This is a genomic window from Streptomyces sp. Ag82_O1-12 (assembly GCF_900182715.1).
In the GTDB taxonomy this organism is placed as follows: domain Bacteria; phylum Actinomycetota; class Actinomycetes; order Streptomycetales; family Streptomycetaceae; genus Streptomyces; species Streptomyces massasporeus.
Map to the genome: position 1 here is coordinate 6,806,373 of NZ_FXUW01000001.1, position 57,671 is coordinate 6,864,043.

Sequence of the window (57,671 nt, forward strand, 5' to 3'; positions counted from 1 at the left end):
CCACCCCCGGATGCCGCTGCCACGACGACTCGCTGTGGCGGTCCGCCGGGCCAACTCGGCGAGGCTCAGACCCGTACGGTCCTTCAGAACCCGCAATTGCTCGACCAGGGGAGAGGGTGACGCAACGGGGAGAGGGGGACGCACTGAGGGAGGGGGACGCACTGAGGGAGGGGGACGCACTGAGGGAGGGGGCAGCCGCCGTGGCGTCGGCCGGGAGCCCCCCTGGGCGCTATGCGCGCGGCGGCGCCGTGCTCGCCCGCTCCACCAGCCGCGTCGACAGCTCCGTCCGCGTGCTCTCCGGGTGATGGCCGTCCATCATGCGCAGCAGCGACCGCAGGGCCGTCGCGGCCATCTCGGACAGCGGCTGGCGCACGGTGGTCAGGGCGGGGGAGGCCCAGCGCGCCTCGGGCAGATCGTCGAAGCCGACCACACTGATGTCGTCCGGGACCCTCAACCCCCTTTCGGCCAGGGCCTCGTAGACCCCCAGCGCCATCCGGTCCGAGCAGACGAACACGGCGGTCGGCGGCTCGGGCAGGTCGAGGAGCTCCAGCATGCGGCGGTGGGCCACGCTCTCGTCGAAACCGGCGTGCCGGACGTACTCGGCGCGGTGCCGGACCCCGGCCGACGCCAGCGCCGAGCGGTACCCGGCGACCCGGGCGCTGCTGCACATCGTGCGCCGGGAGCCGGCGATGACGGCGACCCGCTCGTGGCCCAGGGACAGCAGGTGCTCCGTGGCCGTCAGCCCGCCCTGCCAGTTCGCCGCCCCCACCGAGACGACGCCCTCCGGCGGTTCCTGCACCGGGTCGATCATCACGAACGGGATGCGGTGCTGCTCCAGCCACGCGTACTGCGAGTCGCTCAGCTCGGCCAGGTTGAACAGGACCCCGGAGGAACCCCGGGCGACCAGCTTGTCCAGCCAGCCGCGTTCCGGGCGGCCGACCCGGGAGCGGATCAGCGCCGCCGACACCACGACCTCCAGGCCCGCGTCGTGCGCCGCCTCCTCCGCACCGTGCAGCACCGCCCCCGACCAGGAGCTCTCCAGCGAGTGCACGACCAGGTCGACCAGCCGGGGTGCCTTCGCCGCGTCGAACCGGGGTCTGCGCACGTACCCGAGCCGGTCGAGCGCCTCGGTCACACGGCGGCGGGTCTCGGGTGCCACGTCCTCACGGCCGTTGACCACCTTCGACGCGGTCGGCACCGACACCCCCGCCTCGCGCGCCACGACCGCCAGTGTCGGACCGGCCGCCACGCTCGCACTCGCCGTACGGACCATCGGGGAACCCACCTCTCCGGCCCGCCCGTGGGCCGTGGAAAGTTTCGACCAGCGCTGCCCACGGCGGTCACGAGCTCCGGCCGGGCAGAAAGCGCTTCCTACTGTAGGTGCGGCGCAGGACGGCGGGAAGGGAAAGTGAATTCACCGCCTCGCGCCGGTCAAAACTTTCGCAACCCCGAACAGTCCCTCAGCCGGGTGTGCAGGTCAGTCGAAACCCGGTGAAGTCCGCCGTGAACGCCGCGTCCACGAGGTCCCGGGCATGGATCCCCGCCATCGCCCCGGTGAACCGCAGCCGGGAGCCGTGGTCGTCGGACAGCCGGCTGAAGTCCAGCGCCGGCCCGACCGCCGTGCGCACCCCCGCGCGCACGTACCAGAAGCGGGCGTCGGCCCCCTCGACCGTCACCCCCAGTGTCACGGGCCTCTCCACCGGTATGTCGACGTCGACGACGGCGACCTGCCGCATGCCGTCCTCGTCGCGTTCGGCCAGGCTGAGTACCGTACGCCCGCCCGCGGTGCCTCCCCACTGCTGTCCGCGCTGCGGCTCACCCTCCGGCTCCGCCCACGTCAGGTCCAGGGCGAGATACGCTTCCGGGTTGTACCAGAGCAGCAGCCCGGCCGCCTGCGTGAAGGTGACCGGCCGTGCCTCCACGGTGACTTCGGCCTCCGCGCGGTGCTCGGTCACGCGCTGGGCCAGCAGGCCGGACGCCCAGCGGGACTCCGGCCCGTGCCGGCCGCGCAGCCGGATCCACCCGGGGCGGGCCGTCGTGTCGGCCCAGGACGGGTCCGGCGGCTCACGCAGGGAGCTCCACGGCCAGGAGAGATCCTCCGGCTGTGTGACCGGTGGCAGCGGGTGCGGGTGCGGGTGCGGGTGCGGGTGCGGATGCGGATGCGGATGCGGGTGGGCATCCGGGTGCCGATGCGTCGGTACGTCGACCTCGGCCTCGGGGTGCCACCCGCCCTGCCGCAGCCGGGGCCAGCCCTCCGCGTCCCAGACCACCGCCTGGATCGCGGTCTCCCGGCCCAGCGTGCAGCGCCGGCCCTGCGGCGTGCGCAGCGGACGGGCGGTCAGATGACTGAGCAGCCACTGCCCTTCGGGTGTCTCCACCAGCTCGCCGTGCCCGGCCTTCTGCAACGGCACCGCCGGATCGTCCCGGGTCGTCAGCAGCGGCCGCTCGTCGAGTTCGTACGGCCCCGTCAGCTCCCTGGCGCGAGCCACCCGCACCCCGTGCTCCCAGCCCGTGCCGCCCTCCGCGAGCACCAGGTAGTACCAGCCGTCCCGCCGCAGCAGTTTCGGCCCCTCGATCAGCCGGTCGTGCCGGAGCAACAGGCGTGTGTCACCGACGGGTTCCAGCGTGTCCCGGTCCAGCTCCGTCAAGACGATCCCCGCGAACCGCTCACCCCCGGGCCGGTGGTCGTTCTGCAGGTTCAGCAGCCACAGCCGGCCGTCCTCGTGGAAGAGGGCCGGGTCGAACCCGTGGCTCGCCACCCGGCGCGGAGCGCTCCACCCGCCCTCAACGGAGGCAGCCGTCGCGACATACGTGTCGAGGTCGAAGTACGGCGTGCCCACCGAGCGCACGACGGTGTACGTCACCCAGAACCGTTCCCCGTCCCAGCTCAGCGACGGAGCCCAGATGCCGCCCGAGTCGGGCACCCCGGCCAGCGAGTTCCCGGGTGCCGCCCCCCGGACGTGGCCCGCGTACTCCCAGTGGGCCAGGTCCCGGGAGCGGTGCAGCGGGATCGTGGGGAACCACTCGAAGGAACTGGTCGCCAGGTAGTACCAGTCACCGACCCGGACCAGCGACGGGTCGGGCGCGAAGCCGCGGAGGACGGGGTTGAACAGGACGGTCACGCGAGGGCTCCCGGAGCATCGGTCGCCCTGGGGGCCGCGGGGAGTCAGGGTCACCTGCGGCCCCCAGGAGTCAGGGGGTACGACGAAGGAGGGTCACGAGGGCGCCGAGCGTCACTTGAGGGCGCCGAGCGTCACGCCGGTCCGCCAGTAGCGGCGCATCGCGACCATCATGATCGCCATCGGGACGATGGACAGCAGCGCACCGGTCAGCACCAGGCCCGTCAGGTCGATGCCGGACTCCAGCCGTGTGCCGGTCCAGTTGTAGAGGCCGAGGTTGAGCGTCCAGTTCTCCTTGCCGCGCAGCACCGTCAGCGGCAGGAAGAAGGCGTTCCAGGTGTTCACGAAGGCCAGCAGGAACACCGTCGCGCCCCCGGTCGTCATCATTCGCAGCACGATGCTGAAGAAGATCCGCAGTTCGCCGGCGCCGTCGATCCGCGCCGCCTCCAGCAGCTCGTAGGGGATCGTCGCCTCGGTGTACACCTTGGCCAGGTACACGCTGAACGGGTTGATCAGGCAGGGGATCAGCATCGCCCACGGCGTGTCCACCATGCCGATCGCGGAAAACAGCAGATACAGCGGCAGCGTCAGCAACGCGATCGGGATCAGGAACGAGCCCACGACACACGCGAAGATCGCGTTACGGCCGGGGAAGTCGAACCGGGCCAGTCCGTAACCGGTTGCGAGCGCGATCAGCGTCCCGCCCAGGGAGCCGACGCCCGCGTACAGGAACGAGTTGGCCGTCCACCGCAGGAAGATGCCGTCCTGATATGTGAACACTTGATGCAGGTTGTCCCAGAGATGCCAGCCCGAGAACCACAGGCCGTTGCTCTGGTACAGCGCCGTACGGTCCTTCGTCGCCGCGACGATCAGCCACCACACCGGGAACAGGCTGTAGGCACTCGCCAGCACCAGCCCGACCAGGAGGAAGCGCTGACCACCCCGACCGCGGGAGGCGGGGTCCGGCTGGGACAGGCGCCGGACGCCACGGACTTCGGGCCGCTCCGTGGTCTGCTCGGTCAGCGCCATCAGTCGGCCTCCTTCGAGGTGAGCCGGTAGAAGAGGAAGGAGGCGATGCCCAGGATCAGGGCGAGCAGCACCGACAGGGCGGCCGCGTAGTTGTAGTTGCCGGCGTTGAACGCCTGGTTGTAGATGATCATGATCGGGGTGAAGCTGTCGCTGACCGTCTGAGGCGTGATGTTTCTGAACAGCGCCGGCTCGTTGAAGATCTGCAGCATCTGGATGATCGACAGCAGACCCGTCAGAACCAGCGCCCCGCGCACGAACGGGATCTTGATGCTGCGCGCGATCCGCAGCTCGGAGGCGCCGTCCAGCCGGGCCGCCTCGAACAGCTCCCGGGGCACACCCTGCAACGCCGAGTAGATGATCACCATGTTGTAGCCGATGCCGTGCCAGGTCAGCAGGTTGCCGATGGACGGCCACACCATCGACGGCGCGAAGAAGTTCCAGTCGAGGCCGAGGGCCTTGCCGATCGCGGTGAGCGGGCCGACATCGGGGCTGTAGAGATTGACCCACACGATCGCCGCGACCACGCCCGGGATCATGTACGGCACCAGCAGCACGATCCGGAACCTGCCCGCCACCCGGGACGTCAGCGCGTCCAGGAACAGCGCCAGCAACAGGCTGATCAGCAACATCAGCGGGATCTGGACACAGGCGAAGAGCACCACCCGCAGGATGGAGTTCATGAACGCCGAGTCCGTCAGCCCCTGGCCGTAGTTGTCGAGCCCGACGAACTCCGTCGTCGCACCGCCGAGGCCCAGCCCGGACTGCCTCTCCGTGAACAGCGACTCGTAGACGGCGTAGCCGATCGGGAGCAGATACAGAAAGACGAAGCCGAGCTGGAAGGGCACCGTGAAGGCGGCGCCCTTCCAGCGCATGGAGCGAATCATCGAATGCCTCAGCCCTTGACGCTGATACCGCGGGACTTCAGGTCCTTGACCGTCCACTCCTGCATGTGCGCGAGCAGGTCGGTGACCTTCTCCTGCTTGTTGACGACCTTGGCCCAGCCCGCCTGCAACTCCGTGAACATCGCGGTCCAGTTCGGTCCGAAGGTCCAGTCCGTGGTCACCGTCCCCAGGCTGTCCGTCACGACCTTCTGCGCCGGCTCGTAGTTCTTCCCGAGCAGCTTCTGCGAGATCGACTCACCGACGTAGGAACCGCTGTCCTTCAGCGCCGGCATCACGCCGTTGCCCGTCTCCGGGCTCGCCATCGTCTTGACCGCGTCCTGGTTCGTCGACATCCACAGCGCCGCCTGAGCCGCCTGCTTCTGGTCCGTGCACTGCTTGGTCACCAGCGTCACGCTGCCGGTCAGGTTCGTGCCGGCCGGCGTCTTCGCCGCCTCGCCCCGGTAGGTCGGCCAGGGCGCCAGCGCCCAGTCGCCGAAGGACTTGGTGAAGTTCTGCACCATGCCCGCCATCTGCCAGGTGGAGATCTGCCGGGTCGCGGTGGCACCGCTGTCGTAACTGCGCTGCACGGCCGCGTAGTCGGCGAAGGACAGCTTGGCGTTCAGATCGTTGTCGATGATCTCCTGGATCACCTTCGCGGCCTTCAGGGTGCCCGCGTCCTGGAAGTCCACCTTCCAGGCGTTGCCGTCGATCGCGTACCAGTGCGCCCCGGCCTGCATCGCGAGCACCTCCAGGGTGCTCGGGTCCTCACCGGCGTAGTTGGTGATCTTGATGTTGTGCTCCTTCAGCACCTTGCCCGCCGCGATGAAGTCGTCCCAGGTCGCCGGCGCCTTCAGGCCGTACTTCTCGAAGATGTCCGTGCGATAGATCGTGAACTGGGGCGCCGAGCTGGTGGGCACGCCATAGAGCTTGCCCTGCACCTGCGCGCTCGCCCAGGCGCCGGTGTTGAACTCGCCCTTCTCGCCCTGGACGTACTGCGTGATGTCGGCGAGTGCGCCCTGCGACACCCAGCTCGTCACGTACTCGGCGGTGTTCTGCACCAGACAGGGGGCGTTGCCGGCCTTCACCGCGTTGGTCAGTTGCTTCTGCATGGTCAGCTGGTCGGTGACCTTCGTGTACTTCAGCTGGACGTCCTTGTGCGAGGCGTTGAACGCCTTGACGACCGCCTCCTGGCCGTTGGCCCAGCCCCAGAAGGGGAGCGTGACCGGGCCGGACTTCGACGCGGCGTCGTCGCCCGAGCCGGATCCGCCGCAGGCGGAGAGCAGACCTGTCAGCGCGATACCCGCGACAGCGGCGGAGGCGAACCTTCTCCGGGGGCTGGTGAAGTTCATCTGACCGTGATCCTTCGGAATAGGGCGTTCTCGAAACGACTCGGGACGAGAGGCGGGGGCGGCTCGGGATGCCGGCCAGGAACGACGGCCGGGAGAACGTCGGCTCGTCTTCCGGGGGTTGGCCAAGCGGAAGTTGTAGTAAGCGGTTGCTGGGACCGTAGGCGGAGGGGTCTGTTCATAGCAAGAGGTGCGCGGCAATTTGTTACGGCGGATGGTCCGGCGGGTCAACGCCTGGGTGCACGCAGAGCGGTGCGGCCGTGGGTGTAGATTTCGGCAGGTCAGAGGGTTTCCGGGCACGTCGCGCCGAGGATCGGCGGGTAGGGCGACGGGGCCTCGGGGCGGGCCGTAAAGCCTGCGGAAACCGGTTACGTAACGCACTCCTCGTCGTGGTCGACCGAATGGGTGCGCACGGCCGACCGTATGGCGCGGACGGCCGACCGTACGGCGCGGGCGGCCAACCGCGCGGGGCGGGCTGGGTGGTCAACCGTGTGGGGCGGGGGTGGGTGTGCAACCGCGCGGGACGAGGCGAGCGGCCAACCGCGCGGGACGAGGCGAGCGGCCAACCGCGCGGGGCGGGCCGGGTGGCTGATCGTGTGGGTCGGGGGTGGGTGGCTAACCGCGTGGCGCCGGAGGCTGGACCGAGTTGCGCACCACGACATGGGTGCCCAGCACCAGATGGTCGCCGTCGGCGCTCCTGCGGCGGCCCGCACCGCCCTCGCGCCGGTCGGCCACGGCGCGCAGCGCGACCCGGCCCATCTCCTCGTACGGCACGTGCACGGTGGTGAGTTGGGGCGTGAGCTGCGAGGCCAGCGGGATGTCGTCGTAGCCGACGATCGACACGTCCTCGGGCACCCGCAGGCCCGCCGCGCGCAGTGCCTGCATGGCTCCCGCGGCGACCACGTCAGTCCCGGCGAGCACCGCGGTGAAGTCCGGCGTCTCGTGGAGTGCCGCCTCGACGGCCTCGTAGCCGTGTTCGTAGTCGTACCGGCCGTGCCGCACCAGCCCCGGGTCGAACGGCACCCCGTACGCATCGAAAGCGCGCCGGGCGCCCCGCAACCTTGCCTGGGCGGTGGTCAGTTCAGCGTGACCCGGCAGGACGAGAACCCGGCGGTGGCCGGCCGAGAGCAGGTGGCTGGCCATTGCGTAGGCGCCGCCCTCGTTGTCGTAGTCCACGGTCGTCGCCGGGACGTCGCCCTCCAGTGGGGGCCTGCCCACCAGGACCAGGTGCGAGCCGGCCGCGTCGAGGGAACGGGCGAATCGGGCCATGCGCAGCTGGTACTCGTCGTAGTCGTAGGCGCCGCCGAGCAGGATCACTGCGGCGACACCCTGCTGGCGCATGAGGTTCACCAGCGCCAGTTCCCGCTCGGGGTCGTCGCCGGTCGTGCCGACCAGGGAGAGCCAGCCGCGCAGGGTGGCGGCGCCCTCGACGCCCTTCGCTACATGGGCGAAGGCCGCGCCGGTGATGTTGTTGATCAGGATCGCCACCGTCGGTGTGCCGCCGCCGGCCAGCGAACGGGCATGGGCGTTGGTGACGTAGTCCAGGTCCCGGACCACCTTCATCACCCGGCGGCGCAGTTCCTCCGATACCGGGTAGTTGCCGGACAGCACCCGCGAGACGCTGGCCACGGAGACGCCCGCGCGCTCCGCGACATCACGGATGGTCGCCCGGCCGGCGTCACTCGTCGTCGCTTTGCGCTGACTCACCCTTGCTGCTCCTTCATGTAGTGACCCGGTCCGCTGCGCTCCGCCGCGGTCGGTTGGTGCGGCCCGGCCGGGGCGGGCCGGGGTGGTGCGGCCGGGGGGCGGGTCTAGGCCGCTGGCCTCGGTGCGACGGCCGTGGTGCCTCGGGCCTCGGTCCGTGGCGCCCCGGTCCGTGGCGCGTGAGCTCGAGGTGGTCCGGCGTGCCTCGCCCCGGCGTGTTCCGGCCCGTTGCCACCAGGGCGGCATCGACTTCGCTCCCCGGCCTGAACGCCCCCGGCCCGTGGAGCCCATGGGTCCGTTCGAGCCCGGGGACTCGTTCGAGCCCGAGGACCCGCACGAGCCCAAGGACCCGCACGAGCCAAGGACCTTCACGAGCTCAGGGACCGTACGAGCCCATGGACCCGATCGAGCCGATCGCTCCGGGCCGTCGAGGCCGCCGGTACGGAAACCGTATCCCATCGTTAAGCCAGGCTGGAGGCCCTGTGGACAACCGTGCGAAGCGCCTGTGGACAACAGCACAAAGGGCCTGTCAGCAACCGCTGGGAGGGCCTGTGAGCAACGGGCTTCACGGCCCGCCGCCCGTTGTCACGCCACCCGGGCCAGATCCGCGCGCCGCACCTCGTGGAGCGGTGGCACGCCCGCCGCCAGGCGCTCCAGTTCCTCGACGACGATGCGCCCGAGCCGCTCCAGTTCGTTGCCGAGCGAGCCGGCGATGTGCGGGGTGAGGAACACGTTGGGCAGGTTGTACAGCGGCGATCCGGCGGGCAGCGGCTCCGGGTCGGTGACGTCCAGCACCGCGTTCAGCCGGCCGGACACGAGCTCGTCGGTGAGTGCCGCGTGGTCGACGAGTGCGCCGCGGGCGGTGTTGACGAGCACGCCGCCGTCCCGGACCAGGGCGAGTCTTTCACGGTCGAGCATGTGATGGGTGGCGGGGATGTCGGGGGCGTGCAGGCTCACGATGTCGCTGTGTCTGAGCAGGTCCTCCAGCGACAGCGACTCAACCCCGAGGGCGGCTGCCTCTGCGGGGCTCACGTAGGGGTCGTGCAGCAGGACGGTGAGGTCGAACGGCCGCAGCAGCTCCAACAGCCGACGGCCCACCCGCGAGGCGCCGATGACACCCACGCGACGGCCGAGGTTGCCGGTCGCCGCCGTGTCGGCGGGGCCGGGGTAGGTGTGGGTCCGGCGGAAGCGCTCGCGGTGGTCGAAGGTGTCCTTGCCCAGCAGAAGGATCATCGCGAGCGTGTACTCGGCGACCGGCAGGGCGTTGCCCGTCACCGCGCTGGACACCTTGACCCCGCGGTCCCACAGGGCCTCGCCGACCAGGGATCGGACGGAGCCGGCCGCATGCAGCACGGCGCCGAGCTTCGGGGCGGCAGTGAGGACCCGGGCGTCCAGATGAGGGCAGCCCCAGCCGGTGATCAGCACGTCGGCCGGGGCCAGGGCAGCGGCGTCGGCCGGGTCGGTGAAGTCCCGCACCACCAGCCCGGGATCGATGTCGGCCGTGCGCCGCAGCCGCTCCATCAGCGGCGGAGGGAAGAGCAGCGGGAGGTGCACCGGATCCATCGCGAACACGGCCCGCGGCAGCTGAGGGCTGGGCATGACTCTCCTGGAGCAAGGGGATAGAAACGTTTTCAGAAAGCGCCTTCTACCGTAGATCCGTCGGGAAGTGGTGGTCAATCGCCCGACCGGAGTGAGCTTTGACGGTGCCGGGGCGCGGCTGCTCCGATGCCGTGGCGGCGGCACGCACGCAAGTTCAGGAAATCGGTTACTGCTGTTTCGGTGGCGAAGGGTCAGCCCCGGGTGGGCCGTCATCGGGGCTACGCAGGGACAAAGACGCTCAGAGCAACCGGTTCCCGGCAGCAGACTTTTCGAAAACCCGCCCAGGCTCTTGACGCGCCATCCTGGCCGGAAGAAGCTCTGCCCCACGCACAACAACCGGTTGCTAAACGCCCCTCTCCGGTCGGCGTTCCGACTGCTGACCGGTATTTCGAACAGTTAGAGCAGGAGGTGGTGCGTTCATGCACCCACGTGCCGGTGCTGCCCTGAGCCGCCGCCGATTCCTCGCCCTCTCGGCAGCCGGTGCCGCGACCGGAGCGGCGTCGCTGGGCGGCTGCGCGATGCGCGTCTCCAGCGGTGTCCATGGTGGCCGCGAGACCGTCACGGTGATGGCCAAGCCCGACGACATCTCCCCGGAGCTGATCCGGCAGGCCCAGAAGGACATCGGGGTCGAGATCGTCACGGTGCGGTACGACATCACCAAGCTCATCGGCATGATGACCAACGGCGCCTCACCCGACCTGGTGCGCGGCGTCGGCGCCACCGACGCGCCCTACTTCGCGGCCCGCGACGTGATGGAGGACCTCGACCCGTATTTCGCCCGGAGCACCGTCCTCGAGTCCGGAGACCTCGACCCCGTCAACGACCTGTGGCGTTACGACGGCCGTACCCAGGGCAAGGGCCCCCGCTACGGCATGGCGAAGGACTTCTCCCAGGACTCCATGTTCTGGTACAACACCGCCCTCTTCGACAGGGCGGGCGTCGACTACCCGCCGGAGACCGAGCCGGTCACCTACGAGGAGTGGCTGGAGAACGCCGAGCGGCTCACCCGGCGCAAGAACGGCCAGACGATCGTCTTCGGCGGCAGTTACCAGGGTGTGCTGACCCCCAACCTGCTCGCGAGCCTGACGGCGTCCGCCGGAGGCAGTCTCTTCACCGACGACTTCTCCCGGATCGACTTCACCACCCCGGAGGCCCGCAAGGCCCTGACCTGGTACGTCGAGTACGGCCGGAGCAGGGTCGGGCCGAGCATCGTCCAGCCCGACCCCAACGCCTGGGACGGCCCGACCTACCAGGCGAACCGGATGGCCATGTCCAACTCGGGCTACTGGCTCGGAGGTCTGATCAACACCGACACGAAGCTGGCGCCCCTCTCGCGCCTCGCCCCGGCCCCGCTCTTCGCCGGTGGCCGGCGGGTCAGCCCCTGCCAGGCCGGCACCGGGTTCTGGATGCCGAAGAAGGCGAAGAACAAGGACGCCGCGTGGCGGGTCTTCGAGTGGTTCTTCGGTGAGGGGCCGGCCAGGGCCCGCGCCGCCGGCGGCTGGGGCATCCCCACCCTGAAGTCCCTGCGCCCGCTGATGCCCGCCCAGGAGGACTACCAGAAGCGGGTGCTCAAGGTGCAGGACGCCGAGCTGAAGCACTTCTCGGTGATCGCCTTCACGCCCTATGCCTCGGCGGACTCGCTCTACGCCCTCTTCAACCAGGAGGCACCGGCCGCGCTGAACGGCCACCTGTCCGTCGACGCCCTCGCGGGCCGCCTGAACTCGGTCGTGAACGCGCAGCTGAAGCGCGGTAAGGAGCAGGTGGGATGACGGTCGGCCAGATACGCCTCACGGGAAGACCCGGTCCGGCCGCGAGCACCGACCGCGAGACATCGGCCGAGCGGCCCCGGATGTCCGTGACCGGTCGCAGGCATCGCGCTTTCTACCTGTTCACCGCGCCCTGGATCATCGGTTTCCTGCTGCTGACCGTCGTGCCGATGGCGTACGCGCTGTGGCTGAGCTTCACCACGTACGACGGCATCTCGCCGCACTGGCGGTACGTCGGCCTCGGCAACTACAGCGAGCTGTTCTCCGATCCGCAGACCTGGAAGTCCCTGGGCCGAACGGGCCTGTTCGCGGTCACCTCGGTGCCGTTGTCGATCATCGCGGGGCTCGGGCTGGCCGTCCTGGTCAACCGGCCGATCAAGGCGCGCGGACTGTTCCGCACCCTGCTCTACCTGCCGGCCGTGGTGCCGCCGGTCGGTGCCGGCCTCACCTTCAAGGCGCTCTTCGACCAGAACTCCGGTGCCGCGAACGGCGCCCTCACCCTCTTCGGCTTCGACGCGCTCGGCTGGCTCGCCGATCCCTACGCCCGTTACGTGCTGCTGATGAGCGTGCTGTGGGCCGCGGGAAACATCATGATCATCTCGCTGGCCGGGCTCCAGGACGTGCCCCGCGAACTGTACGAGGCCGCCCGGATCGACGGAGCGAGAGCCTGGCGGACGTTCCGCAGCATCACCGTGCCGCTGCTGTCGCCGGTGCTGCTCTTCCAGACCGTCACCGGTGTGATCGCGTCCGTGCAGACCATCATGCCGCTGCTGCTGACCCCGGACGGCACGACCGCGGGCGTCACCGCGCTGCCGCAGTCCAACTACCTCTACATGATGCACGTCTTCTCGCAGTACTTCGCGCTCGGCCGCTACGGCTACGCGTCCGCACTGCTGTGGGTGCTCTTCGTCCTGATCCTCATCGCCACCGGACTCCTCTTCAGGTTCACGTCCGGCGTGGTGTTCTACACCGTCGACCCGGAGGCGAAGAAGTGACCGCCACCAGTGTGACCCCCGAGCCCGAGCCCCGGGTGCGGATACGCGCCAACCGTCTGGTCCTCTACACGGTCCTCGTCGCCGTCACCGGCCTGTTCATCGGCCCGTTCGGCTGGCTGCTGCTCAGCGGCCTGAAGACCCCGGCGGAACTGGCGGCCTCACCCGTGCACTGGCTGCCCACCCACGTCCAGTGGCACAACTTCGCGGACGCCTTCAACCTGATCGACTTCCTCGGCTACGCCCGCAACTCCCTGATCATCGCTCTCATCTACGCCACCCTCGTCACCCTCAGCTCCGCCTGGGTGGGCTTCGGCTTCGCCCGGCTGGAGGCCCCCGGAAAAAGGACGCTTTTCGGCATCCTCATCGGCTCGATGATGCTGCCGCAGATGATCACGCTGCTGCCGACCTACCTGATCTTCGCCAAGCTCGGCATGGTCGACACCTACTGGCCGTGGGTGCTGTGGGGCCTGGCCGCCACCCCCTATCTGGTCTTCCTCTTCCGCCAGTTCTTCGCCGGACTGCCCCGGGAGCTGGAGGAGGCGGCGATCGTCGACGGCTGCGGCTACGGCACGATCTTCTGGCGGATCTTCCTGCCGCAGTCCTGGCCGGTGCTGTCCGCGAGCTTCGTGATCGCCTTCACCTGGTCCTGGGGCGACTACATCGCCCCCCAGCTGCTGCTCTCCACCGACCGGTCCACCCTCGCGGTGGCGGTCATGTCCACCTACGTCACCTCCGCGGGCACCCCGGTGGCCAATCTGCAGGCCGCCGCCTCCGTGATGTACGTCGTGCCGATCCTGCTGATCTTCCTGATCGCCCAGCGCGGGTTCGTCGCCGGGATGTCCACCTCCGGCCTCAAGTAGTGCTGCCCTTCCCCCTGTTCGTTTCGCAAGGAGTCGCAGATGTCCCCGTCCCTGTCCCGCCGCAACGCCCTCCAGGCCGCCGGCGCCACCGTCCTCGCCGCCGGGCTCACCCACCTGACGGAGACCGCCGCCCGGGCCGACGAGAGCGCCGTCGCCCCGAAGCTGGTGACCTACCCCCGCCCGTCCGCCATGCCGACCAACACCAGCTTCAAGGTGCGCGTCCGTACCGCGCCCGACGGGGAGTGGCAGACGCTGGACATCTGGCGGCCCCAGCTCGGGGAGATCAACCCGACCACCGGCTCCAGCAAGATCTACAACTCGTCTCTGGCGTACTTCGACTTCCAGGGATCCGTGGAGGTCGAGGTCACCTACCTCAAGGGCGGCACCACCAAGGTCCGGGTGAGACCGGACTCCTACGGCATCAGGGCCGACGTGGGGGGCGACACCCTGCGCTTCACGCTGGACCGGCCGCGCAACGTCGTCGTGCAGATCAACGACGACATCTTCGACTGTCTCCACCTGTTCGCCCGCGCGGTGGAGAAGAAGAGGCCCGCACAGGACGACCCGAACGTCCTCTACTACGGCCCGGGCGTCCACACCACCGCCGACGGATACCTGAACGTCCCCTCGGGCAAGACCGTGTACCTCGACGGCGGCGCCGTCCTCAAGGCGACGGTCGTCTTCCGCGACGTGGAGCACGCCGGGATCGCCGGCCGCGGTGTGCTCGCCGGGACCGCGGCCGGCGGTGCCCTCGTCGAGAGCTCGCGGAACATCTCCATCGGCGCGGTCACCGTGCTCAACCCGAACGGCTACGCCGTCCAGCTCGGCGAGGCCACCGGCGTCACCATCAAGGGTCTCGGCTCCTTCAGCTCCAAGGGCTGGGGCGACGGCATCGACGTCTTCTGCTCCAGCAACGTCGTCATCGACGGGGTCTTCATGCGCAACTCCGACGACTGCATCGCCATCTACACCCACCGCTGGGAGTACTACGGCGACACCAGCAACATCACCGTGCGCAACTCCACCCTCTGGGCGGACGTCGCGCACCCCGTCAACGTCGGGACGCACGGCAACAGCGACAACCCCGAGGTGCTGAAGAACCTCACCTTCAAGAACCTCGACATCTGCGACCACCGCGAGCCCCAGATGGGCTACCAGGGCTGCATCGCCCTCAACCCGGGGGACAGCAATCTCATCAAGAACGTCAAGGTGGACGACGTCCGCGTCGAGGACTTCCGCTGGGGCCAGCTCATCCACATGCGGGTCATGTACAACACGAAGTACAACACCTCGGTCGGGCGCGGCATCCAGGGCGTCTACGTCAAGGACCTCTCCTACACGGGCAAGCCGCTCGCCACCTGCCTGCTGCTCGGTTACGACGCCAAGCACGCCATCAAGGACGTCACGTTCGAAAACCTCGTGGTCAACGGCACGGTCATCGCCGACTCGATGAAGAAGCCGACCTGGTACCTCACCACCGACACCATCCCGATGCACGCCAACGAGCACGTGCTGAACCTGAAGTTCCTCACCACGGCCGAGGCGGCCGCCGCGTCATGAGCACCGACCCCACGCACACGGACCCCGTCAGCACCAGCGCCATGAGACCCACCGCACCGAGCCGCCGCGGCTTCCTCGGAGGTGCGGCCGCCCTGCTGCTGGCATCGGGGACGAGCGGGCTGCTCGTCCCCGGCACCGCCCGCGCCGCCGGCCGGGACACCACCGCACCACGCGCCTTCACACACCCCGGCCTGCTGCACAGCGCCGACGACCTGGCCCGTATGAAGGCCGCCGTCGCCGCCGAGGAAACCCCGATCTACGACGGTTACCTCGCCCTCGCCGCCCACGCGCGCTCGAAGTCGACGTACGCCGTCCAGAACAGCGGCCAGATCACCACCTGGGGCCGCGGCCCCACCAACTTCCAGAACCAGGCCGTCGCCGACTCGGCCGCCGCCTACCAGACCGCGCTGATGTGGTGCGTCACCGGCGAGCGCGCCTACGCCGACACGTCCCGGGACATCCTCAACGCCTGGTCCGCCTCCCTCACCGCCGTCACCGGAGCGGACGGGCCGCTCGGCGCCGGACTCCAGGCCTTCAAGTTCGTCAACGCGGCCGAGCTGCTCCAGTACACCGGTTACGACGGCTGGGCGAAGGAGGACGTCGCCCGCTGCAAGGAATCGTTCCTGCGCGTCTGGTATCCCGCGATCTCCGGCTACATGCTCTACGCCAACGGCAACTGGGACCTGACCTCCGTCCAGTCGATCCTCGCCATCGGCGTGTTCTGCGAGGAGCCCACCCTCTTCGAGGACGCGCTGCGCTTCGCCGCCGCCGGGGCCGGCAACGGCAGTGTTACGCACCGCATCGTCACGGACGCCGGGCAGGGCCAGGAGTCCGGGCGCGACCAGGGCCACGAGCAACTCGCCGTCGGCCTGCTCACGGACGCCGCACAGGTCGCCTGGAACCAGGGCGTGGACCTGTACGCCTTCGGCGGAAACCGGCTGCTGAAAAACGTCGAGTACGCCGCCCGCTACAACCTCGGCGGCGACGTCCCCTTCGTGCCCGACCTGGACCGCACCGGCAAGTACATCAAGACGTCCGTCTCGGCCGTCGGACGGGGAACGCTGCCCCCGGTCTACGAGATGGCGTACGCGCACTACGCAGGCGTGCGCGGGCTCGACGCGCCGTACACCAAGGCGGCCGTCTTCCGCGGCAGCGGCGGGGCCCGCGTCGTGGAGGGCAGCAACGACGACCTGCCCGGCTGGGGCACCCTCACCTTCGCCGGCACGAAAGCCCCGTCGCCGTCCATGCCCACGGCTCCGGCCGGCGTCACGGCGGTCGGCGACGACACGTCCGTCACGCTGGCCTGGTTGCCGTCGGCGTGGGCCGAGTCGTACACCGTCCTGCGGGCCGCCGGCGCGGACGGGCCCTACAAGAAGCTCGCGACCGGCGTCACCGAGGCGACGTACACCGACCGCAGGGCCCGCCCCGGACGCACGTCCTACTACACGGTCGTAGCGGTCAACTCTTACGGACAGAGCGCCAGTTCCGCTTGGGCGGCCGCGGCCCCCGGGCTCCCGGGCCCCTGGTCCACCCGGGACGTCGGCGACGTGAAGATCCCCGGCTCGGCCCTTTTCGACGGGGAGCGGTTCGTGCTGGAGGCGTCGGGCACCGCCGGCACCCAGCGGCTGGCCCATCTGCCGCTGCGCGGCGACGGCACGGTCACGGCCCGGATCGTGTGGCCGCTCAGCTCCCAATACTCCAAGATCGGCGTCACCGTGCGGGCCGCCCTGAGCGCGGACGCCGCCCACGCGGCCATGCTGATCCAGGGCCTGCCGCTGCACACCTGGAGCGGTGTGTGGAGCGTACGGGCGAGGACCGGGGGAGCGCTCCGGGGCACCGGCAGCACACCCGTGCCGCCGTCGCAGCAGCAGACCCTCACCACCGGCGCCGCCTTCCCGATCTCCTCCCTGGGCGACCTCCCCGAATCGGCGACCCCGCTTCAGGCCCCGTACGTCGAGGGCGCGGGCGACGGCTACCGGCTGCGCATGCCCTACTGGGTCCGGGTGACCCGCCGGGGCGACCGCTGCACCGGGGCCATCTCCCCGGACGGCGTCCACTGGACCGAAGTCGGCACCAGCGAGGTCGCGTTGGGAAGGTCGGCCTACGTCGGTCTCACCCTCACCTCCTGCCTCGGCGTCGACGAGGAGTACGCCGAGACCGGCACCGGCGCCTTCGACAACGTCAGCGTCACCTCCCTCTCGGGTGCTGAGATCTGGTCCGTCCCACGCCCGGCCCGGGTCGCGGCCGACCTCCGGGCCGCCCGGGGCGCCGACGCCGTCGAACTGGCCTGGACCGACCCGGACCTCTCGGCCCGCTACACGGTGCTGCGCTCCACCTCCGCGAAGGGGCCGTTCGAAACCCTCGCGACCGGCATCGGCCCCGTGGGCTTCGGCGCCCGCATCCGCTACGCCGACGCGACCGGCAGGCCCGGCACGACGTATCACTACACGGTGGCGAAGACGAACCGTGCCGGACGCGGCCCGCTGTCGGCTCCGGCGAAGGCGGCCATGCCGACACCTGGCACGCCGCAACTCACCTCAGCCACCGTGGCGTTCGGGAACAAGGGCGCTCCCTTCAGGCACCTTCTGCGCGCCACTCACCAGCCCGCCCGCTTCACCGCGAAGGGGCTGCCCGACGGACTGCGCCTCGACCGGCGCACCGGCCTGATCTCCGGATCTCCCACCCGCACCGGCGAGTTCACCGTCACCACCACCGCGGGCAACGCCGCCGGAGAGGCGACCGCCACGCTCACCCTCATGGTCGGCACCCCGCCGCCCGCGCCCTGGAGCCACGGCGACCTGGGCGACGTCATCCTCGACGACCGCGTCTGCGGCACCCTCGGCGTGGTCGCCGTCCGGACTCCCGGCAGCACCGCCCACGAGGACGGGACGTTCGTGGTGCGGGGCGCCGGGACCGACCTCACCGTCAACAACCAGGGCATGACGGGCCAGTTCGTGCGACGGCTCGTGAGCGGCGACCGCGAGGTCACCGCCCGCCTGGTCTCGCGCGCCGGAGCCACCGGCGACCGGGTCGGCCTGCTCATGGCCAAGTCCCTGTCGCCGTTCGACCAGGCGGCCGGGGCGATCGTCACCGGCGGCACGAGCGCCCAGCTGATGCTGCGCCCGACCGTCGCCGGAAAGTCCACCTTCACGGGCAACGCGGCGGTCACCGCCCCCTGCCTGCTGCGGCTGAAGCGCACCGGGACGCACTTCACCGCATCCGCCTCGACCGACGACGGCGTCACCTGGACCCCCCTCGCCGAGGGAGACCTCCCCGGCTTTGGTGACGCCCCCTACTACGTGGGCCTCGTGGTCTGCTCCCGCGACCCCCTGGCCCGCAGCACCACCGAGTTCGACGAGGTGAGCATCACCCCCGTGTAGTCCTCCACCGATGGGAGACCCCACCCATGAGCCGCACTTCCCCCCACACGCACCACGAGAGCGGCCAGGTCAGCCGCCGCGGTCTGCTCAGGACCGCCGGCGGCCTCACCGCGGCCCTCGCCCTCGGCGCCACGGCCACCGCCACCACGGCCGGCGCCGCACCCGCCACCTTCACCCACCCCGGCATGCTCCACAACGCCGGAGACATCAACCGCGCCAAGGTCAGGGTCGCCGCGGGCGACGACCCCTGGCTGTCCGGCTGGAACAAGCTGACCGCCAACTCCCACGCGCAGTCCACGTGGACCCCACGTGCCACGGCCACGATCATCCGTGGCGGCACCGGAGAGAACTACCCGCAGCTCTACAACGACATCGCGGCCGCCTACCAGAACGCGCTGCGCTGGCGGGTGGGCGGCACCGAGGCCAACGCCCAGTGCGCCGCCACCATTCTCAACGCGTGGTCACGCACCCTCACCACGGTCACCGGCAACGCCGACCGGTTCCTCGCCGCCGGCCTGTACGGCTGGCAGTTCGCGAACGCCTGCGAACTCATGCGCGGCTACTCCGGGTTCGACCTCGCCGCCGCCCAGGAGATGCTGGTCAGAGTCTTCTACCCGCTCAACAACCAGTTCCTCACCGGCCACAACGACGCCTGCATCACCAACTACTGGGCCAACTGGGACCTGTGCAACATGGCCTCGGTCATGGCCATCGGGATCCTCACCGACAACGCCGCCAAGTACGACCAGGCCGTCACCTACTTCAAGTCCGGCGCGGGAAACGGTTCCATCCAGCACGCCGTCCCGTTCCTGTACAGCAACGTCGAGGGCTACGACCTCGGGCAGTGGCAGGAGTCCGGCCGCGACCAGGGCCACACCGTCATGGGCATGGGCCAGATGGGCGCGCTCTGCGAGATGGCCTGGAACCAGGGCGACGACCTCTACTCCTATGACGGCCGCCGCTTCATGAAGGCCGCCCAGTACGTCGCCAAGTACAACCTGAACATGAACGTGCCGTTCACCACCTACACCTGGGGGACCGGCCAGAACTGCGCCCAGCAGTCGCAGACCGTGCTCGGCGCCTCGTCCCGCGGCCAGGCACGCCCGGTGTGGGCGATGCTCCACTACCACTACGGGCGTCGGCTGCTCCTCGACGACAAGTACATCTCCCAGATGTGCTTCTCCGTCGCCCCCGAGGGCGGAGGGGGTGACTACGGCACCACCAGCGGCGGATTCGACCAGCTCGGGTTCGGCACGCTGATGTACGCGAAGTAACCGTGTACCCGAGTGACTGAACACGCCGCGTGACTGCGCACCCAAGGTAACCGCGTACCCCGAACAGCCCCCTCATCCGCTCGTGCGCCGGAATACCGGACCACAATGAGTTGCTCTGATCTTCACGGTGCACGAGCGCGGTGAGGAGGCTGGTGGACGTATGACGGCAGACCAGGCAGACCCCGTGGTGAGCACGCCCCATGGTGCCCTCCGGGGCCGGTACGAGCGCGGTGTCGCGGTCTTCCGTGGCATCCCGTACGCGGCCCCGCCCTTCGGCCCTCGCCGCTTCCGCCCGCCCGTGCCACTGGCGCCCTGGGACGGGGTCCGCGACGCAGGCGCCTTCGGCCCCACTCCGCCGAAGCCGCCGTACACCGACGCCTTCGCCCACTACCTGTCCGACCCGGTCGTGCCCGGGGACGACTGCCTCAACCTCAATGTCTGGACCCCGCAGCCCGACCCCGGAGCCCGTCTCCCCGTCCTCGTCTGGCTCCACGGCGGCGCCCTGACCAGGGGTTCCTCCGCCGTACCCGTCTACGACGGCCATGCCTTCGCCCGCGACGGCGTGGTCTGTGTATCCATCAACTATCGGTTGGGCGTCGAGGGCTACGGACTGTTCCCGGACACGCCCCCGAACCCCGGCCTGCGCGATCAGATCGCCGCCCTGACCTGGGTCCACGAGACGATCGAGGCCTTCGGCGGCGACCCCGGCCGCATCACCCTCTTCGGCCAGTCCGCCGGGGCGATCAGCATCGGCGCGCTCATCGCCGCCCCGCAGACCCAGGGGCTGGTCCGCCGGGCCGTTCTGCAGAGCGGTCCGCCCGAGGCGTCCGAGCGGGCCAAGGTACGGCGCATGGTCCGCCGGATGGCCTCCCGGCTGAAGATCCCCGCCACCGCCGAGGCCTTCGCCGCCGTCGACCGGGACCTGCTGCTGCGCACCCAGGCCGAGGTGGGCAAGCTGAGCAGCCCGGTGGTCGGAGGCCCCGCGTTCGGCGTCGTCATCGACGGTGACGTCGTCCCCCGCGACCCGCTGGAGGCCCTCACTGACGGTGGCGCGGCCCCCGGCGTCGAACTGCTGCTGGGCTGGACCCGCGACGAGTACCGGCTCTGGCTGGTGCCGGGCGGACTCCTGGAGCGCGTCGACCGCCTCGGAGCCGTCGCCCTCGCGGGCGCCATGGCCCGCTGCCACTGCGGGAGCGAGGTCCCACGCGGCTACCGCACGCTGCACCCCGAGGCCGGCACCGCGGAGATCGTCGGACAGCTCGTCACCGACCACCTGCTCCGCATCCCCCTGCACCACCTGGCCGACGCCCGCACCGAACCGTCGTACGTCTACGAGTTCGCCTGGCCCTCGAACCTGCCCGACCTCGGCTCCTGCCACGCGCTGGAGCTGGGCTTCGTCTTCGACACCGGGGACGTCGCCGAGTCCCGGAAACTGGCGGGGGAGGGCGCGCCGCAGGAACTGGCGGACGCCATGCACGCGGCCTGGGTGCGGTTCGCCACGGACGGTGACCCCGGCTGGGAACGCTGGGACGACGCGCACCCGGTGAGGGTGTTCGGAGACCGCGCACCGGACGCCGAGAACGGGCTCGCCTACACGGCCCACGGACCCAGGGACCCTGAACTCGCCCTCTGGAACGCCGACGCCCTCCGGCCTCCGGAGCCCGCACCCACGGTGGTCCCGGCCGACGTCTCACCCACCCGAAGCGCCGAACTACGGTCAGCCGTACGGCGACTCCGCCGCGCCGGGGCCCTGCGACGTCACTGACGAAGCGCCCGGCGCCACCACTGACGAGGCGCGCACCGCCGCCCATGGCGAGCATCACACCGCCGCGCGGGACGTGCGGCTAGCGCGACCGGGGCGCGCCCACCGAGTCCCGCACCACCACGTGCGTGCCCAGCAGCAGGTGTTCGTCCGGAGCCCCCGGGGCACGCTCCAGGGCCGTGCGGACGGCGAGACGGCCGAGTTCCTCGTAGGGGACGTGAACGGTCGTCAGGGCGGGGTGCAGGTCTCGGGCGAACGGGATGTCGTCGTAACCCGCGAGTGAGACGTCGCCCGGCACCGTCAGGCCCGCCTCGTGCAGCGCGGTGAGGGCACCCGCCGCGACCATGTCCGTGGCCGCCACCACCGCGCTGAACTCCAGGCCGTCCCCGATCGCCTGCCGCATCAGACGGTGGCCGGCGTCCCGGGTGAAGTCGCCGTGCAGGACGAGGGACGGGTCGGGGGTGAGGCCGCGGGCCCGGTGCGCGGCGAGGTAACCGCGTTCACGGCCCAGGGCCGTGGTGTGGTCCGCCCGGCCGCCGAGGAACAGCACCCGGCGGTGGCCCTGCGCGAGTACATGCGCGACCAGGGTGTGGGCGCCGCCCTCGTTGTCGTACTCGATCACCGTCACCGGGGCGCCCGGGTCCAGCGGCGGCCGGCCGCAAAGGACCAGGCGGGAACCGGCCGAGGCCAGGGAGTCGGCCATGCGGTGGGTGCGTTCGCGGTACTCGGGGGTGTCGGCCGTGCCGCCGACCAGGATCACGGCGGCCGCCCGCTGGGCCCGCATCATCTCGACGAACTCCAGCTCGTGCCGGACGTCACCCTCCGTGCTGCACACCAGGCAGAGATGGCCGAGCCGGGTCGCCTCGCGTTCCACGCCGTGGGCCATGTGCGCGAACGAGGGGCCGGTGATGTCCTCCAGCACGAAGGCGAGGGTGGGCGTGCCGGCCCCGGCGATCGCCTTCGCCCGGGCATCGGCCACGTAGTCCAGCTCACGGACCGCCCGCATCACGCTCCCTCGGGTCGCCGCACTCACCGGGTACACCCCGCCCAGCACCCGGGACACCGTCGACGCGGAGACGCCCGCACGCGCCGCGACGTCCCGGATGGTGCTGCGGCCCGCGTCCCCGCTCTTCCTCGTCATGCCTGCCTCGTCTCTCCGGGCACCGGTGCGCGCCCACCCCCTCGGGAAGGCGGCCATGCCGTAGCAACCGGTTCCCGCGACGGAGGCTAGCAGCGGGGAGGAGAGCGCAGGAGTGGTGTGCGCGTACTGCCGGGGCGGGGCGCGATGCCGTACCGGGTACGCCGCTTCCCTTGCTTCCTCTGCTTCCCCTGCTCTCCGATGCCGTAGGGCTACGCCGCTCCCAGCGCCCCCGCGATGCCCGCGATGCCGTCCGGCCCCACCCGGCAGCAACCGCCGATCAGCCGGGCCCCCGCCTGCTGCCAGCTCTTCACCTGGCCGGTGGCGAAGGTGGAGCGGCCGGCCCAGGCGCGCGCCTCGGCGTCCCAGGTCTCGCCGCTGTTGGGGTAGACGACGACCGGCTTGCCGGTGACGCGCGCGGCCGTCGCCGCCGCGGCCTCCACGTCCTGCGGCGCACAGCAGTTCACCCCGACCGCGATCACCTCGTCCGCCTCCGCGGCCAGGGCGAAGGCCTCCTCCAGCGGCTGCCCGGCCCGGGTGCGGTCACCGGCGACGGAGTACGTCAGCCAGGCCGGCACCCCGAGCCCGCGCACCGCCCGCAGCAGGGCCGCGGCCTCGTCGGCGTCCGGGACCGTCTCCAGCGCCAGGACGTCGGGCCGGGCCGCGGCCAGCACCTCCAGGCGCGGCCGGTGGAAGCGTTCCAGCTCGTCCACGCTCAGCCCGTAGCGCCCCCGGTACTCCGAGCCGTCCGCGAGCATCGCCCCGTACGGACCGGCCGACGCGGCCACCCACAGGGGCCGCGAGACGCCCGCCCGCCGGGCCGCCTCCCGGGCCGACTCCACGCTCAGCGCCATGAGTTCGGCCGCCCGGTCGCGGCTGATCCCGCGCTTGGCGAACCCCTCGAACGTGGCCTGGTAGCTGGCGGTGATCGCCACGTCCGCTCCCGCCCGGAAGTAGGCGAGGTGCGCCTCGGTCACCGCCTCCGGCTGTTCGGCGAGCAACCGCGCCGACCACAGCTCGTCGCTCAGGTCGTGCCCGGCCGACTCGAGCTGGTTGGACATGCCGCCGTCGAGGACGACCGTCCCGGCGGCGAGGGCTTCGGCGAGGGTGAGGGTGCTGGTCATGCCGACGACGGTAGTCGAGAACCGGCGGCGGACCCCAGCCGAGTGTGTCCAGTGTATGAACAGGTCGACCAACATATGGGACGGCGGGTTACGATCACGGCCCTCCCCTCCGCTCGTACAGGAACGCCCATGACCGTCCCCCGCCCCGCCGGAGCCGCCGAACCCACCGGCCCCGAGTCCTCCGAGCCGGCCACGGCCGCCGAACCCACCGGCCCCGAACCCTCCGAACCGGCCACGGCCGCCGACACAGCCCCGGTCACGGCCGCCGACACAGTCCCGGCCGTCGCCGCTGCCGCGGCCGTCTCCGGGGCCCCGGCCCCCCGCCGCACCTTCGGTCTCGCCGCCGCCACGGCCCTCGTCATGGGCAACATCATCGGCGGCGGCATCTTCGCCCTGCCCGCCACCGTCGCCCCCTACGGCACGATCAGCCTGCTCGCCTTCCTCGTGCTCTCCGTCGGAGCCGTCCTGCTCGCGCTGCTCTTCGGCAGGCTCGCCCGGCGCAGCCCCGTCACCGGCGGCCTGTACGTCTACCCGCGGGACGCCTTCGGCGAGTTCGCCGGGTTCCTGTCGGCCTGGTCGTACTGGACGATGTGCTGGGTCAGCATCGCCGCCCTGGCCGTCGCGGTCGTCGGCTACGTCGACGTCCTGATACCCCTGCACGGCAACCGCGTCCTCCAGGCCCTCGTCGCGATGGCCGCCCTCTGGCTGCCGGCCGCGGCGAACTTCGCGGGCACGCGCTGGGTCGGCGCGGTGCAGGTCGTCTCCACGATCCTGAAGTTCGTCCCGCTGCTCCTGCTCGCGACGATCGGCCTGTTCTTCGTCGACGCCGACAACTTCGGCCCCTTCAACGCCTCCGGCCAGAGCGTCTCCGGCGCTCTCGCCGCCTCCGCCGCGCTGCTGCTCTACAGCTTCCTCGGCGTCGAGTCGGCCGCGGTCAGCGCGGGCGAGGTCCGTGACCCCGCGCGCACGGTCGGCCGGGCGAGCGTCCTCGGCACCCTGGCCTCCGCCCTCGTCTACGTCCTCGGCACGATCGCCGTCTTCGGGCTGGTCCCGCACGACCGGCTCGTCGACTCGGGCGCCCCCTTCGCCGACGCCGTGAACACGATCACCGGTGGCGGCTGGGGCGGCACCGCCATCGCCCTGGTCGCGGTCGCCTCGATCACCGGCTGCCTCAACGGCTGGATCCTCATGGCCGCGCAGATGCCGTACGCCGCCGCCCGCGACGGCCTCTTCCCCGCGCCCTTCGCCCGCCTCGGCAAGGGGGGCGTCCCCGGCTTCGGGGTGTGGGCCTGCGCGGTCCTCGGCAGCCTCCTCATCGCCCTCAACTACACGGCCGGCCCGGACACCACCTTCCGCGTCCTCGTTCTGATCACCACGTTCACCGGCTGCGTGCCGTATCTGCTGTCGGCGGCGGCCCAGCTCTACTGGCTGGCCCGCGGCACCCGCGAGTTCCCCCATCGCCCCGCGGGCCTCGCCCGGGACCTGACGGTCGCGGTCCTCTCGTTCGGCTTCTCGTTCTGGCTGATCGCCGGCGCCGGGTACGCGGCTGTGTACCAGGGCGTGCTGTTCCTGTTCGCCGGAATCCCGGTGTACGTGTGGCTGCGGGGACGCAAGGACACGGCTCAGGCGGAGGCATAGCATCGGGGGATGCCCGAGGTCGCTGCAGCGCATGCCGAAGTACGTGAGGTCCTGGGAGTCCCTGCGGACAGGGCGGTGTTCGAGCCGCTCACGCACAACCCCTGCAACGGCGTCACGGCCGGGGTGTGGCGGGTCACCGGCGGCGACCGCTCGGCCGTCCTGAAGGTCCTGACACGGACGAAGGAGACCGACGTCAGCTGGTCGGCGTCCAACGATCCGCGCCACTGGAACTTCTGGCGCCGCGAGGCGTACGTCTACGGGTCCGGCCTCGCCCAGGTCTGGCAGCGGCACGGCATCCGCGCACCCCGGCTGCTGGAGTGCGCCGAACGCCCCGACGGAGACGTGGCGTTGTGGCTGGAGGACGTGCCGGGCGGACCGGCGACCGCCTGGCCCCTGGCCCGCCACGTCGACCACGCCCACCGCCTGGGCGTCGCGCAGGGCGCCGTGGGCGCGGGGGAGGACACCCCCTGGCTCTCGCAGCGCTTCCTGCGGGACTACACGGCGGGGAAGACGACGGGCGAGGCCCTGCTCGACACCGACGAGGCGTGGCAGCACCCCCTGATCCGACGGCACTTCCCGCCCGGCCTGCGCGAGGACATGGTCCGCCTCCACCACGACCGTGAGTGGTTCCTCACGGTCATGGAGTCGCTGCCCCGCACCCTCTGCCACCTCGACCAGTGGCCGGCGAACCTCCGCTCGGACGGCCCCGGCGACGGCGTTCTGCTCGACTGGGCGTTCACCGGCGACGGCGCCCTCGGCGAGGACCTCGGTAACTACCTCCCGGACTGCGTCTTCGACCTGTTCGTCCCCGCCGCCGACCTGCCGGGCCTGGCCAAGGCGGCCTACGACGCCTACGTGCAAGGCCTGCGCGAGAGCGGCTGGCGCGGCGACGAAGCCCTCGTACGACTCGGCGTGTGCGCCTCCGCCGTCAAGTACGACTGGCTCACCGCGCTGATGCTGGCGCGGGCGGACGAGCAGCCGGTGGCCTACGGCGGCGAGGGCACCGTCTCGGCCGAACTCCGCTACCGGGAACGGGGACTGGCCCTGGCGTACCTGGCCGAATGGGCCGCCGAGGCACGGCTGCTGGCTCCCCGCCTCGGGTTTCCCGAAGCCCCCACCGGCCGCTGAACCCGCTGCACCGCCGTACGGAAGGGAAGGTCATGGCCCGAGTCGCCGAGTTGTCGTACTACCCCGTCAAGGGCTGCGCCGGTACGTCGGTGCGCGAGGCGCTGCTGACCCCGGCGGGACTCGCGCACGACCGCAGCTTCATGGTGGTCGGCCAGGAGGGCGGGTACCGGACGCAGCGCCGGGATCCGCTGCTGGCCGTCATCCGCCCCCTCATCACCCCCGACGGCGGCCACCTCACGCTCACCGCACCCGAGTCCGAGCCTCTCCACCTCCGGGTGGACACCTCCGGTACCCGGCAGAAAGTGGACCTGTTCGGAACCGCTTACCAGGGCATCGACCAGGGCGACGAGGCGGCGGACTGGCTCTCGGACGTGCTCGGCGTACCGAGCCGGCTGGTACGGACCCCGCCGGAACACGACCGGGTGACCGACGGCCTGACGCCCGGCACCTCCGGCTACGCCGACAGTTGCGCCCTGCACGTCCTCTCCCGCTCCACCCTCGACCTCCTCAGCACCAGGATGACCGCCCGGGGCGCCCAGCCCCTCCCCGTCGACCGCTTCCGCCCCAACCTCGTCGTCGACGGCTGGGACGATCCCCACACGGAGGACCGCGCGCACCGCCTGCGCATCGGCACCACGGAACTGGGCTACGCCAAGCTCGCCATCCGCTGCGCGGTCACCCTGGTCGACCAGCACGCCGGCACCCGGGCGGGCCCGGAGCCCCTGCGCACCCTCGCCGGCTACCGCCGCGCCACCCAGGGCGGCGTCGCCTTCGGCACGAAGTACGCGGTACTCCGGCCCGGCACGGTGGCGGTGGGGGACGAGGTGGAGGTCACGCTGTGGGGCGAGTCCGAGCTGTGAGGACCGGCCGGGTCACCGCCGCGCGCGGCCCGCATGCCGCCCGCCCCGCCGGTGGCCCCGGCCCCGTCGCGTCGCCACCGGTACCGCGAGGCTGATGACCAGGGCGGAGCCGAGGGCGTAGGGCCACCAGCCGAATCCGAGGTGCCGCGCGGCGCCCGCGCTGCGTGGGGCCACAGTGGAGGGCGCGGAGGGGGTGGGGGACGGGCGGGGGGCGCGGACGGCCGTCAGGACGACGTCGTTGCCGTCGCCGCCCCGGTAGGTGAGGCGGTAGGCGGTGCTGGCCAGTTTCAGGCGGGCGCCCTCCTTCAGGCCGGTGAAGGTTCCCGACGTTCGGGCCGTGCCCCTGTGGTCAAGCACGGTGATCTCGGGGGTGCCCTCGGGCGCGGACGATACGTCGAGGTCCCCGGCCAGCCTGACCCGGCCCGTCACGGTCAGCGGCTTGTTCCGCAGGACCAGTGAGCCCTTCGGGCTCTGCGTGTAGGGGCCGTTGACGGTGAGGCCCGTCGTGACCGTGCCGTCGTTGGTGACCGCGCCGCTCACCGTGCCCGTGCCGGTCAGCGTCGTCGCCACCCGCAGACCCGGCCGGCCCGCGTCCAGTCGCGCGCCGGCCGAGGTGAGCCGGATCGTCCTGCTGTGGGTGAGGGTGGCTCCGCCGCGCAGCGCCAGCGTGCCCGTGGAGACCGTGGTCGGTCCGGCGTACGTCACCGCCCCGCCCGTCAGGGTCGCGGTGGCGGTGCCCGACTGGGTGAGGGAGCCACTGCCGGCGACGCGGGAGAGGGTGACGGGCCTGTTGGTGTTGCGCAGGACGAGGGCGCCGTTGTTGACGAGCCGGTAGTGGCTGCCGCCCGTGTACAGGCCGCCGTCGCCGCCCCGCTTGCCGCTGCCGAGGCGCAGGACCGCGCCCTTCTCCACCGTCGTGGAGCCGTCGTAGTACTGGACGGCGGCGAAGGTCACGTCGTTGCCGGGTGTGCCGGCGATGACGACGTCGCCGGCGCCGGGGGCGGACAGGGTGTCGTGGAATCTGCCGCCGCCGATGGGGGCGCCGAGCGTCACCGGGCCGTTGTAGTCGAAGGTCAGCCGGGAACGCTCGCGGGCCGCCAGCAGGTTGATGTAAACGGTCTCCGCCGTACCCGGCATGAAGATCCGGTCGGTCGTGCCGTCGCCCCACCGGACGTTCGCACCCTTGATGTTGGTGCCGCGCTTGTTGACGTTCTTGCGGGCGGGCGTCCAGTTGAGGGCCGGGTCGCTGAGCGACGGGTCGGTGTCGCCGCCCCGGTCCGACCAGCTGTACTGGCCGGTCAGGACCACCTCGCCGCCCGGCCGGGACTGGACGTTGATGTCGCTGCCGTACGCGCGCTGGTAGAAGTCCATGCCCATCGTGACGGTCCGGCCCAGCGGGGTGTCCACCGTCCAGGTGCCCTGGTTGAGGATCGTGCGGACGCGCGGCAGCGAGGTCGCGTACTCGGGGCGCCCGGCGTTCGCCTGCGTGCCGTTGTCGATCACCCCGGAGAAGGGGTGGGTGCCGGGCAGGTCCCACGTGCCCCACAGGAACCTGGGCTGGGTGATCAGGCCCGAGCCGCTGATGGTGCCCAGGGTGTAGGCGCTCCTGAGGGAGAGGCGGAGGGTTCCGTCGACCCGGATGTTGTCCTGGTTGAGGCGGAACCCCGGGGTGTCGTACGGGAAGTGGCCGATCAGGCCGGTGGTGCCGCCGTCGCCGTACTGGAGCGTCGCGCCGCGCTCGACGGTGACCGCAGGAGGGTCGGGCCGGGTGACCGTGACGTACGGGTGGTTGCCGCCCGCCGTCCGCACCCGTTGCCGCTGCCGGGCCCGGGGGAGCGTGAAGTCGCTGTCCCTGGTGAGGATCAGCGTCCCGGTGCCGCGCACCGTGAGCGTGCCCTCGCCGCGGAACACGCCGTCGTACGTCGTCGTCCCGGGCGGCACGGTGACGACCGTGTCGCCGCCGAGCGTCACGTCCCGGCCGGCCAGCACGTCGGCCGTGACGTCCCGGGCGCCGGCGGCCGCCGCCGGGGGAGCGGTGACCAGGGACGCGACCGTCGCGAGGACGCCCGCGGCCGCTGCTGTGGTGTGGATCAGGCTGCGCACATGACCGGAGACGGCCCATGTCCGCGCCGATAACAGAAAATTGGCGCTCGCTGTTTCCGAAACGAGGCGAGCGCATTGTCGCGGAGGCGTGCGCATTCGTCGCCGAGGCCTGCGCCTCCGTCACCGAGGCGTGCGCATCCGTGACCCAGCCCGGGCGGATTCGTCACCGAGCCCGGGCGGATTCGTCACCGAGCCCGGCGGATTCGTCACCGAGCCCGGCGGATTCGTCACCGAGCCGGGCGGGTTCGTCCCGTCAGACCCGTTGACCTCCACGTGTCACCCCCATACCTTTTCGGCGTTCGTAATGACAGATGGTGTTCGAAATATCAGACGCTGCATTCGACGACGACGCCGTGTGTCCCCCAGTGAGAGGCAGGTCCCCCGCATGAGCCGCGACCGCGACCACGCTCTGCCCGAACCCCCCAGCCGCAGAATGCTGCTGAAGGGCGCCGCAGCCGCCGGCGCCTTCGCCGCCGTCCCCGCCCTCCCCGGCGTCGCCGAGGCGGCGCCCCGGGGAGAAACCGCTGCCGGAGCAACCGCCGGGCACCCGAAGCCGGCCCCCTTCGTGAACCCTCTGGTCCGCAACCGTGCCGATCCGCACATCAACCGGCACAAGGACGGTTTCTACTACTTCACCGCCACCGCCCCCGAGTACGACCGCATCATCCTGCGCCGCTCCCGCACCCTGCGCGGCCTCGGCACGGCGGACGAGTCCGTCATCTGGCGCGCCCACGCCACCGGCCCCATGGGCGCCCACATCTGGGCGCCCGAACTGCACCGCATCGGCGGCAAGTGGTACATCTACTTCGCCTCCGCCCCCGCCGAGGACGTCTGGGCGATCCGCATATGGGTGCTGGAGAACTCCCACCCCAACCCCTTCAAGGGCACCTGGGTGGAGAAGGGCCAGGTCAAGACGGCGTGGGAAACCTTCTCCCTGGACGCCACGACCTTCACCCACCGGGGCAAGCGCTACCTCGCCTGGGCCCAGCACGAGCCCGGCCTGGACAACAACACCGGCATCTTCCTCTCGGAGATGGCCGACCCGTGGACCCTGAAGGGCCCGCAGGTGCGGCTCTCCACCCCGGAGTACGACTGGGAGTGCATCGGCTTCAAGGTCAACGAGGGCCCCTACGTCCTCAAGCGCAACGGCCGCCTCTTCATGACGTACTCGGCCAGCGCCACCGACTTCAACTACTGCGTGGGCCTGCTGACCGCCGACGCCGACAGCCACCTCCTGGACCCGATGAGCTGGTCCAAGTCGCCGACCCCGGTCTTCACGAGCAATGACACGACCAAGCAGTACGGCCCCGGCCACAACTGCTTCACCGTCGCCGAGGACGGCCGCACCGACGTCCTCGTCTACCACGCCCGCCAGTACAAGCACATCAACGGGGACCCGCTGAACGACCCCAATCGCCACACCCGCGTCCAGAAGCTCGGCTGGAAGCGCGACGGCACCCCCGACTTCGGCGTCCCGGTCGCCGACACGGCAACGGCAGGTGACTGACATGAGACGTGCGTACGCCGCCCTTCTCGCCCTGTGCCTCGCGCTGTTCGGCGCCCTCGCCACCGCCGGCCCCGCCCAGGCCGCACCCCAGAAGATCACCAACGGCACCCAGTTCACGGACACCTCCGGCAACCCCGTCCACGCGCACGGCGGCGGAGTGCTGAAGGTCGGCAGCTACTACTACTGGTTCGGCGAGCACCGCAACGCCGACAACACCTTCCGGTACGTCGACGCCTACCGCTCGAGCGACCTGAAGAACTGGGAGTTCCGCAACCACGTCCTCACCGAGGCCAGTGCCCCGGAGCTCGCGACCGCCAACATCGAGCGGCCGAAGGTCATGTACAACGCCTCCACCGGCACGTTCGTGATGTGGATGCACAAGGAGAACGGCGCCGACTACAGCGAGGCCCGCGCCGCCGTGGCCGTCTCCGACACCGTCGACGGCGACTACACCTGGAAGGGCAGCTTCCGGCCGCTCGGCCAGCACATGTCCCGCGACATCACGGTCTTCGTCGACACGGACGGCGCCGGTTACATGATCTCCGCCGCCCGCGAGAACTACGACCTCCAGATCTACCGCCTCACCGCCGACTACACCGGCATCGCGAGCCTGGTCGCCAACCCCTGGCCCGGCGGCCACCGCGAGGCCCCGGCGCTGTTCAAGCGGGGCGGCGTGTACTTCATGCTGACCTCGGGCGCCACGGGCTGGAACCCCAACCAGCAGCAGTACGCCACCGCCACGAGCATCGCCGGCCCCTGGTCGGCCATGAAGAACGTCGGCGACTCGACGGCGTACGGCTCGCAGACCGCCTTCGTGCTGCCCGTGCAGGGCACCTCGGGTACCTCGTACCTCTACCTGGGCGACCGGTGGGGCAACTCCTTCGGCGGGACGGTCGACGACTCCCGGTACGTGTGGCTGCCGCTGGCCTTCTCCAACGCGACCACGATGTCCATGTCCTGGTCACCCGAGGTCACGGTGGACACGGCCGCCGGGACCGTCACCGGTACCGCCGCCACGTACAACACGCTGATCGCCCGCCACTCCTCCAAGTGCGCGGACGTCACCAGCCAGTCGCTCTGGGCGGGCGCCCAGATCAAGCAGTACGACTGCAACGGCGGCGCCAACCAGAAGTACTGGTTCAAGTCCGTCGGAAGCGGTTACTACCAGCTGATGGTCAGGAACAGCAGCCTGTGCGTGCAGGAGAACGCGAGCTCGGTCACGCAGGAGAACTGCGCCTCCTCCGCGACGAACCAGCAGTGGTCGCTGGCCACCACCGGTTCGTACGTGAACGTCACGTCCCGCGCGAGCGGCGAGTGCCTCGACGTGAACGGCGCGTCCACCGCCAACGGTGCCGCGCTCATCACGTACACGTGCAACGGAGGCACCAACCAGCAGTGGACGCGCGGAACATGACGACCGGAACATGACGACCCGGGCGGTCCGCAGGGCGCTCAGGCCAGCAGGTCGATCGCGTCGACCGCCGTCCCCGCGCTGAGGAACCCGCTCGCCCCCGACCCGCTCACCACGTCGATCCTGAGCACGTTGTACTGACTCGTGTCCGTCCTCCAGGCGGACGCCGGGACGCTGTACGTGAACGTGTGGTTGTTGCCTCGGTAGGAACCGTTGGTCAGCGACCGGGTGTCCGGCTGGGTGGGCGGGGCGGGGATCGCCGAGGTCCAGGCGTCGTTGACGGTGACCTGGGGCCGGCCGTTGGCGTACGCCGTCGTCACCCCGATGCGCAGGGTGTGCGCGGCGGCCGCCTGGGCCGCCGTCAGCTTGAAGTACACCAGGATCCCGCTGTTGACGTCCTTCCAGAGGTAGCAGGGGAAGGCCGCCGTCTCGCCGTTGCCGACGACCACGTTCCCGGTCCAGGACGCGGCCCGGGTGTCGGACGGATGCGCGTACGTCATCAGGTCCGCGTTCTTGAACCCGCTCGGCGTGCCGTTCCAGTCACCGATCCGCCAGATCGCGGCCGCGTTCGACGGGTCGTTGGAGGACGGGATCGCGATCGTGTTCAGGGTCGTCGTGCCGCCCGCCGACACGCTCACCGACGTGGTGTACACCGCCAGTTCGCCCTTGTACACGGTCAGCGTGTACGTCCCGGGGAGCACACCGGAAAGGGAGAACCAGCCGTCCGAGGAACGCGCCGGACCCCAGTACTGCGCCGACGCGTTGGCGAGCCCGACGGTGTACGGGTAGGCCGTGTTCCGCCCGGAGATCCCGACGCCCGCCACCTTGCCCCGCCCGCTCGCCGGCACGTACCCCGCGATGCCGAGCGAGTCGGCCCAGGGCGTCGTCAGCGTGCCGGCGTACAGCGCCGAGGAGGGCGCCCCGCCGTCCGTGAAGGCGATGATGTACGGCCCCTGGAGGCCGAAGCGCTGCGCCTCGGTCTGGTTCTGGCCGTAGTGGAGGATCTCGTAGAGACCGCCGCCGTCCGCACTCTGGTGGCGCAGCAGGGAGCGGTAGAAGGGGCCGCCGGCGGCCTTCTCGTGGTTGCTGCGCACCATCCACAGACCGACGCCGCCGGCGGACCAGCCGATGTGGTCGTAGTCCATGACGCGCAGCTTGGAGTAGTGCTTGGAACGGGTCTGGCCGTCGGACTTCCGGAAGACGTCCGAGGCCTCGATGGTGGTGGGCGCGTAGGTGTAGGAGTCGGGCTCGTCGTTGAGGAAGGCGCCCTTCTTCACGCGCACGATGTACCGGCTCGCGGTGACGGACGTGTCGGCCTTGTTCGTCCACAGGTAGACGTTGTTCTCGCCGCTGCGGGCCGCGTAGTAGTGCCTCAGCGTGCCGTGCGTGACGGAGATCAGGATCGTCGTACCGGACTGCTTGATGCTCACGGTGGAGGCACCGAGGCCGGACTCGATGTGCGAGTTCATGCCGCCGTAGCCCTGGTACTCCGTGCCCCGGTAGACCAGGGAGGTCAGGTCGCCGGTGGACTTGGCGACCTTGAAGACGAGCTGGGCGCCGGTGTCGACGACGTAGTTGGCGCCGTCGTCGGTCCAGCCGAAACCGGCGGCGTGCGCCGGGCGGGCGAGGGCCGCGCCGACGGCACCGGCCGTGGCGGCGAGGACGACCGCGCGGCGGCCGACCGGTCTGTTCGTGGCTCCGGGCATGGGGGGTGCCTCCTGCGAAAGGTGGGGGGAGGGCGGTGGGAGCGAGAGTGACAGGTGAATCGATTTTGCGAAAGGGCTTTCACGCATACCCGTCCGCAGATCTGGTGAATGCTGTTCGGGGTCTAGAAAGCGCTTGTCCGGAGCGGTACGGTCCCCCTCCAGGTCTTGTCGTATGCCGGGAGGAGCCTGGAGTGAGACGTTTCAGCATCGCCGTCGTCGCGGCGGTGACCCTGGGGACCGCGTTGTCGTCCGTACCCGCCCACGCGGACGCGAGGAGCGGGGGCCGGGGCCTCGCCCACTGCGCCGCCGACGCCTGTCACTTCGATGTCCCGCCGGGCACGTACGACGTACGGGTCACCCTCGGCGGGAAGGCGGCGTCCAGCACGAGCGTCACCGGTGAGAGCCGCCGCTCCCTGCTCCCCGAGACGGCCGCACCGGCCGGAAAACGCGTCACCCGCAGTTTCACGGTGAACGTCCGCACTCCAGAGGGCGAGCCCACCGGCCCCGAGGGAACCCCCGGCCTCGATCTGAGGATCGGCGGGACCGCCCCGGCCCTCGCCGGGATCGAGGTCAAGCGGGCCCTCCCCCAAGCTCTCGGCTCCGCTCGAGCAGGGGGGACCCCCATCGCCCGCCAGATCTTCCTGATCGGCGACTCCACCGTCTGCGACCAGCCCGGCGACCCCTACTCCGGCTGGGGCCAGCAACTGCCGCAGTACCTCCGCAGGGGCGTGTCCGTCGCCAACTACGCCGATTCCGGGGAGAGTACGGTCACGTATCTGGGGAACCCGCAGCTGTGGGCCACCGTACGGCCCCTGATCCGCCCCGGTGACGCGGTCCTGGTCCAGCTCGCCCACAACGACAAGACCACGGACGAGGCCACCTACCGGGCCAACCTGGAAGCCCTGGTCGCGGGCGTCCGGGAGCGGGGCGGACAGCCGGTCCTTGTCACTCCCATCGTGCGGCGCTGGTTCAACGCCGACGGCACGCTGAACAACGGAACCGCGCTCCTGGTCAACGGGCTCGGTGTCGACCACCCGGCCGTCATCCGCTCGGTCGCCGCGGCGCGGGACGTCCCGCTGATCGACCTCACGGCGAAGACCAAGGCGCTGGTGGAGTCCCTCGGGGTGGAAGGCTCCAAGGCGCTCTACCTCACCAACGAGGCGCGGGACAACACGCACACGTCGGTGCGTGGTGCGACGGCCTACGCGGGCCTCGTCCGCGACGAACTCGTCACCCTGCGTCTGGTCCCGAAGGGCACGGTGCGGGTGCAATAGACCCCTGGGGCGCCCCGACCGGAACCGGGGCGCTCCAGGTCTGATCCGTATCCACCGGCCCGAGCACGAAAGACATCCGATGCAGCTGCCCCCCGCCGACCGCACGACGTCCCCGTTCACCGGCTACACCCGCGCCCACTGGGAGGCGGCGGCCGACTCCCTGCTGGCCGCGGTCGAGCCGTACGCGACCGAGGACCGCGCGCTGTACCACCTGCCCGGCGACCGGGCCAGCTGGTCGGGCCGCCTCTCCGACGGCCTGGAGGGCTACGCCCGCACCTTGCTGCTCGCCGCCTTCCGCCGCGACGAGAAGGCCTTGGAACGCTATGCGACCGGCCTCGCCGCCGGCGTCTCGGGCGTCTGGCCCCGCATCGAGGACCGCAGCCAGCCCCTGGTGGAGGCGGCCTCCATCGCCCTGGCCCTCCGCCTCACGCGGGACCAGCTCTGGGACCGCCTGGACGACGGCGTACGCCAACGGACGGCCGCGTGGCTGGCCGGCGCCCTCACCGCCGAGCCCTGGCCCTGCAACTGGGAGCTGTTCCCGGTCACCGTGGGCGGCTTCCTCGCCGACATCGGTTACGAGCCCGACGCCTCCCGCGCGGCGATCGACCGCGGCCTGGAACGCATCGAGCGGTGGTACGTCGGCGAGGGCTGGTACACCGACGGCGACGGCCGCAAGTACGACTACTACAACGGCTGGGCGATGCACCTCTACCCGGTGCTGCACGCCTGGCTGGAGCAGGACGAGCGCCTGCTGGCGCTGTACGGCGACCGTCTCTCCCGGCACCTGACGGACTACGCCCGCCTCTTCGGCGGCGACGGCGCCCCCATGCACCAGGGCCGCTCGCTGACCTACCGCTTCGCCACGACGGCCCCGCTGTGGCTGGGCGCGCTGACCGGCCGTACGCCCCTGCCGCCCGGCGAGACCCGGCGGCTGGCCTCGGGCGCGCTGAAGTACTTCCTGGACCGGGGCGCGGTGGACGACCGGGGCCTGCTCTCCCTCGGCTGGCACGGCCCCGACGAGTCCGTCCTCCAGGGCTACTCGGGCCCGGCCTCCCCGTACTGGGCGAGCAAGGGTTTCCTGGGACTGCTCCTGCCAGCGGACCACGAGGTCTGGACGGCGCGGGAGGAGGCCGCCCCCGCCGAACGCGCGGACCGCGTCACCCCCGTCGGACCGCCCAACTGGCTCCTGCAGTCCACCCGTTCCGACGGCGTGGTCCGCCTCCACAACCATGGCAGCGAGGACGTCCGTTACGACCCGTACTACACGCGGCTGGCGTACTCCACGGTGACGGCGCCCTCGGACGCGTGCGACAACAGCGTCCTGGTCGCCGGCGACCCGAGCCGTACCGGCATCGAACCGCTCGGCGTGGGCGAGGGCTGGGCGGCGTCCCGGCACACCGCCGGCGGGGGAGCGCGGGTGACGAGCGTGGTGCTGGCGCGTGGAGCGGTGGAGGTGCGGGCGCATCTGGTCACGGGGGCGGCGCCGGGAACGGCGGTCCGGGTGACCGGGTGGAGCGCACCGGACGGTGCCCGGGCCGAACTGCTGCCCGCCGTCGGCCTCGACGACGACCTCACCGGCGTCACCACCGGGGACACCACCTTGTTCGTCGCCCTGGCCCGGCTCACCGGCGAGGCCGACCCGGGCCCGCTGGCGGAAACCGTCGTCGTAACCGCCTCCGGGGAGGGCGAGCTGTCGGTTCGCTGGAGCGGAGGGCCCGAAGTACGGGTCCGGCTGGACGAGTCCGGCGTGCACGTCGCCTGAGGTCTGCCGCCTTCGGACCGCCCGCCGACCGCCCTCGGAGCGCGGTCCGACCGCCCGCCGACCCCCTCGGACCGCGCTCCGACCGTGCTCAGACCGTGCTCCGACCGCCCTCCGACCGCCCTCGGACCGCCTTCGTCCCGCACCGGGACCGTGCTCCGACCGCCCTCGTCCCGCGCTCGGACCGCGCTCCGTCTGCTCCTCCCGTTCGCCGACGGCCGCCGTACTTCGGTCCGCGCCGAAGCGAGCCGGGCCTAGCGTGGTGGCATGAGCGCAGATCCGCAGCAGAAGCCGTCCGGCCCGGCGGCAGCCGCCACCGCCTTCGCCGGCCTGCACCACGCCGGGGAGCCCCTGCTCCTCCCCAACGCCTGGGACCATGCGTCCGCCCGGGCCCTGGCGGGGCAGGGGTTCCGCGCGGTCGGGACGACGAGCCTGGGTGTCGCCGCGGCCGCCGGTCTCCCCGACGGGGCGGCGGCGACCCGGGAGGAGACGCTGTGGCTGGCCACGGCCTTGGGGTCCGAGCCGTTCCTGCTGTCCGTCGACGCGGAAGGCGGATTCAGCGACGACCCGGACGAAGTGGCGCGGTTCGCGCAGGAGTTGTACGCCGCCGGAGCCGTCGGCATCAACCTCGAGGACGGACTCGGACCGGCCGCCCGCCACGCGGCGAAGATCGCGGCGGTCAAGCGGGCCGCTCCCGGCCTGTTCGTCAACGCCCGCACCGACACCCACTGGCTGGGCGACGGCGACGGCACCCTCGCACGCCTCGACGCCTACCGACAGGCGGGCGCGGACGGGGTGTTCGTGCCCGGCCTCACCGACCTGCACGCCATCGAGGCCCTGGTACGCCACCTGGACGTGCCCCTCAACGTCCTCTACTCACCCGGCGGTCCCACCGTCCCCCACCTCGCCGACATCGGCGTGAGCCGTATCAGCCTAGGCTCGCTGCTGTACCGGCGGGCGCTGGGCGCGGCCCTGGAGGCGGTGGCGGACCTCCGCTCGGGCCGGGTACCGACGGGCGCGACACCGTCGTACGAGGAGGTGGCGGGGCTCGCCGCACCGGGTCGCGCGCCCGGCCGGGGGCAGCCGCCCACGAGACACACCACCGGTGCGGCCCACGGGGGCGTCCCGGGACAGCGCATCTAGGGGGTGTCGAGCGCGGCGACCAGCAGGGAGACGGCGGCGAGGTCGGGCACGGTGCGCAGGCAGGCCACGGTCTGGCGGGCCGCGAACTCCCGCTGTGCGGCGGTCACGGCGGGGTCGACGGAGGTCTCGGCCTGCACGTGGATGTAGTTCAGGGCCGTGGCGAAGAGCATCGAGAAGGACTCCGGGCCGGTGAGAACGGCTCGGCCACCGGCCTCGCGGTAGGCCCGGGCCAGGCGCCGCGCGGAGGCGATGTCCACGTGGTTGCCGCCGGACCAGACGAAGAGGGCGCGTGCGAACTCCCGTTCCGCACCGACAGGTCCGGCGTTGTCCCAGTCGAGGAGGACCGGTCCGTCCCGGCCGGCCAGGACGTTCTGGGGCTGGAGGTCGAGGTGGGAGGTCACCAGGCCGCCGGACGCCGACGGGGTCACCCAGTGGGCCAGTGGAGGCGCGGTCGTGGCGATGAACCGGTCCAGTTCCGCCGACCACGGCAGGCCGGCGTCGCGCACCTTCTTGAGGACGTCCTCCCAGCCGGCGTCGTCCGGGCACCGCTCGTACCAGTCGTCCGGGGTCTCGACGGCTCCCTCACCGGCCTGGTGGAGCAGGGCCATGGTCCGGCCGAACCAGTCCAGGACGTCTGGGTCGCCGGGGTCCGCCCGCTCGCCGTCGATCCAGTCGTACAGCTTCACCCAGGTTCCGCCGCCCGGGGAGTCGAGGCGGGAGACGTGCGCGCCGTGCCGGTCGGGGTGCAGCCGGGGCGAGGCGATGCCCAGGGCGGCCGCGGAATCCCGTAACGCCGCCTCGCGGGCCACCTGGGCCGGGTCACATCCGAAGAGGAGTTCCTTCACGGCGTACGAGCAACCGCTTCCGGAGAGTTTCCAGATCTGGCCGAGGGCCCCCCGGGTGACGGGCGTCAGGGTCCAGGGGCCGCTGCCGAGGGAGTGCGTCTCGGCTATGGCGCCGGCGGTGTCGTCGGATCGGGCGTGATCAGCCATCGGGTGTCCTCTTCTCGCTGGGCCAGTTCCGCAGCAGTACGTGCAGGGCGTCGATCGCCCTGTCCCACGAGACCTGCACGTCACGGGGCGCGCCGAAGGCGCCGGTGGACTCCAGGGCGCAGTAGCCGTGGAAGGTGCTGCGCAGCAGGCGCACGGCGTCGGTCAGGTCGGGTTCCTCCAGGCCGTAGGCGCGGAGCATGCCGTAGGTGACGTCGGCCGTGCGGCGCATCGCGGGGGAGTCGGTGACGAGCTCCGGGTCGATCCGGAGCTGTGTCGCCGCGTACCGGCCCGGGTGCTCCAGGGCGTAGGCCCGGTAGGCGGCGGCGAAGGCGGCCAGCGTGTCCCTGCCGGGCGCCCGGCCCTCGACCGCCTCCGCGATCCGGTCGATCATCTCGCCACCGGCGAGGAGGGCCATCCGGATCCGCAGGTCCCGCAGATTGCGGACGTGGGTGTACAGACTCGCGTCCTTCACCCCGAAGCGACGGGCCAGGGCGGAGAGGGTGACGCCCTCGAACCCGGCCTCGTCGGCGAGGTCGGCCGCTGCCGCGACGAGGCGCTCGGGGGTGAGACCGGCTCTGGGCATGGGGGGTTCGGGGTCACCTCTCGAAGAGGGGCCGTGTCGTCGGTCAGGGCCCACGGGAGCTGGGAGCGATCGTAGCCGCCGGTGAGGGCGTGCGGACGCCGTATCCCACCGGTCACGCCACGAGGGCCCTGCCTCACGGGTCACACCCCCACCGGTCACGCCGCGCGGGTCCGGCCTCACGGGTCACACCCCCACCGGTCACGCCGCGAGGGCCCTGCCTCACGGGTCACACCCCCACCGGTCACGCCGCATGGGTCCCGGCCTCACGGGTCACACCCCACCGGTCACGCCGCATGGGTCCCGGCCCCACGGGTCACACCCCACCGGTCACGCCGCATGGGTCCCGGCCCCACGGGTCACACCCCACCGCCACCAGCTCCTGCGCGCGTCGGCCCCGGCCCCTTCGACCGGTTGCCGTCGGTCCGACCCGCTCAGCGGATCGGCGCGTACACCACCCCCAGCTTGTCCAGCCCGTCGCCCGCGCGGCCCGTGAAGCCCACGATCTGCCGGCCGGAGGGGGCCGTGAAGGTCCTCGTGTCGGACGTGGCCGTGCCGGCGGACAGGGTGCGGTCGCGGTCCGTCGTGAACGACGCCGAGAACAGACGCGTACGGCCGTCTTTCTGACCCTGTGTCAGCTCGACTGAGGTCAGGTGCTCACCCGCGGCCAGGGTCAGGGAGGCCGCGGTGCCGCCCGTGCCGCCGTGGGTGAGTGTCGTGCCGCCGTCGTGGGTGAGGGACACGGCGTCCAGGCGGGCGCCGCCGCGCAGGGTGAGCGTGCGCGGGGACGGGACGGACGGCAGGTCGTCCGCGTCGTTGAAGGCCGTGCCGTGCGGGCCGCCGAAGAAGTCGCTCGCGCGCAGCGACGGATCGAGCGTGTAGGAGAAGTCGACCGCGTGCGGGAAGTGGTCGGAGAGGTTGCCGCCGGCCGAGTCCAGGAAGGACGCCCACGCGTTGCTGTAACGGGTCGCGTTCAGGCTCAGCAGCCTGCTGCCTCGGTAGAGGACCTTGTCCACGACCTCGCAGTCGTCCGGCGGCGCCGTGGTGGGGCAGACGAGCGCGGCACCGCCCTGGGCCGGGGGCGTCCCGCCCTTCACGCGCTGGACCCACGCGTCGGTCAGGCCGTTCTCGCTCACGAGCGTGCGGATGTTGTCGCCGGAGCGCGTGTACCGCGTGTTCGTGTCGCCCATGACGATCACCGCGTTGCCGGACGAGTTCGCCTGGATGAAGTCGGAGAGCTGCTCGACGTTGGCACGGCGGGCGGCGAGCGCGTCGTCGGTGTCGTCCGCGTTGGTGTGCACGTTGTAGAGGTCCAGGAAGACGCCCTCGGCGAGCCGGACCCGGGCCAGCGAGAAGCCCTTCGGGGTGAGGCAGTTGGTGCCGGTGCACTTGTTCCACTTCACGCGCTGGAAGTCCTCGAAGGGATGGTCCGAGAGCGTGTTGAGGCCGTCTCCGAACGGAACGCCGCCGCTGGTCGCGGTGCGGTAGGCGTGGTCGTCGCCCGCGTACAGGGCGGCGTGGTAGTTGAAGTCCTCCTGCACGTTGACGATGTCGTACGCCCCGAGGCGTGGCGAGATCAGCGGCGTGTTCTTCGCCGGGTTGCCGGAGCTCAGGCCCTCGGGGAGGCCTGCGACGTTGTAGGTGAGGACGCTGAAGGAGCCGGAGTCCGCGGCGACGGCGGGTGTCGCGCTGGTGGTGGCCAGGCCCGTGACGGCCAGGGCGGCGGCCACGACGGTGCCGATCAGTCTCTTCATGGGGAGTGTCTCCGGTCGGAGAGGCGGGGGAGAGAGAAAGGTGAACGGTGCTCAGGTTCGAGGGCAACGCCCTTGGTGCGCAAGGGGAACCGCGCGAACAGTGGGAGACGTCCCGGCGTCAGGAGTGACGCAGGAGGTCCAGATCCGCGCCCCAGGAGTCGAGGACCCCGCCGTGTCCGGCCTCGCGCGCCGCCCCCTCGATCCCGGCGAAGAGCGCGCGCTGGGTGGACGGGTCGCCGTCGCCCAGGAGCCGCCGCAGGACCGGCAGGAGCCGGTCCGCGCTCCATCGGGGATCGCCCAGCGGCTGCCGTTCCAGTTCCCAGCGCAGGTATTTGTTGTACGGCCGGACGCGGCGGTGCAGGGCGAACAGCACCTCCAGGGCGTGGGGGACGGTCTCGGCGGCGTCCAGGTGGCCGAGGCCGGGGCGGCCGTCGCGGTAGCTCTTCAGGGAGCGGTAGGCCTGGTTGACATAGGCGTCGAGCCGGCCGGCGGCGGCGTCCCGGGCCTCGTCGGCGCCGAGGGTCCGCTTCTCGTCGAGGATCCGGGCGACGGTGCCGTCGAGCCGGTCGAGCAGTACCTCGGCGTGGACGTAGGAGTAGCGCGCGAAGTGGTCGGGCCGGCCGGGCATGCCGCGCACGCGGAACTCCGCCAGTTCGATGACCACGAGGTCGAGGTGGGCGGAGCGGAACCAGTCCAGCCCGGCGAGCTCGGAGGCGTGCCGGTCCCGGAGGATCACGTGCAGGTCGTAGTCGGAGTGGCCGGTCGGCATGCCCTCGTGGACCCGGGAGCCGCTGAGGACCAGCCCCGCGACCGCGGGATCCTCGGCCGCCCGTGCGAGGAAGGCGGCCAGTGTGTCGTCAGGAGTGCTGCCCATGGCGATGTGCACGGTGATCTCTCCCTGCGGAAGATGCGATGACGCTCGGAAGGCGCGACGAAGCACGAAAGACGCGACGAAGCACGAAAGGCGCGACGACGCTCCGAACCCTGCGGAACGCTCGGAACGTGGGGGGGGGGGGGGGGGGGAACGCCCGCGGTGCGGGTCCGTTCCGCGGCGGTTGCGGTGTCCGGGACACCGCGGGAGAGATCAGCTCACGGTGCGGACGCTACCCCGCCCGCACCGCCCGCCGGTACCGCTTTTCGCCCACGGCCGTAGGGTTGCCGTGCATCGGCGACGGGGGAGGTTGCATGACGCACGGGGCGGGACGGCGCGCGGACGAACCCGGCGGCGAACCCGGCGGCGGGCCCGGGAGCAGGCCCTCGGGCGCCGCCGACGACGGCTTACGCGACGCCCGCCCGCTGTGGCGGCAGCGCGACTTCGGGATCTTCTGGGCCGCCCAGACCCTCTCCGTGCTCGGTGACTCGTTCGCGCTGATCGCCCTGCCCCTGCTGGTCCTGGAGGCCACCGGCTCGGTCGCCCGGATGGGGCTGCTGACCGCGGTGGGCGGGGCGGCATCCGTCGTGGCGGCGGTGTTCGCCGGGGCGGTCGTGGACCGGGTGGACCGGCGCCGGCTGCTCATCGCCTGCGATCTGGTGCGCATGGCGCTGTACGGCGTGATCCCGCTGGTGTGGCTGTTCGGTCCGCGGATCTGGCTGCTGTACGCGGTGCTGCCGCTGTGCGAGGCCGTCGGCATGCTGTTCGCGGTCGGCTACGTCACGGTCGTGCGCGCACTGGTCGGTACCGGGCAACTCACCGAGGCCAACGGGCGGTTGAACGCGACGGCCGCCGCGGCCGGGGTCCTCGGGCCGCTGTGCGCGGGGCTCGTCGCCGCGTGGTCCGGCCCGGCCGCGGCCGTCGGCGTGGACGCGGCCAGTTTCGGGGTGTCGGCGATGTGCCTGTTCTTCGTACGGTTCCGCTCCCGCACTCCGGACGAACGGCCGGGCAGGCGCACCGGACTGTGGCAGGACCTCCGCACCGGCATCGCCTTCCTCCGCGGCCACCCCGTGCTGCGCTCGCTCACCGTCCTGCTGTTCGTCTTCAGCTTCCTCACTCTCGGCCTCAACGACCTGGTCATCTACCACCTCAAGTACGACCTCGGGCACGACGACGGCACCGTCGGCGCCGTCATGGCGGCCGGTGCGCTCGGCACCATCGCCGGCGCCCTGCTCGTGGCCGGGATCCGCCGCCGCCTCGGCTTCGGGCCGACGTGGACCTGCTCGGTCGCGGGCTGCGGCCTCGCGTTCGCCGGTCTCGGCTGGGCCCGGGACGTGCCGGTCGTCGCGGCCCTGAGCGCCGCCTTCCTCGCCTGTGCCGCCATGGGAGGCACCTGCTCGATGTCGCTCCGCCAGGAGGTGACCCCGGAACACCTCCTGGGCCGGGTCACCTCCGCGTTCTGGACCCTCCACTACGCGGCGGCCCCCGTCGGCGCCGCCGTCCTCACCTGGGCCGCCGAGGAACAGGGCACGGCCCCGGTCGCCCTGGCGGCCGGAGCGACGTGCGTCCTGCTCGCGGCGACGGCCCTGCTCACCCCGATCCGCGGGGCGGGCCGGTCCTGACCCGGCCGGGGCTCACCCGCGGTCGCAGCCGTACCGCAGGGCGGCCAGCGCGTCCCAGGCCGCCCCGGGCTCCTCCCGGGGAAAGGCCACCGGGGCGAAGCCGGGCCCGAACACGACGTATCCCTCCGCCAGGAACGACAGGGCGCCCCACTCCTCCCGCCGGTGGGCCCGGGCCAGCACCCGCTCGCAGGGCGCGCAGACGATCCACGGAACGAGCACCGCCCGGGCGAGCGGGTGCTCCGGCAGTACGAATCCGGCGGGCCGCGTCTCCTCCACCCCGTCCGGGAGCACACGCGGCCGACCCGTCTCCTCGCCGACGTGGGGCAGGGCGGCGATCCGTGCGCCGAGCCAGTCCCACTCGCTCCACTGCTCGGCCATCACGGCGAGCTCGGCGCGGGCCGACTCCTCGATGCCCGCGCCCTGCCCGAGCAGCCGGTCGACGAGCAGCTCCAGACCGGCCTCCTGCTCGCCGATGTCCCAGCACGCCTGGACCTCCTCGCGGTCGCCCGCCTCCGGCAGCAGCCCGGCCAGCCGGTTCCACACGACGGCCTCGGCGGCGTATTCCTGCGCGCTCATCCGTTGATCCCGCTGTAGTGCCGCAGGCTCCACTTCCACAGCACCCGCGCCGCCAGGTACGCCAGCAGCCCGAGCAGCGGCGAGGCCGCCGCGAGCCAGTACGGGACTCCCGTCGAGTGGCCGTGGCCCGTCAGGACCGCTGCCGGGAAGTAGGCGACGAAGGCGAGCGGAAGGCCGAAGGTGAGGAATCCGCCCACCGCCTTGGGCAGGACGTTCAGGGGGTAGCTGCCGAAGGTGCCGAGGAGTTCCTCCAGCCAGCGGCCCCACATGTCGGCGGCCGGGAAGCGCAGCGACGCACTGGCCACGACCGTGAACAAGGCCGCCTCCAGCAGCATGCCGCCGAGAACGGCCGCGACCAGGTACGTGGTCCGGCCCGTCGTCCAGTCCAGATCGCTGCGGGAGAGCGCCCCCACCATCAGGCCGGCCGCCACCGTCAGGTCCCCGATGGCGTTGGTCGGGAAGAAGGCCAGCTGTATCTGGCGGTGGACCGGCATCGGCCGCATCAGGTAGATGTCGATGCGGCCTTCCTGGATCTGCCGGCCTGCCCAGTGCATGCGTCCCAGGAACAGCACGAACAGCCCGTGCGCCAGCATCCGCGTCGCCGGGATCAGCAGCACGTCGGAGCTGTCCCAGCCGCCCATCCCGGCGAACCGCGACAGCAGGACCGTCGCGAACACGATCACCGACACCTGCCAGATCGCGCCGATCGCGATCATCAGCAGGAACTCGGTGCGGTACTCCATCTGCGCGCGGAAGTTGAGCGCCGTCACGCGCCACACGATCCGCAGAGCCTTCAACGACATCTCAGCCTCCCTGCGAGATCACGCGCCGGGCGGCCCGCCGCCACAGCAACCGGGTGAACAACGCCAGCGCCACGACCCACGCGGCCTGCACGGAGAGCTGGAACGCCGCGTCGGACAACGGGATCCGGCTCACGTACAGCGACAACGGCACGCTCAGCGTGGCCTGGAAGGGGAGGAACGCGCTCATCGTCACGAACCAGTCCGGGAAGAACCACAGCGGCGCGTACACCCCGGACAGCAGGTTCTGCGCGAACAGCAGGATGAGCATCGCCGCGGTGTTGCGGACCGTCCAGAAGCACAACTGGTCGAGCATCAGCATGACGTAGTACAGGACCCACTGGCCGAGCAGCATGCTGAGCACGAACACCCCGGCCACCGCGGGCGATCCGGGCGGCTCGACGACACCGGCGGCCAGGCAGATCAGGTACCCCGTCAGCGCCCACGCCAGCCCGTACAGCTGCTCTCCGGCAGCCCGCAGGGCGTAGTAGCGCTGCGGCGGCAGCGGGCGCAGGTACCAGTACACGATGGTGCCGAAGTGCATGTGCTGCAGGACCGTGTCCCGGCCCGCGTACTGGTCCAACTCCCTCAGCCGGGAGGCCAGTACGGCCAGCACGGCGTACGTGATCGCCTGGTCGCGGCTCAGCCCCGCGGTCGTGCCGGTCTGCGCGTACAGGCCCCTCCACAGCGACCAGACCAGCACCACCTGCACGGCCAGCCGCAGGGCGACGGCGGTCATCCGGGGCGGTGCGTTCAGCTCGCCGAGCGGGGTGACCCGGGCGGCGCGCCAAGCATGGAGCATGGCCACGTCAGACCTCCCCGGCATGCGCGTACGCGGCCCGCATCACGTCCTCGAGGTCCGCCTCGTCCAGGGCGATGTCCGTCACCTCGAACCGCTCGATCACCGCCTTCAGCACCTGCTGGACGGTGGGCGCGTCCGGCCCGTCGGGGCCGAGGACGACCTGCCCGCCGCTGTGCCGCAGCAGCGTGGTGCCCGGCGGCGGGACGACCTCGGCGTGCGGATCCGCCAGCGTGGCCCGCACCTGCCAGGTCGAGCCGAACTTCCGGCGGATCTCGTCGAGCGAGCCGTCCAGCATCAGCCGGCCGTGGTTGACCAGCACCACCCGCTCGGCGAGCCGCTCGACCTCGGTCATGTCGTGCGTGGTCAGCAGCACCGTACGGCCGCGCTGCTCCACCTGGTGCCGCAGGAACTCCCGCACCTGCTCCTTCACCACCACGTCCATGCCGATGGTCGGCTCGTCCAGGAACACCACCGGTGGATCGTGCAGCAGGGCGGCGGCCAGATCGCTGCGCACCCGCTGGCCCAGCGAGAGGTGGCGGACCCGGGTGTCCCAGAACGACGACAGCTCCAGAATGTCGTCGAACTCCTTCAGCCGGGCGGCGTGTTCGGCCCTGGGCACCTCGTAGATGTCCCGCAGGATCGCGAACGACTCGCGCACCGGCAGGTCCCACCACAGCTGGGTGCGCTGCCCGAACACCGCTCCCACGTTCCGGGCGTTGCGCTCGCGCTCCCGGTACGGCACCACGCCCGCGACCCGGGCCTCGCCCGACGTGGGGGTGAGGATGCCGGTGAGGATCTTGATGGTGGTGGACTTGCCGGCGCCGTTCGGGCCGAGCAGGGCGAGGAGTTCGCCCGCGGCCACGTCGAAGGTGATGTCGGATACGGCGTGCTTGGCCACCCGCTCGGGGTTGACCAGGGAACGGACGGCGCCGGTGAAGCCGGGGCGGCGGACGGTGGTGTGGAAGGTACGGGACAGCCCGCGGACCTCGATGGCGACACTCAACTGACCCACCAACTCCCTTGCGGTGAACACAGCGGCGGCCGGTCGGCACGAGGGCCGACCGGCCGCGGATGACATCCCGACACTCTCGAAATGTCGATCAATCAGTCAATCGATTAATCGTCCTTCTTACCTGGTGGTCGAGAACACGAACGAGAACTCCGCCGGCTCCGCCTTCAGGAAGTACTGCGGCAGCGGACCCGGGCCGCAGGACTGCGAGCCGATGCCGTGCTGCCCGTGGTCGAGGTTGACCCACACCGTGTCGCCGGCCGTGAGGTCGGTGCGGTGCCGGGCCGCGTCCAGCTGCTCGGTCGTCCAGCGCCGCGCCGTGAACCAGAACTCCGGGTCACCCTCGATCCTGAGACCGCCGAGCTCCACCCAGCGGACGTCGGCCCGGGCACCGTTCTCCTGCGGACGGACGTACGGCGTCTGCAGCCCGTCCACCGTCGACTGCCAGCGGCCGACCATGGACGCCTTGCCGGTGTCCGGGTAAGCCTCGCCGGGACCGCCGCCGAACCACTCCACCCGGTCCGCCTCCGCCAGTCCGAAGCGGACACCGAGCCGGGGCAGCGGCACCGTCCAGTCGCCCTGAGGCGTCACGGACACGGTCAGCCGCAGCCGCTCGCCGTCGGACGTCCAGCGGTACACCGTGTCCAGACCCACCTCGCGGGCGGCGGGTGCCACCCGGGTCCGGACGGTCAGCGCGTCGTCGCCCGCCTCGACCGAGACCAGGCGGTGCCGCATCCGGTGCAGGCCGAGCGTGCGCCACAGCGTCCCGTAGCGGGTGTCGGTCTGCCACTCGGCACCGTCGTCGTTGTCGGTCGGCGCCCGCCACACGTCCAGCCGCGGCGTCGCGCCGACCTCCACCCCGCCGATCGAGAGCAGCGCACCGGTGCGGCCGTCGAACCCGGCCGGCCCGAGCGTGATCCGGCCCCCGTCCCGCACGGGCCGGTCGGTCGCGGGGAAGGACGGCAGCGGCCGCGCCCCTGCCGTGAGCTGGCCCCAGGCCACCACGTGTCCCTTCGCGGCCCAGGACGTGTCGTCCGCGAGCAGCGCCCGCACCGTCCACTGCCGCTCGCCGCCCCGGCCGTCCACGGGCGGCTCCGGCAGCTTCACCTCGGCGCTCTCGCCCGGCGCGAGCGCCGGCACCGCGAGCGAACCCGACTCGACGGTCTCGCCGTCCACCTGGCACGACCACTCGAAGGCCAGCGCGGACAGGTCCGCGAAGTCCTGCTTGTTGGTGACGTGCACGATGCCGTTGGCGCCGTCGCCCTCGATGCGGACCGGCTCGATGACCTTCTTGTACTCGATCAGGCCCGGAGACGGCGTCCGGTCCGGGAAGACCAGCCCGTCGCACACGAAGTTGCCGTCGTGCAGCTCCTCGCCGAAGTCACCGCCGTAGGCGTAACCCAGCTCGGCGTGCCGGACGCCGTGGTCGATCCACTCCCAGACGAAGGCGCCCTGGAGCCGCTCGTACTTCTCGAACAGCTCCTGGTAGTCGGCGAGTCCGCCCGGGCCGTTGCCCATCGCGTGCGCGTACTCGCACTGGATGAAGGGCAGCTCGCGGCGCCTGTGCGTGCCGCCGTCGAGCTGCTGCCCGATCTTCTCGACCTCGTCGTGGAAGGCGTACATCCGCGAGTACACGTCCGTGTCGCGGCAGTTCCAGTCGCCCTCGTAGTGCACCAGCCGCTCGGGGTCGCGACCGTGGATCCACTCGGCCATGGCGGTGAGCCCGCGGCCCGTGCCGGCCTCGTTGCCCAGCGACCAGAACACGATCGACGGGTGGTTCTTGTCCCGCTCGACCATGCGCGCCGCACGGTCCAGCAGGGCCGGGGTCCAGCGGTCGTCGTCGACCGGGTTGTCCCGCCAGTCCTGCTCGGTGAAGCCGTGGGTCTCCAGGTCGCACTCGTCGATGACCCACAGGCCGTACTCGTCGCACAGGTCCAGGAAGGCCGGGTGCGGCGGGTAGTGCGAAGTGCGCACGGCGTTGAGGTTGTGCCGCTTCATCAGCAGCACGTCCTCGCGCATGGTCTCCAGGTCGAGCGCGCGTCCGTGCTCGGGATGCCACTCGTGCCGGTTGACGCCCTTGAACAGGATCGCCTTTCCGTTGACCTTGATCAGCCCGTCCTCGAGGACGACCGTACGGAAACCGATCCGCAGCGGCACCCGCTCCCCGTCCGTGACCAGCACACCGTCGTAGAGCTTCGGCGTCTCGGCGGTCCACGGCTGGACCGCGACCGTCACCGGCTCGCCGGTCGCGACATCGATGTCCAGGGCCGGCACGGTCACCCGGCCGTCGACCTCGGAGTCGACGCGCAGGGTGCCCTCACCGGTGGTGTGGTCGTAGGAGGCGTGCACGAAGAAGTCGCCGGCGCTGCCGGACGGACGGTGCAGCAGCGTCACATCACGGAAGATGCCCGGCAGCCACCACTGGTCCTGGTCCTCCAGGTACGACCCCGCCGACCACTGGTGCACGCGCACGGCGAGCACGTTGGAGCCCGGCTTCAGCAACGCGCCGACCGTGAACTCGTGCGCGAGGCGGGAGCCCTTGAACTCGCCGAGCTCCGTGCCGTTCAGCCAGACGCGGGCGCAGGACTCGACCCCGTCGAAGCGCAGCACCGCCCCGCCGTCCGAGGGCCAGTCGGACGGCAGGTCGAAGACGCGCAGATGGTCACCGGTGGGGTTCTCCGTCGGGACGAACGGCGGGTCCACCGGGAAGGGGTAGAGGTGATTGGTGTAGATCGGGGAGCCGAACGCCCCGTCGCCCTGGAGGACCCAGTGCCCGGGGACCGTGACCTCGGCCCAGTTCCCGGCGTCGTAGCCCTCCTCGGCGAACGAGTCGTCCTCTGCGCCGGCGGTGGCCGAGAGCCGGAAACGCCAGCTGCCGTTCAGCGACAGGGACCGCGCGTCCGAGGTCGCGTACCAGGCGCGGGGCGGCAGGGCACCGCTGCCCGGGGAGACGTCCTCGACGTAGTCGACGGATGGGGTCGTGCGGAAAGACATCGGTCTCCTAGCTCAGCCCTTGATGCCGGTCTGTGCGATCCCCTGGACCAGCCAGCGCTGGAGGAAGAGGAAGACGAAGATCAGGGGCAGGATCGAGATGGCCGTGGCCATGAAGATCAGGTGGTAGTTGACGGTCTGGTTCGTCATATACGACGACAGAGCCACCTGGACTGTCCAGGCACTCGGATCCTGTCCGATGACCAGGGGCCAGAGGAAGGCGTTCCAGCCGTTGATGAAGGTGATCGTGGCGATGGCGGCGAAGAAGTTCAGCGAGTTGGGTACGACGATCCGCCAGTACGCGCCCCAGTAGCCGAGCCCGTCCACCCGCGCCGCCTCCTCGAGCTCCTTCGGGAACCCCAGGAAGTACTGCCGGAACAGGAAGCAGGTGAAACCGCTGAAGAGCCCCGGGATGATCAGACCCCGGTAACTGTCGACCCAGCCGAGGGACGAGACCAGCACGAAGCTCGGCACGAAGGTGACGGCCGTGGGAACCATCAGGGTCACCAGGACGGCGTAGAACACCTTGTTGGCGTGCTTGTACGGGATGCGGGCGAGACCGTATCCGGCCATCGAGCAGATCAGCAGGATTCCCGCCGTGTGGAGGACGGCGACGACCACGGAGTTCCACAGGGACTGCGCGAAGTCGACGGTGACGTCGTCGAACGGCTCGGTGATGTTGCCCCACTGGATGGACGTGGGGAACCACTTCCAGGTCTCGCCCGTGATCTCAGGGTCCGTCATCAGCGCGTTGCGGACGATCAGATAGAAGGGGACCAGGAAGAGGAGGGCGGCGACGCCGGTCGCGATGTACAGACCGGTGCTGCCCATGACGCCGCCGCCGCGCTTGGCCTTGGCCGGCCTCGTCGCCTTGGTGATGTCGGGTGCCGTGGTGGTCACTTGGACTCCTCACCCCTTCCGAAGCCCATGATCTTGCCCTGGAGCAGTGTGACGACGCAGATGAGCAGGGTCAGTACGACCGCGCCCGCGCTGCCCGCGCCGTAGTTCTGGTTCTGGCCGAGGGCCATCTTGTAGAGCTCGACGAGCGGGGGCTGGCCCCAGGTGGCCTTGCCGAGCAGGTTGAAGAACTCGTCGAAGGCCTGGTACGCGGCGACCAGCAGGAGCAGGATCACCGCGGTGGAGGTGGCCCTGAGCTGGGGCAGGGTGATGTGCCGGAAGGTCTGCCAGCCGGGCTTGGCGCCGTCGATGGAGGCGGCCTCGTACAGCTCCCGCGGGATGTTCTGCAGCGCCGCGATGAACAGGATCATGTAGAAGCCCGACTGGAGCCAGAGACGGACGGTCACGATGACCAGCCAGTACCAGGGCGGGTCGGGGTTGGCCAGCCAGGCGATGTTGTCCACACCGAACCAGCCGAGGACGGTGTTGGCCAGTCCGAAGCGGACGCCGTTGAAGATGGACATCTTCCAGATCAGCGCGGCGGCGACGTAGCTGACCGCGGTCGGCAGGAAGAACACGGACCGGAAGAACGCCCGCATGAACCGCAGCCGGTTGACCAGCAGCGCCAGGCCCAGCGAGAGGGCCCAGGTGGCGGGCACGATGAACGCGGCGAACACGGTGAACGTGACCAGCGAATTCCGGAAGTTCGTGTCCGTGAGGATCTGCTTGTAGTTGTCGAAGCCGACGAACTCGCTCGGCGTCACGGTGAAGCGCGCCTCGAAGAAGCTGAGCCAGATGCTCCAGCCGATCGGCACGAAGACGAAGATCACCAGGCCGATCAGGAACGGCCCGGTGAAGAGCCAGAAGTTGAAGGTGCTGCTCGCCCTCAGACCCCGCCGCGGCCGAGTCTTGGAGACCTTGGCCGGGGCGGGCTGGGCGACCCCGCGCGTGGTGGTGGTCGACATGTCGAGATCCGTCCGGTGGTCTATCCGAAGAGCTTCTTGAGTTCGGCGTTGACCTTCTTCTCGCAGGCGTCGAGCTGGGCCTTGGGGTCACCGTCCTTGCGGATGGTGTTGGCGATCACGTCCCAGAACGCGGCGATCATGGCCTGCGTCCAGCCGATGTTGTCGAAGTGACCGAACTCGTTGAAGAGCTTGACGCCCTCGGCCGGCAGGCCGGAATCCAGCTTGTTCGCGGACTGGGCGAGCGAGGTGCGCGGCGGGATGTGGAAGCCGTAGGAGGTGGCGAAGTCCTCCTGGTACTTCTTCTGGTCGATCCACAGCCACTTCACGTATTCCTTGGCCGCCTCGACGTTCTTGCTCTTGGCGTTGACGAACATCGACCAGCCGCCGTTGTAGACCGACTGCCTGCCGGCCGAACCGACCTTCGGGAAGGGGAAGATGCCGATGTCGTCGCCGAGCGCCTTCTGCATGGCCGGCATGGCCCACATGCCGCACCACTGGATCGCCGTCAGGCCCTGGATGAAGGCCGAGGGGTCCCACGAGTCGGCGGGGGCGTCGAGAAGCAGGTTGCCGCTGGTGAACAGGCCGCGCAGCTGCTTGAGACCCTCGGCGACGGCGTCGGTGTTGAAGGCGGGCTTGTTGTCCGCGGTGAGCGTGTCGGCGCCGGCCGACCAGATCAGCGGGCGGTCGATCGACGTCAGGTCGTTGCCGAGGAAGATGCCCTTGACCTTGCTGGTGGTCAGCTTGTCGGCGGCCTCGATCAGCTCTTCCAGCGTGGTCGGCACCTCGACTCCGGCCTTCTTGAACAGCGAGGGCCGGTAGAAGAGGAACTGCGGGTCGTCGATCATCCGGACGCCGTATATCTTGCCGTCGACCGTGTGCGACTTGATGTCGGCCTGGTTGAAGTCGTCCTTGACCGGCTCGATGATGTCGGTCAGGTCCGCCACCTGGCCGCTCTTGACGAGCTGGATCTGCGGGTGGAACTCGAAGACGTCCGGCGCGTTCTTGGTGAGCAGCGCGGCGAAGAGCTTCTGCTCGTAGTTGTTGCCGGTGATCCACTGCGTGGTGACGTTGGCGTCCTTGTAGTCCTTCGCGTACCGCTTCACGGCCTGCTCGACGCCGGCCTCGCCGTACGCGTGGAAGTACTGGACCAGGCCGTCGCCCGAACCTCCGCTGCCCCGTCCGGTGTTGCTGCCGCACGCGGCGAGTCCGCCCGCGGCGGCCAGGCCCATCGCGGCCCGCAGTACGTTTCGGCGGTCCCAGTTCATGTTGCTCGATGCCGACATGCTGACGTCCTTGTCTCGAGTGCGGCTGCGGCTCTGCGGCTCACTGCCTGATGGCTCACGGCCCGGGGGCTCGCGCCAGATGGCTCAAAGAGAGGTGCGGTGCGGGACGCTAGAGCTTCGGCTAAGGCTTCGGCAAGGGGTTGGACGAAGTCTGTGCGAAGCGTTGTGTCCGGTTCGCGATTTCGAACGCGTGGGGGGTGCGGAGGAGTTGGTTCCGCCGCTACGAAGGTGTGGTGGTACGGCTCCTCACGGGGGCGGCGCGTTTGCCGTTCTTCTGCCCGACGGTCTGGAGGGCGCCTTCGAGCGCGAACGTGGCCGCGCCCAGGCACACCGGGTCGGTGGGGATCGGGGAGAGGACGACTTCGGTGGCGGCCAGCGGCCGTGGCAGCGCGTGCCGGGTCACGGCCTCGCGCACCTCGTGCAGCAGCGGCTCACCCAGGGTGCGGGCGACCCAGCTGCTCAGCACGACGATCTCGGGGTTGAACAGGTTGACCAGGTCCGCGACGCCGGCGCCCAGGTAGCGGGCGGTCTCGTGGACGACCCGGCGCGCCACGGGGTCGTCCGCCGCGACCCCGCGGGCCAGGGCGTCGATGGTCGCCGTCTGGTCCTCGGCGTGCAGCAGCGGGCTGTCGGGGCTGAGTTCGCGCAGGTTCAGCATGATGCCGCGCGCGCCGACGTACGCCTCCACACAGCCGTGGTTGCCGCACCGGCACAGGCGTCCGTCCAGCACCATCGTGGTGTGGCCCCACTCGCCGGCGCTGTTGCTGACCCCGCGGTGCAGTCCGCCGCCCAGGACGAGACCGGCGCCCACGCCGGTGCCGAGGTTGACCACCACGGCGTTCCCGTGCCCGCGCGCGGCCCCGAACCACAGCTCGGCGACCGCGCTGGCGCGCAGGGGGTTGTCCAGGTACAGCGGGTAGGCGATGTGCTCGGTGAGCAGCTCGACGAGCGGTACGTCGTGCCAGTCCCAGTTGGGCGCGTACTCCGAGGTGCCGGTCGCGCGGTCCACCTGCCCCGGCACGCTGACGCCGACCCCGAGCACCCGGGCGCCCTCGATGCCGGCCTGGGTGACCACCGAGCCGACCGCGGTGGCCACATGGCCCACCACCTGCTCGGGCAGGCTCTCGCTGGGCCGGACGTCCTCCTCGGCGCGGGCCAGCACGTTCAGCCCGAGGTCGAACAGCTCGACGTGGACGTACGTCTCGGCGATGTCGACGCCGATCAGCGCGCCGCCCGAGCTGTTGACCGCGACCAGGCCCCGGGGGCGGCCGCCCGCCGAGTCCTCGAAGCCGACCTCGGTGATCATGCGGAGGTCGAGCAGCTCGCCGACGAGGGTGGCGACCGTGGCGAGGCTCAGGCCGGTGGCAGCCGCCAGCTCCTGCCGGGACGTGGGTGACTCCGCGATGATCTGGCGCAGCACCTCGTAGCGGTTCGCGGTGCGGATGTCACGTGATGTGCGCTTCACCGGGGTGCCCCATTCCTTCCCAGACCAGGCCGGGCCGGTTCGACGTCGGCACCGGCGCGGCGCAAGGCTATGGTCTGCCGGGACTTTCGACAAGGGGTTTGGAAAGGGGCTTTATAAAGTGCCCGCCTGCTGCGGACCGGTGAGCTCCGGGCTTGGCCTGCTCATGATGCCTCAGTGCGGGTGGGTCAGTCTCCCGCGGTGCGGTCCCGGTCCTCGACGGGGGCGTCCGCGGGGTACCCCGCCGGCTCACCGGGGCGGCTCGCTCCGGCGACCGCGGCGGCAAGCTGTTGCTGCACCTGCTCCGGCAGCGTCGTGCCGCGCACGGTGCCCACCAGGTCCTGGGCCAGGTGGTGCAGCTTGGTGTTGGTGTTCTGGGAGGTCCTGACCAGCACGCTCCAGGCCGCCTCGGGGCTCAGGCTGAAGGAGGCCATCAGGATGCCGCGGGCCAGGTCGATGGTGGGCCGGGTCTGCATGGCGCGGCGCAACTGGGTGACTTCGGCGCGGAGGTCCTGGCCGTCCTCCTCCGGCGGGTCCGAGGCGGGCCTGGCCGGGGGCGGGGCGCTCTCGGGTCGGCCGGAGTCCGCGAACAGCTCCCGCGTGCCGGTCAGGTCGAGCAGGCGCTCGACCGCGATGCCGCAGGACCGGATGGTGACCGTCTTGCCCTCGTCGACCGCGCGGGTGCGCAGATCCAGCAGCGCGTTGAGGCCGGAGCAGTCACAGAAGCCGACCGCGTCCAGGCGCAGGTCGAGACCGGTGCCGGACAGGGTGAGCATGTCGTACAGCTCGGGGAGCAACCGCCGGCCGCCCAGGTCCAGTTCACCCCACATCGTCACGGTCATGCGGTCGCCGTCCGGGACGACGTCCATGGTTGCCATGCAGGGTGGGATCGCCGCCGGCGCACTGTCGACCACCGTGGGTGCGGCGTGCCCCTGCGGGTGAGACCGCGCAGAGTACGCAGGCTCCGGCATGGCCCTGTTCTCCCTTGCTCCGTTCGCCTTGCCTCCGCTTCCAGCGTTGCCCCTCTACCCCACACCCGTCAATCGATACATGAAACGAAGTACGTGTTTTTGGGTGCGTGAATGTTCTGTCGCTAGAGTTGGGGCATGGATGGAGTGCCCGAGCCACACACCGGATGGACGTTCCTCACCAACCATGCCCGCGTGCTGGCCGCCATTGCCGACAATCACAGTGCTCGGATCCGGGACATCGCGGCCCACTGCCGGCTCACGGAGCGAGCCGTGCAGAAGATCATCGCCGACCTGGAACAGGACGGATACCTCTCCCACACCCGGGAGGGGCGCACCAACACGTACCGAATCGATCCCGGCAAGGTGCTGCGCCACCCGGCCGAGGCGGGCCTGACCGTGGCCTCCCTGATGTCCCTGCTCGTCCAGGACGAGGCCGCCCGCGTCACGACCTCCGCGACCCGGGGCCTCCCGCGCACGGCGCCCTGACCGGCGGGGGCGCGCGGGCAGTCCCTGCCCCGGCGCATGCGTTCCCCGACCTGGGCGGGGGCGGCCCTGGGCCTGTTGCGGGCAAATGCAGTCCCGGAGCGGGCAGGTGCCGCCTCGGCTCGGGCAGTACCGCCTCCGGGGCGTGGCTCCCGCCTTCGGTGTGGGTAATGCCCGGCCTGGCGGAGGCAGCGCCCCTGCTCCCGTGCGGGCAGTCCCTGTCTGTCCCGGCTCAGGTGTCCCCCGCCCCGGTGCGGGCAGCCCCTGCCCTCAGCAAGGGCAGCTCCCGCCCCCGGCGGGGGCAACCCTCGCTCTCAGTGCGGCAGCAGCCCCCGCCCCCACTCCTGCCCCCCCCTCGCGTACGCCTACGCTTCCGTCCCCGCCAGCACCCCTCGTACGAAGGCGTTGGCGAACTTCCCCCGCGGGTCCAGCTCCTGCGTCAGTGCCCGGAAGTCGCCGAGTCGCGGGTACAGCTCGCGCAGGGCGGACGCTGGCACGGTGAACACCTTCCCCCAGTGCGGGCGCGCCCCGAAGGGCTCCAGCGTCTCCTCGACCCTCCGGACCACGGGCAGTACCGCCTCCGTGTCCTCGACCCACGTGAAGTGCGCCGCGACGGTGTCCCGGCCGTGGGAGGGGCTGAGCCACTGGTCGTCACCGGCGACCGTGCGCACCTCGCAGGTCTGCAGGACGGGTGCGACGGTCTCCCGGATCGCGTCGAGCGCGTGCAGCATCTCCACCGCGTGCCCGCGCGGCAGCAGGTACTCCGACTGCAGCTCCGCCCCGCTGCTCGGGACGAACTCCGCCCGGAAGTGCGGCAGTCGCTGGTGCCACGGCCCCGGCACACCGAACTGCTCGGTGCAGTTGACCGCGGGCATGCCCGGCACCGGGTGCATCTTCTCCGTGGCGGGAGCGGCCCACGGGAAGGCGGGCAGCGGCTGGTCGGTGCGCCGCTTGAGCCACACCTGCCGGAAGCCCGGCTCCCGCCAGTCGGTGAACAGGCTGACGCTGTACCCCGTGGCCATCACCGTCTCGAACACCCCGGAGTCCAGGCCCTCCAGCGGCAGTTCGGTGAAGACGTGCTGCTCGACCTCGAAGGCCGGCTCCAGGTCCAGGGTGAGCGCGGTGACGACCCCCAGCGCGCCGAGTGACGTGACGGCCCCGCCGAACCGCTCCTCGCCCCGGCCGATGGTCAGCACCGAGCCGTCGGCCGTGACCAGCTCCACCTCGCGCACGGACACCGAGAGCGGCCCGTTGAGCACCCCCGAACCGTGGGTACCGGTCGCCACCGACCCGGCCACCGAGATGTGCGGCAGGGACGCCATGTTGTGCAGCGCGAGCCCCTGCCCGTGCACCCGGCGGGCCAGTTCCGCGTAGCGCACGCCGCCGCCGACCCGGACCGTGCGGGCCGCCGTGTCGACGTCCACCTCCGGGGGCAGGTCGGCCAGTGACAGCAGGACGCCCGCGGGGCCCGGTTCGGCGATCTCGTTGAACGAGTGCCCGCTGCCCAGCACCCGCACCCGGTCGCCGTCCGCGACGAGCGCCCGCAG

43 protein-coding genes (1 of these 43 only partly in view) are annotated in these 57,671 nt (G+C 71.1%); 17 read left to right on the forward strand and 26 right to left on the reverse strand.

Annotated features, from left to right (window positions below):
* Positions 1-229 precede the first annotated feature (229 nt).
* The 7 genes from QOL88_RS31085 to QOL88_RS31115 all read right to left on the reverse strand — a co-directional run bounded on the left by QOL88_RS31085 (position 230) and on the right by QOL88_RS31115 (position 9,678).
* Positions 230-1,273: a LacI family DNA-binding transcriptional regulator gene (locus QOL88_RS31085; RefSeq protein ID WP_097221592.1), complete on the reverse strand. Its 1,044-nt coding sequence runs from the start codon at positions 1,271-1,273 to the stop codon at positions 230-232.
* A 187-nt stretch (positions 1,274-1,460) separates the two neighbouring features.
* Positions 1,461-3,122 carry a glycoside hydrolase family 43 protein gene (locus QOL88_RS31090; protein WP_097221593.1) on the reverse strand — a complete coding sequence of 554 codons (1,662 nt, stop codon included), beginning with the start codon at positions 3,120-3,122 and terminating at the stop codon, positions 1,461-1,463.
* A 111-nt stretch (positions 3,123-3,233) separates the two neighbouring features.
* Positions 3,234-4,148, reverse strand: coding sequence for a carbohydrate ABC transporter permease (locus QOL88_RS31095; protein ID WP_097221594.1), 915 nt, complete (start codon positions 4,146-4,148; stop codon positions 3,234-3,236).
* Complete coding sequence (locus QOL88_RS31100) at positions 4,148-5,032, reverse strand: carbohydrate ABC transporter permease (protein ID WP_097221595.1); 885 nt, start codon at positions 5,030-5,032, stop codon at positions 4,148-4,150. Before QOL88_RS31100 ends, QOL88_RS31095 begins: the two co-directional genes overlap by 1 nt.
* An 8-nt stretch (positions 5,033-5,040) precedes the next feature.
* Entirely contained in the window at positions 5,041-6,378 is a 1,338-nt protein-coding gene (locus QOL88_RS31105; protein WP_097221596.1) for an ABC transporter substrate-binding protein, read from the reverse strand.
* Positions 6,379-6,990: 612 nt separating this feature from the next.
* Entirely contained in the window at positions 6,991-8,082 is a 1,092-nt protein-coding gene (locus tag QOL88_RS31110) for a LacI family DNA-binding transcriptional regulator (protein WP_097221597.1), read from the reverse strand.
* 582 nt (positions 8,083-8,664) lie between these two features.
* Positions 8,665-9,678: a hydroxyacid dehydrogenase gene (locus tag QOL88_RS31115; RefSeq protein ID WP_179879011.1), complete on the reverse strand. Its 1,014-nt coding sequence runs from the start codon at positions 9,676-9,678 to the stop codon at positions 8,665-8,667.
* A 419-nt stretch (positions 9,679-10,097) separates the two neighbouring features.
* Here QOL88_RS31115 and QOL88_RS31120 point away from each other — a divergent pair, with 419 nt between their 5' ends.
* The 7 genes from QOL88_RS31120 to QOL88_RS31150 all read left to right on the forward strand — a co-directional run bounded on the left by QOL88_RS31120 (position 10,098) and on the right by QOL88_RS31150 (position 21,278).
* Positions 10,098-11,447: an extracellular solute-binding protein gene (locus QOL88_RS31120; RefSeq protein WP_097221598.1), complete on the forward strand. Its 1,350-nt coding sequence runs from the start codon at positions 10,098-10,100 to the stop codon at positions 11,445-11,447.
* On the forward strand, positions 11,444-12,439 hold the full coding sequence (locus tag QOL88_RS31125) for a carbohydrate ABC transporter permease (protein WP_097221599.1): 996 nt from the start codon (positions 11,444-11,446) through the stop codon (positions 12,437-12,439). The genes QOL88_RS31120 and QOL88_RS31125 overlap by 4 nt, the downstream gene beginning before the upstream one ends.
* Entirely contained in the window at positions 12,436-13,299 is an 864-nt protein-coding gene (locus QOL88_RS31130) for a carbohydrate ABC transporter permease (protein ID WP_097221600.1), read from the forward strand. The genes QOL88_RS31125 and QOL88_RS31130 overlap by 4 nt, the downstream gene beginning before the upstream one ends.
* A gap of 39 nt (positions 13,300-13,338) precedes the next feature.
* Complete coding sequence (locus QOL88_RS31135; protein ID WP_097221601.1) at positions 13,339-14,859, forward strand: glycosyl hydrolase family 28 protein; 1,521 nt, start codon at positions 13,339-13,341, stop codon at positions 14,857-14,859.
* A 41-nt stretch (positions 14,860-14,900) separates the two neighbouring features.
* The gene (locus QOL88_RS31140; protein ID WP_097223255.1) at positions 14,901-18,239 is read left to right on the forward strand and encodes an alginate lyase family protein; all 3,339 of its coding nucleotides are present in this window, start codon (positions 14,901-14,903) and stop codon (positions 18,237-18,239) included.
* Between the two features lie 26 nt (positions 18,240-18,265).
* Complete coding sequence (locus QOL88_RS31145) at positions 18,266-19,513, forward strand: alginate lyase family protein (protein WP_097221602.1); 1,248 nt, start codon at positions 18,266-18,268, stop codon at positions 19,511-19,513.
* 160 nt (positions 19,514-19,673) lie between these two features.
* Complete coding sequence (locus tag QOL88_RS31150; RefSeq protein WP_097221603.1) at positions 19,674-21,278, forward strand: carboxylesterase/lipase family protein; 1,605 nt, start codon at positions 19,674-19,676, stop codon at positions 21,276-21,278.
* Between the two features lie 79 nt (positions 21,279-21,357).
* On the opposite strand, the gene QOL88_RS31155 is transcribed toward QOL88_RS31150, so the two are convergent.
* Together QOL88_RS31155 and mmuM are read right to left on the reverse strand one after the other, a co-directional pair.
* A complete protein-coding gene (locus tag QOL88_RS31155) occupies positions 21,358-22,416 on the reverse strand; it encodes a LacI family DNA-binding transcriptional regulator (RefSeq protein ID WP_097221604.1) in 1,059 nt (352 codons plus the stop codon).
* A gap of 209 nt (positions 22,417-22,625) precedes the next feature.
* A complete protein-coding gene (mmuM, locus tag QOL88_RS31160) occupies positions 22,626-23,537 on the reverse strand; it encodes a homocysteine S-methyltransferase (RefSeq protein WP_097223256.1) in 912 nt (303 codons plus the stop codon).
* A 129-nt stretch (positions 23,538-23,666) separates the two neighbouring features.
* Between mmuM and QOL88_RS31165 the strand changes: the two genes are divergently transcribed.
* Genes QOL88_RS31165 through QOL88_RS31175 form a run of 3 tightly spaced genes read left to right on the forward strand, consistent with a single transcriptional unit; the run spans position 23,667 to position 27,163 of the window.
* On the forward strand, positions 23,667-25,175 hold the full coding sequence (locus QOL88_RS31165) for an amino acid permease (protein ID WP_097221605.1): 1,509 nt from the start codon (positions 23,667-23,669) through the stop codon (positions 25,173-25,175).
* Between the two features lie 9 nt (positions 25,176-25,184).
* Positions 25,185-26,303 (forward strand): aminoglycoside phosphotransferase, encoded by a 1,119-nt coding sequence (locus tag QOL88_RS31170; RefSeq protein ID WP_097221606.1) that lies wholly within the window; start codon positions 25,185-25,187, stop codon positions 26,301-26,303.
* 32 nt (positions 26,304-26,335) lie between these two features.
* Positions 26,336-27,163 carry an MOSC domain-containing protein gene (locus QOL88_RS31175; protein WP_097221607.1) on the forward strand — a complete coding sequence of 276 codons (828 nt, stop codon included), beginning with the start codon at positions 26,336-26,338 and terminating at the stop codon, positions 27,161-27,163.
* 12 nt (positions 27,164-27,175) lie between these two features.
* Here QOL88_RS31175 and QOL88_RS31180 read toward each other — a convergent pair whose 3' ends face one another.
* The gene (locus QOL88_RS31180) at positions 27,176-29,266 is read right to left on the reverse strand and encodes an autotransporter (RefSeq protein WP_097221608.1); all 2,091 of its coding nucleotides are present in this window, start codon (positions 29,264-29,266) and stop codon (positions 27,176-27,178) included.
* Between the two features lie 385 nt (positions 29,267-29,651).
* On the opposite strand from QOL88_RS31180, the gene QOL88_RS31185 reads away from it, so the two are divergent.
* On the forward strand, positions 29,652-30,773 hold the full coding sequence (locus tag QOL88_RS31185; RefSeq protein WP_097221609.1) for a glycoside hydrolase family 43 protein: 1,122 nt from the start codon (positions 29,652-29,654) through the stop codon (positions 30,771-30,773).
* A gap of 1 nt (position 30,774) precedes the next feature.
* Positions 30,775-32,187 (forward strand): RICIN domain-containing protein, encoded by a 1,413-nt coding sequence (locus QOL88_RS31190; RefSeq protein WP_097221610.1) that lies wholly within the window; start codon positions 30,775-30,777, stop codon positions 32,185-32,187.
* Between the two features lie 38 nt (positions 32,188-32,225).
* On the opposite strand, the gene QOL88_RS31195 is transcribed toward QOL88_RS31190, so the two are convergent.
* Complete coding sequence (locus QOL88_RS31195) at positions 32,226-33,890, reverse strand: rhamnogalacturonan lyase B N-terminal domain-containing protein (RefSeq protein ID WP_179879012.1); 1,665 nt, start codon at positions 33,888-33,890, stop codon at positions 32,226-32,228.
* A gap of 191 nt (positions 33,891-34,081) precedes the next feature.
* On the opposite strand from QOL88_RS31195, the gene QOL88_RS31200 reads away from it, so the two are divergent.
* From QOL88_RS31200 to QOL88_RS31210, 3 genes are all read left to right on the forward strand, one after another.
* Positions 34,082-35,164 (forward strand): rhamnogalacturonan acetylesterase, encoded by a 1,083-nt coding sequence (locus tag QOL88_RS31200; protein ID WP_097221611.1) that lies wholly within the window; start codon positions 34,082-34,084, stop codon positions 35,162-35,164.
* A gap of 79 nt (positions 35,165-35,243) precedes the next feature.
* A complete protein-coding gene (locus tag QOL88_RS31205; protein WP_097221612.1) occupies positions 35,244-36,926 on the forward strand; it encodes a DUF2264 domain-containing protein in 1,683 nt (560 codons plus the stop codon).
* A 264-nt stretch (positions 36,927-37,190) separates the two neighbouring features.
* Complete coding sequence (locus tag QOL88_RS31210) at positions 37,191-38,066, forward strand: isocitrate lyase/PEP mutase family protein (RefSeq protein ID WP_097221613.1); 876 nt, start codon at positions 37,191-37,193, stop codon at positions 38,064-38,066.
* Here QOL88_RS31210 and QOL88_RS31215 read toward each other — a convergent pair.
* The 4 genes from QOL88_RS31215 to QOL88_RS31230 form a co-directional block, all read right to left on the reverse strand.
* Positions 38,063-39,058: an aminoglycoside phosphotransferase/kinase family protein gene (locus QOL88_RS31215; RefSeq protein ID WP_097221614.1), complete on the reverse strand. Its 996-nt coding sequence runs from the start codon at positions 39,056-39,058 to the stop codon at positions 38,063-38,065. The genes QOL88_RS31210 and QOL88_RS31215 overlap by 4 nt on opposite strands.
* The gene (locus QOL88_RS31220; protein ID WP_097221615.1) at positions 39,051-39,641 is read right to left on the reverse strand and encodes a TetR/AcrR family transcriptional regulator; all 591 of its coding nucleotides are present in this window, start codon (positions 39,639-39,641) and stop codon (positions 39,051-39,053) included. Before QOL88_RS31220 ends, QOL88_RS31215 begins: the two co-directional genes overlap by 8 nt.
* Before the next feature lie 431 nt (positions 39,642-40,072).
* The gene (locus tag QOL88_RS31225) at positions 40,073-41,392 is read right to left on the reverse strand and encodes a jacalin-like lectin (RefSeq protein WP_097221616.1); all 1,320 of its coding nucleotides are present in this window, start codon (positions 41,390-41,392) and stop codon (positions 40,073-40,075) included.
* A gap of 118 nt (positions 41,393-41,510) precedes the next feature.
* Complete coding sequence (locus QOL88_RS31230) at positions 41,511-42,266, reverse strand: nucleotidyltransferase domain-containing protein (protein ID WP_097223258.1); 756 nt, start codon at positions 42,264-42,266, stop codon at positions 41,511-41,513.
* Positions 42,267-42,577: 311 nt separating this feature from the next.
* Between QOL88_RS31230 and QOL88_RS31235 the strand changes: the two genes are divergently transcribed.
* Entirely contained in the window at positions 42,578-43,885 is a 1,308-nt protein-coding gene (locus tag QOL88_RS31235) for an MFS transporter (protein ID WP_097221617.1), read from the forward strand.
* Between the two features lie 12 nt (positions 43,886-43,897).
* Here QOL88_RS31235 and QOL88_RS31240 read toward each other — a convergent pair whose 3' ends face one another.
* The 10 genes from QOL88_RS31240 to QOL88_RS31285 form a co-directional block, all read right to left on the reverse strand.
* Positions 43,898-44,461: a hypothetical protein gene (locus QOL88_RS31240; RefSeq protein ID WP_097221618.1), complete on the reverse strand. Its 564-nt coding sequence runs from the start codon at positions 44,459-44,461 to the stop codon at positions 43,898-43,900.
* Positions 44,458-45,264 (reverse strand): ABC transporter permease, encoded by an 807-nt coding sequence (locus tag QOL88_RS31245; protein ID WP_179879013.1) that lies wholly within the window; start codon positions 45,262-45,264, stop codon positions 44,458-44,460. Before QOL88_RS31245 ends, QOL88_RS31240 begins: the two co-directional genes overlap by 4 nt.
* Position 45,265: 1 nt before the next feature.
* Positions 45,266-46,069 carry an ABC-2 family transporter protein gene (locus QOL88_RS31250; protein ID WP_097221619.1) on the reverse strand — a complete coding sequence of 268 codons (804 nt, stop codon included), beginning with the start codon at positions 46,067-46,069 and terminating at the stop codon, positions 45,266-45,268.
* A 1-nt stretch (position 46,070) separates the two neighbouring features.
* Positions 46,071-47,066, reverse strand: a complete 996-nt coding sequence (locus tag QOL88_RS31255; protein WP_097221620.1) for an ABC transporter ATP-binding protein — start codon at positions 47,064-47,066, stop codon at positions 46,071-46,073.
* A gap of 126 nt (positions 47,067-47,192) precedes the next feature.
* A complete protein-coding gene (locus QOL88_RS31260; RefSeq protein WP_097221621.1) occupies positions 47,193-50,066 on the reverse strand; it encodes a glycoside hydrolase family 2 TIM barrel-domain containing protein in 2,874 nt (957 codons plus the stop codon).
* 12 nt (positions 50,067-50,078) lie between these two features.
* Entirely contained in the window at positions 50,079-50,963 is an 885-nt protein-coding gene (locus tag QOL88_RS31265) for a carbohydrate ABC transporter permease (RefSeq protein WP_097221622.1), read from the reverse strand.
* Positions 50,960-51,925, reverse strand: a complete 966-nt coding sequence (locus QOL88_RS31270) for a carbohydrate ABC transporter permease (RefSeq protein ID WP_097221623.1) — start codon at positions 51,923-51,925, stop codon at positions 50,960-50,962. Before QOL88_RS31270 ends, QOL88_RS31265 begins: the two co-directional genes overlap by 4 nt.
* Before the next feature lie 20 nt (positions 51,926-51,945).
* Positions 51,946-53,208, reverse strand: coding sequence for an ABC transporter substrate-binding protein (locus QOL88_RS31275; protein ID WP_097221624.1), 1,263 nt, complete (start codon positions 53,206-53,208; stop codon positions 51,946-51,948).
* A 220-nt stretch (positions 53,209-53,428) separates the two neighbouring features.
* The gene (locus tag QOL88_RS31280) at positions 53,429-54,673 is read right to left on the reverse strand and encodes an ROK family transcriptional regulator (RefSeq protein WP_097221625.1); all 1,245 of its coding nucleotides are present in this window, start codon (positions 54,671-54,673) and stop codon (positions 53,429-53,431) included.
* A gap of 185 nt (positions 54,674-54,858) precedes the next feature.
* Positions 54,859-55,548 (reverse strand): ANTAR domain-containing protein, encoded by a 690-nt coding sequence (locus QOL88_RS31285; RefSeq protein ID WP_257027941.1) that lies wholly within the window; start codon positions 55,546-55,548, stop codon positions 54,859-54,861.
* A 228-nt stretch (positions 55,549-55,776) separates the two neighbouring features.
* Between QOL88_RS31285 and QOL88_RS31290 the strand changes: the two genes are divergently transcribed.
* Positions 55,777-56,127 (forward strand): helix-turn-helix transcriptional regulator, encoded by a 351-nt coding sequence (locus QOL88_RS31290; RefSeq protein WP_097221627.1) that lies wholly within the window; start codon positions 55,777-55,779, stop codon positions 56,125-56,127.
* A 362-nt stretch (positions 56,128-56,489) separates the two neighbouring features.
* Here QOL88_RS31290 and QOL88_RS31295 read toward each other — a convergent pair whose 3' ends face one another.
* Positions 56,490-57,671: the 3' portion of a D-arabinono-1,4-lactone oxidase gene (locus QOL88_RS31295; protein WP_097221628.1), read on the reverse strand. 81 nt of this gene lie beyond the right edge of the window; 1,182 of the gene's 1,263 nt are visible here — the last part of the coding sequence; the start codon falls outside the window, past its right edge — the gene reads right to left on this strand; its stop codon occupies positions 56,490-56,492.

Excerpts from the sequence above, each read along its gene's own strand:
- QOL88_RS31085 (WP_097221592.1), bottom strand. The coding sequence starts at position 1,273 with ATGGTCCGTACGGCGAGTGCGAGCGTGGCGGCCGGTCCGACACTGGCG.
- QOL88_RS31095 (WP_097221594.1), bottom strand. The coding sequence starts at position 4,148 with ATGGCGCTGACCGAGCAGACCACGGAGCGGCCCGAAGTCCGTGGCGTC.
- QOL88_RS31100 (WP_097221595.1), bottom strand. The coding sequence starts at position 5,032 with ATGATTCGCTCCATGCGCTGGAAGGGCGCCGCCTTCACGGTGCCCTTC.
- QOL88_RS31105 (WP_097221596.1), bottom strand. The coding sequence starts at position 6,378 with ATGAACTTCACCAGCCCCCGGAGAAGGTTCGCCTCCGCCGCTGTCGCG.
- QOL88_RS31115 (WP_179879011.1), bottom strand. The coding sequence starts at position 9,678 with ATGCCCAGCCCTCAGCTGCCGCGGGCCGTGTTCGCGATGGATCCGGTG.
- QOL88_RS31120 (WP_097221598.1), top strand. The coding sequence starts at position 10,098 with ATGCACCCACGTGCCGGTGCTGCCCTGAGCCGCCGCCGATTCCTCGCC.
- QOL88_RS31125 (WP_097221599.1), top strand. The coding sequence starts at position 11,444 with ATGACGGTCGGCCAGATACGCCTCACGGGAAGACCCGGTCCGGCCGCG.
- QOL88_RS31135 (WP_097221601.1), top strand. The coding sequence starts at position 13,339 with ATGTCCCCGTCCCTGTCCCGCCGCAACGCCCTCCAGGCCGCCGGCGCC.
- QOL88_RS31140 (WP_097223255.1), top strand. The coding sequence starts at position 14,901 with ATGAGACCCACCGCACCGAGCCGCCGCGGCTTCCTCGGAGGTGCGGCC.
- QOL88_RS31145 (WP_097221602.1), top strand. The coding sequence starts at position 18,266 with ATGAGCCGCACTTCCCCCCACACGCACCACGAGAGCGGCCAGGTCAGC.
- QOL88_RS31150 (WP_097221603.1), top strand. The coding sequence starts at position 19,674 with ATGACGGCAGACCAGGCAGACCCCGTGGTGAGCACGCCCCATGGTGCC.
- QOL88_RS31155 (WP_097221604.1), bottom strand. The coding sequence starts at position 22,416 with ATGACGAGGAAGAGCGGGGACGCGGGCCGCAGCACCATCCGGGACGTC.
- mmuM (WP_097223256.1), bottom strand. The coding sequence starts at position 23,537 with ATGACCAGCACCCTCACCCTCGCCGAAGCCCTCGCCGCCGGGACGGTC.
- QOL88_RS31165 (WP_097221605.1), top strand. The coding sequence starts at position 23,667 with ATGACCGTCCCCCGCCCCGCCGGAGCCGCCGAACCCACCGGCCCCGAG.
- QOL88_RS31170 (WP_097221606.1), top strand. The coding sequence starts at position 25,185 with ATGCCCGAGGTCGCTGCAGCGCATGCCGAAGTACGTGAGGTCCTGGGA.
- QOL88_RS31175 (WP_097221607.1), top strand. The coding sequence starts at position 26,336 with ATGGCCCGAGTCGCCGAGTTGTCGTACTACCCCGTCAAGGGCTGCGCC.
- QOL88_RS31185 (WP_097221609.1), top strand. The coding sequence starts at position 29,652 with ATGAGCCGCGACCGCGACCACGCTCTGCCCGAACCCCCCAGCCGCAGA.
- QOL88_RS31190 (WP_097221610.1), top strand. The coding sequence starts at position 30,775 with ATGAGACGTGCGTACGCCGCCCTTCTCGCCCTGTGCCTCGCGCTGTTC.
- QOL88_RS31195 (WP_179879012.1), bottom strand. The coding sequence starts at position 33,890 with ATGCCCGGAGCCACGAACAGACCGGTCGGCCGCCGCGCGGTCGTCCTC.
- QOL88_RS31205 (WP_097221612.1), top strand. The coding sequence starts at position 35,244 with ATGCAGCTGCCCCCCGCCGACCGCACGACGTCCCCGTTCACCGGCTAC.
- QOL88_RS31210 (WP_097221613.1), top strand. The coding sequence starts at position 37,191 with ATGAGCGCAGATCCGCAGCAGAAGCCGTCCGGCCCGGCGGCAGCCGCC.
- QOL88_RS31215 (WP_097221614.1), bottom strand. The coding sequence starts at position 39,058 with ATGGCTGATCACGCCCGATCCGACGACACCGCCGGCGCCATAGCCGAG.
- QOL88_RS31220 (WP_097221615.1), bottom strand. The coding sequence starts at position 39,641 with ATGCCCAGAGCCGGTCTCACCCCCGAGCGCCTCGTCGCGGCAGCGGCC.
- QOL88_RS31225 (WP_097221616.1), bottom strand. The coding sequence starts at position 41,392 with ATGAAGAGACTGATCGGCACCGTCGTGGCCGCCGCCCTGGCCGTCACG.
- QOL88_RS31230 (WP_097223258.1), bottom strand. The coding sequence starts at position 42,266 with ATGGGCAGCACTCCTGACGACACACTGGCCGCCTTCCTCGCACGGGCG.
- QOL88_RS31235 (WP_097221617.1), top strand. The coding sequence starts at position 42,578 with ATGACGCACGGGGCGGGACGGCGCGCGGACGAACCCGGCGGCGAACCC.
- QOL88_RS31240 (WP_097221618.1), bottom strand. The coding sequence starts at position 44,461 with ATGAGCGCGCAGGAATACGCCGCCGAGGCCGTCGTGTGGAACCGGCTG.
- QOL88_RS31245 (WP_179879013.1), bottom strand. The coding sequence starts at position 45,264 with ATGTCGTTGAAGGCTCTGCGGATCGTGTGGCGCGTGACGGCGCTCAAC.
- QOL88_RS31260 (WP_097221621.1), bottom strand. The coding sequence starts at position 50,066 with ATGTCTTTCCGCACGACCCCATCCGTCGACTACGTCGAGGACGTCTCC.
- QOL88_RS31270 (WP_097221623.1), bottom strand. The coding sequence starts at position 51,925 with ATGTCGACCACCACCACGCGCGGGGTCGCCCAGCCCGCCCCGGCCAAG.
- QOL88_RS31275 (WP_097221624.1), bottom strand. The coding sequence starts at position 53,208 with ATGTCGGCATCGAGCAACATGAACTGGGACCGCCGAAACGTACTGCGG.
- QOL88_RS31285 (WP_257027941.1), bottom strand. The coding sequence starts at position 55,548 with ATGGCAACCATGGACGTCGTCCCGGACGGCGACCGCATGACCGTGACG.
- QOL88_RS31290 (WP_097221627.1), top strand. The coding sequence starts at position 55,777 with ATGGATGGAGTGCCCGAGCCACACACCGGATGGACGTTCCTCACCAAC.